At 62.2% G+C, this 56,815-nt stretch carries 39 protein-coding genes and 4 pseudogenes (1 of these 43 running past the window's edge); 28 read left to right on the top strand and 15 right to left on the bottom strand.

Annotation, left to right across the window (positions count from 1 at the left end; all coding sequences use genetic code 11):
* From traA to ACVIGA_RS44050, 3 genes are all read left to right on the top strand, one after another.
* Positions 1-171, top strand: the 3' portion of a protein-coding gene (gene traA / locus ACVIGA_RS44040) for a Ti-type conjugative transfer relaxase TraA (protein ID WP_248594487.1). The gene continues 3,135 nt to the left of window position 1, outside the view; the window shows 171 of its 3,306 coding nt (coding positions 3,136-3,306); its start codon lies beyond the left edge, outside the window; the stop codon is at positions 169-171.
* Positions 172-266: 95 nt separating this feature from the next.
* Positions 267-770, top strand: coding sequence for a conjugative transfer signal peptidase TraF (traF, locus tag ACVIGA_RS44045; protein ID WP_234633915.1), 504 nt, complete (start codon positions 267-269; stop codon positions 768-770).
* 111 nt (positions 771-881) lie between these two features.
* Positions 882-1,946 carry a TraH family protein gene (locus tag ACVIGA_RS44050; protein WP_456671114.1) on the top strand — a complete coding sequence of 355 codons (1,065 nt, stop codon included), beginning with the start codon at positions 882-884 and terminating at the stop codon, positions 1,944-1,946.
* Between the two features lie 31 nt (positions 1,947-1,977).
* Here ACVIGA_RS44050 and ACVIGA_RS44055 read toward each other — a convergent pair whose 3' ends face one another.
* The 3 genes and pseudogenes from ACVIGA_RS44055 to ACVIGA_RS44065 all read right to left on the bottom strand — a co-directional run bounded on the left by ACVIGA_RS44055 (position 1,978) and on the right by ACVIGA_RS44065 (position 4,859).
* Positions 1,978-2,364, bottom strand: coding sequence for a type II toxin-antitoxin system VapC family toxin (locus ACVIGA_RS44055; protein ID WP_456671115.1), 387 nt, complete (start codon positions 2,362-2,364; stop codon positions 1,978-1,980).
* Positions 2,361-3,583: pseudogene (locus ACVIGA_RS44060) on the bottom strand (IS256 family transposase). Before ACVIGA_RS44060 ends, ACVIGA_RS44055 begins: the two are co-directional and overlap by 4 nt.
* Before the next feature lie 155 nt (positions 3,584-3,738).
* A protein-coding gene (locus ACVIGA_RS44065) for an IS630 family transposase (protein WP_224581114.1) occupies positions 3,739-4,859 on the bottom strand; the annotation gives its coding sequence in 2 pieces (ribosomal slippage) (positions 3,739-4,595 and positions 4,595-4,859; 1,122 coding nt in all).
* Between ACVIGA_RS44065 and ACVIGA_RS44070 the strand changes: the two genes are divergently transcribed.
* Complete coding sequence (locus tag ACVIGA_RS44070; RefSeq protein WP_456671116.1) at positions 4,858-5,160, top strand: LexA family protein; 303 nt, start codon at positions 4,858-4,860, stop codon at positions 5,158-5,160. The two genes, ACVIGA_RS44065 and ACVIGA_RS44070, sit on opposite strands and share 2 nt — an antisense overlap.
* A gap of 50 nt (positions 5,161-5,210) precedes the next feature.
* On the opposite strand, the gene ACVIGA_RS44075 is transcribed toward ACVIGA_RS44070, so the two are convergent.
* Entirely contained in the window at positions 5,211-6,341 is a 1,131-nt protein-coding gene (locus ACVIGA_RS44075) for an IS630 family transposase (RefSeq protein WP_208067716.1), read from the bottom strand.
* A gap of 39 nt (positions 6,342-6,380) precedes the next feature.
* Between ACVIGA_RS44075 and ACVIGA_RS44080 the strand changes: the two genes are divergently transcribed.
* The 3 genes from ACVIGA_RS44080 to ACVIGA_RS44090 all read left to right on the top strand — a co-directional run bounded on the left by ACVIGA_RS44080 (position 6,381) and on the right by ACVIGA_RS44090 (position 9,121).
* A complete protein-coding gene (locus ACVIGA_RS44080) occupies positions 6,381-6,662 on the top strand; it encodes a LexA family protein (protein ID WP_166106965.1) in 282 nt (93 codons plus the stop codon).
* 382 nt (positions 6,663-7,044) lie between these two features.
* On the top strand, positions 7,045-8,277 hold the full coding sequence (locus tag ACVIGA_RS44085; RefSeq protein WP_456671117.1) for a tyrosine-type recombinase/integrase: 1,233 nt from the start codon (positions 7,045-7,047) through the stop codon (positions 8,275-8,277).
* Positions 8,278-8,287: 10 nt separating this feature from the next.
* Positions 8,288-9,121, top strand: coding sequence for a hypothetical protein (locus tag ACVIGA_RS44090; protein ID WP_456671118.1), 834 nt, complete (start codon positions 8,288-8,290; stop codon positions 9,119-9,121).
* 188 nt (positions 9,122-9,309) lie between these two features.
* Here ACVIGA_RS44090 and ACVIGA_RS44095 read toward each other — a convergent pair whose 3' ends face one another.
* From ACVIGA_RS44095 to ACVIGA_RS44105, 3 genes are all read right to left on the bottom strand, one after another.
* Complete coding sequence (locus tag ACVIGA_RS44095) at positions 9,310-9,630, bottom strand: hypothetical protein (RefSeq protein ID WP_456671119.1); 321 nt, start codon at positions 9,628-9,630, stop codon at positions 9,310-9,312.
* A gap of 93 nt (positions 9,631-9,723) precedes the next feature.
* Positions 9,724-10,835 (bottom strand): IS3 family transposase gene (locus tag ACVIGA_RS44100; protein ID WP_173640965.1). Its coding sequence is split into 2 segments (ribosomal slippage): positions 9,724-10,580 and positions 10,580-10,835, totalling 1,113 coding nucleotides; the frame shifts between segments, so codons are not numbered across the junction.
* A 64-nt stretch (positions 10,836-10,899) separates the two neighbouring features.
* Entirely contained in the window at positions 10,900-11,340 is a 441-nt protein-coding gene (locus ACVIGA_RS44105; RefSeq protein ID WP_456671120.1) for a hypothetical protein, read from the bottom strand.
* 682 nt (positions 11,341-12,022) lie between these two features.
* On the opposite strand from ACVIGA_RS44105, the gene ACVIGA_RS44110 reads away from it, so the two are divergent.
* The 9 genes from ACVIGA_RS44110 (at position 12,023) to istB (ACVIGA_RS44150) (ending at position 23,536) form a co-directional block, all read left to right on the top strand.
* Positions 12,023-12,883, top strand: coding sequence for a helix-turn-helix domain-containing protein (locus tag ACVIGA_RS44110; RefSeq protein ID WP_456671121.1), 861 nt, complete (start codon positions 12,023-12,025; stop codon positions 12,881-12,883).
* Positions 12,880-13,545: a hypothetical protein gene (locus tag ACVIGA_RS44115; protein ID WP_456671122.1), complete on the top strand. Its 666-nt coding sequence runs from the start codon at positions 12,880-12,882 to the stop codon at positions 13,543-13,545. Before ACVIGA_RS44110 ends, ACVIGA_RS44115 begins: the two co-directional genes overlap by 4 nt.
* Positions 13,546-13,580: 35 nt before the next feature.
* Entirely contained in the window at positions 13,581-13,808 is a 228-nt protein-coding gene (locus ACVIGA_RS44120; protein ID WP_456671137.1) for an HGGxSTG domain-containing protein, read from the top strand.
* Positions 13,809-14,119: 311 nt separating this feature from the next.
* Positions 14,120-14,443 carry an XRE family transcriptional regulator gene (locus ACVIGA_RS44125; RefSeq protein WP_456671123.1) on the top strand — a complete coding sequence of 108 codons (324 nt, stop codon included), beginning with the start codon at positions 14,120-14,122 and terminating at the stop codon, positions 14,441-14,443.
* Entirely contained in the window at positions 14,436-17,447 is a 3,012-nt protein-coding gene (locus ACVIGA_RS44130) for an HsdM family class I SAM-dependent methyltransferase (RefSeq protein WP_456671124.1), read from the top strand. The genes ACVIGA_RS44125 and ACVIGA_RS44130 overlap by 8 nt, the downstream gene beginning before the upstream one ends.
* Positions 17,444-18,163 carry a hypothetical protein gene (locus tag ACVIGA_RS44135; protein ID WP_456671125.1) on the top strand — a complete coding sequence of 240 codons (720 nt, stop codon included), beginning with the start codon at positions 17,444-17,446 and terminating at the stop codon, positions 18,161-18,163. The genes ACVIGA_RS44130 and ACVIGA_RS44135 overlap by 4 nt, the downstream gene beginning before the upstream one ends.
* A gap of 263 nt (positions 18,164-18,426) precedes the next feature.
* Positions 18,427-20,802: an SIR2 family protein gene (locus tag ACVIGA_RS44140; protein ID WP_456671126.1), complete on the top strand. Its 2,376-nt coding sequence runs from the start codon at positions 18,427-18,429 to the stop codon at positions 20,800-20,802.
* A 371-nt stretch (positions 20,803-21,173) separates the two neighbouring features.
* Positions 21,174-22,673: an IS21 family transposase gene (istA, locus tag ACVIGA_RS44145; RefSeq protein WP_166309211.1), complete on the top strand. Its 1,500-nt coding sequence runs from the start codon at positions 21,174-21,176 to the stop codon at positions 22,671-22,673.
* Positions 22,673-23,536: an IS21-like element helper ATPase IstB gene (gene istB / locus ACVIGA_RS44150; RefSeq protein ID WP_166107168.1), complete on the top strand. Its 864-nt coding sequence runs from the start codon at positions 22,673-22,675 to the stop codon at positions 23,534-23,536. Before istA (ACVIGA_RS44145) ends, istB (ACVIGA_RS44150) begins: the two co-directional genes overlap by 1 nt.
* Positions 23,537-23,539: 3 nt before the next feature.
* Here the strand turns inward: istB (ACVIGA_RS44150) and ku are convergent.
* Positions 23,540-24,178: pseudogene (gene ku, locus ACVIGA_RS44155) on the bottom strand (non-homologous end joining protein Ku); the annotation flags it as partial.
* A gap of 140 nt (positions 24,179-24,318) precedes the next feature.
* Between ku and ACVIGA_RS44160 the strand changes: the two are divergent.
* Positions 24,319-24,714, top strand: a complete 396-nt coding sequence (locus ACVIGA_RS44160; RefSeq protein WP_456671127.1) for a hypothetical protein — start codon at positions 24,319-24,321, stop codon at positions 24,712-24,714.
* An 819-nt stretch (positions 24,715-25,533) separates the two neighbouring features.
* The gene (locus ACVIGA_RS44165; protein WP_456671128.1) at positions 25,534-26,403 is read left to right on the top strand and encodes a DNA cytosine methyltransferase; all 870 of its coding nucleotides are present in this window, start codon (positions 25,534-25,536) and stop codon (positions 26,401-26,403) included.
* Positions 26,404-26,720: 317 nt separating this feature from the next.
* Here ACVIGA_RS44165 and ACVIGA_RS44170 read toward each other — a convergent pair whose 3' ends face one another.
* A complete protein-coding gene (locus ACVIGA_RS44170) occupies positions 26,721-27,761 on the bottom strand; it encodes a matrixin family metalloprotease (protein WP_456671129.1) in 1,041 nt (346 codons plus the stop codon).
* 301 nt (positions 27,762-28,062) lie between these two features.
* On the opposite strand from ACVIGA_RS44170, the gene ACVIGA_RS44175 reads away from it, so the two are divergent.
* The 7 genes from ACVIGA_RS44175 to ACVIGA_RS44205 all read left to right on the top strand — a co-directional run bounded on the left by ACVIGA_RS44175 (position 28,063) and on the right by ACVIGA_RS44205 (position 33,033).
* Positions 28,063-28,704, top strand: coding sequence for a DUF1353 domain-containing protein (locus tag ACVIGA_RS44175; protein ID WP_456671130.1), 642 nt, complete (start codon positions 28,063-28,065; stop codon positions 28,702-28,704).
* 117 nt (positions 28,705-28,821) lie between these two features.
* On the top strand, positions 28,822-28,983 hold the full coding sequence (locus ACVIGA_RS44180; protein ID WP_456671131.1) for a hypothetical protein: 162 nt from the start codon (positions 28,822-28,824) through the stop codon (positions 28,981-28,983).
* 113 nt (positions 28,984-29,096) lie between these two features.
* Complete coding sequence (locus ACVIGA_RS44185; RefSeq protein ID WP_456671132.1) at positions 29,097-29,651, top strand: 2OG-Fe(II) oxygenase; 555 nt, start codon at positions 29,097-29,099, stop codon at positions 29,649-29,651.
* Positions 29,652-29,760: 109 nt separating this feature from the next.
* Complete coding sequence (locus ACVIGA_RS44190) at positions 29,761-30,072, top strand: tetratricopeptide repeat protein (protein WP_456671133.1); 312 nt, start codon at positions 29,761-29,763, stop codon at positions 30,070-30,072.
* A 171-nt stretch (positions 30,073-30,243) separates the two neighbouring features.
* Positions 30,244-31,776, top strand: coding sequence for an IS21 family transposase (istA, locus tag ACVIGA_RS44195; protein ID WP_422389058.1), 1,533 nt, complete (start codon positions 30,244-30,246; stop codon positions 31,774-31,776).
* Positions 31,773-32,615, top strand: a complete 843-nt coding sequence (istB, locus tag ACVIGA_RS44200) for an IS21-like element helper ATPase IstB (RefSeq protein WP_176535476.1) — start codon at positions 31,773-31,775, stop codon at positions 32,613-32,615. Before istA (ACVIGA_RS44195) ends, istB (ACVIGA_RS44200) begins: the two co-directional genes overlap by 4 nt.
* 136 nt (positions 32,616-32,751) lie before the next feature.
* A complete protein-coding gene (locus ACVIGA_RS44205) occupies positions 32,752-33,033 on the top strand; it encodes a tetratricopeptide repeat protein (RefSeq protein ID WP_456671138.1) in 282 nt (93 codons plus the stop codon).
* A 46-nt stretch (positions 33,034-33,079) separates the two neighbouring features.
* On the opposite strand, the pseudogene ACVIGA_RS44210 reads toward ACVIGA_RS44205, so the two are convergent.
* The 3 genes and pseudogenes from ACVIGA_RS44210 to tnpA form a co-directional block, all read right to left on the bottom strand.
* A pseudogene (locus ACVIGA_RS44210) lies at positions 33,080-33,256 on the bottom strand (IS66 family transposase); the annotation flags it as partial.
* A gap of 44 nt (positions 33,257-33,300) precedes the next feature.
* Positions 33,301-33,648, bottom strand: coding sequence for an IS66 family insertion sequence element accessory protein TnpB (gene tnpB, locus ACVIGA_RS44215; RefSeq protein ID WP_176535502.1), 348 nt, complete (start codon positions 33,646-33,648; stop codon positions 33,301-33,303).
* Positions 33,645-34,049: an IS66-like element accessory protein TnpA gene (tnpA, locus tag ACVIGA_RS44220; RefSeq protein WP_176535503.1), complete on the bottom strand. Its 405-nt coding sequence runs from the start codon at positions 34,047-34,049 to the stop codon at positions 33,645-33,647. Before tnpA ends, tnpB begins: the two co-directional genes overlap by 4 nt.
* 74 nt (positions 34,050-34,123) lie before the next feature.
* On the opposite strand from tnpA, the gene ACVIGA_RS44225 reads away from it, so the two are divergent.
* Positions 34,124-34,258 carry a hypothetical protein gene (locus ACVIGA_RS44225; RefSeq protein WP_420840933.1) on the top strand — a complete coding sequence of 45 codons (135 nt, stop codon included), beginning with the start codon at positions 34,124-34,126 and terminating at the stop codon, positions 34,256-34,258.
* A gap of 298 nt (positions 34,259-34,556) precedes the next feature.
* Here ACVIGA_RS44225 and ACVIGA_RS44230 read toward each other — a convergent pair whose 3' ends face one another.
* Positions 34,557-37,028, bottom strand: coding sequence for an amino acid adenylation domain-containing protein (locus ACVIGA_RS44230; RefSeq protein WP_456671134.1), 2,472 nt, complete (start codon positions 37,026-37,028; stop codon positions 34,557-34,559).
* Between the two features lie 65 nt (positions 37,029-37,093).
* On the opposite strand from ACVIGA_RS44230, the gene istA (ACVIGA_RS44235) reads away from it, so the two are divergent.
* Positions 37,094-38,593: an IS21 family transposase gene (gene istA, locus ACVIGA_RS44235; RefSeq protein WP_166309211.1), complete on the top strand. Its 1,500-nt coding sequence runs from the start codon at positions 37,094-37,096 to the stop codon at positions 38,591-38,593.
* Positions 38,593-39,456, top strand: coding sequence for an IS21-like element helper ATPase IstB (gene istB / locus ACVIGA_RS44240; RefSeq protein ID WP_166107168.1), 864 nt, complete (start codon positions 38,593-38,595; stop codon positions 39,454-39,456). The genes istA (ACVIGA_RS44235) and istB (ACVIGA_RS44240) overlap by 1 nt, the downstream gene beginning before the upstream one ends.
* 1 nt (position 39,457) lies before the next feature.
* Here the strand turns inward: istB (ACVIGA_RS44240) and ACVIGA_RS44245 are convergent.
* Both ACVIGA_RS44245 and ACVIGA_RS44250 read right to left on the bottom strand, forming a co-directional pair.
* Positions 39,458-55,243 (bottom strand): annotated as a pseudogene (locus ACVIGA_RS44245) (amino acid adenylation domain-containing protein); the annotation flags it as partial.
* A 234-nt stretch (positions 55,244-55,477) separates the two neighbouring features.
* On the bottom strand, positions 55,478-56,815 hold a 1,338-nt coding region (locus tag ACVIGA_RS44250), incomplete at its 5' end, for an AMP-binding protein (protein ID WP_456671135.1).

A 56,815-nucleotide genomic window follows, 5' to 3' on the forward strand; every position in this document is an offset into this window, starting at 1 on the left:
GTTTTCGAGGCGATTTCCGGCGGGACGAACGCCGCGCAGAAGGAGGAGCTCAAAGCCGCCTGGCCCGATCTGAGAACCGCGCAGCAGCTCGCGGCTCAGCAGCGAACCGCGGAGGCGCAGAAAGAAGCCGACATCCTTCGGCAGGCGCGGCGTCCGGGGTTGTCGCTGTGATGACCTCGACCGCCGAGCGGCGATCGGAGCCGTCAGGGTCGGATGCCGCGACCAGAAGGAAAGGCTGTGTTCAGCGTCGGCGAGCATCCGCGATCATGGCGGCCGGCGGCGTGGCGATGATTGCGATCGCCGGCATCGCCTGGCTCGGCGGCTTGCGCCTCAACCTGACGCCAAGCGAGCCGCTCGGGCTGTGGCGGATCGTGCCGATCGATCGGCAAGTCGTCGCCGGCGATCTCGTGTTCGTCTGTCCGCCGCCTGGGCCGGTTTCCGTCTTCGGCCTCGAGCGCGGATACTTTCGGCGGGGGCCATGCTCCGGCGGCGCCGCGCCGCTCATCAAGACTGTCGGTGCGCTCTCGGGTGCGCGCATCGACATCGGCGCCGTGGTCATGATCGACGGCGTGCTTCTGCCCCGATTGCGCCTCAGCCCCGTCGACGGTCAGGGACGACCGCTTCCGCCTTGGGCTGGGGGCGTCGTTCCGCCCGGCAATTTCTTCCTTCACTCCACTTTCGCAGGTTCCTATGACTCGAGGTATTTTGGGCCGGTTCCGGAGGCCGGTCTCCTCGGTCTGGCGCGGCCAGTCCTCACTTTCGATCCCTGATCGCCGGCGCGCGCTCCTTCTCGCCGTCGCGGCGGTCCTCGTCGGCTGGATCGGTTGGAGCGGGGATGTCCTCGCATTGCCGCTCGCGATGCTGTTTCCAGCGCTCTGGGCGTGGTCGCAGGATCGTGCCGCGTCGGTGGCGATGGGATATTTCCTGGCGGCTTCGCGTGGCTTGCGCCAGGGCGTTGCGCCTTCTTCGGCGCGTCGGTCTGGGCCGGCATTTTGCTGTGGGGCGCCGCGTCCGTCTGCTTCGTCGCGGTCCATGCCGTCCTATGGAGTCCCCGGCCGGGAAGCCAAAAGGCGTTCTGCTATCTGATCGCGGCCGTGCTGATGGCGGTTCCGCCCTTCGGCATCGTCGGATGGGCGCATCCGATCAGGGCGGCCGGCGTGTTGTTTCCCGGATGGGGATGGTGGGGGCTTGCGCCGACCGCAACTGGCCTGCTCGTCATGACGACGAAGGCTTGGCCGGTGGCCGCCATTGCCCTGGCCGATGCTTGGGCCCGGCTGTTCGGTCTTCCCCGCGGTCACCGTCTTCAACCTCTGAACAGGAATTCGCCCATGGCCGTTGATGCCGGTCTCATCCAGAAATGTGCCGATCCCACCCTGAAACCCGCCATCGTCGAGAAATTCTTGCATGCCGCGGGAGCGCCCGATCCGCTTGCCGTGTTGGTACGCAGCGGCGATCGCATCATCCTGCTGCCGCCGGTCAAAACCCCGGAGGAGGCGCTCGAACTCGCCCGCAGCCATATCGGTCGAGCCGTCGTGCGCGTCGGCATCACGCAGTATCCGGCCGGTCTCGGCGTGAAGGATCCATCGGAGATGTCGCCGGATCTGTTCGACGCTTGCAAGAACATCCGCGCGGGCACGGCCCTCTTCGGCAAGGTCTGGCGAATCGTCTGGAAATGGTATGGCAATCCGACCGACGATAGCGTCATGTCACAGATGTTCGACGACGCGGTCGAGGCCTGGACGCGCGGGCAATTTGAGGGGACGGCGGTGTTTACCGCTCCCGATCCTGGCGGACCGAAGCCGCCGGAGCCGAAGCGGGAGGAGGCGTCTCAGCCGGCTGCGGCGGCACCATCACCATCACCGTCACCGCAGGAGCCGGCGCCCGGCGATCCCCACAAATCGGGCATCCGTATTGATCTGTCCGGCATCGGCGGGCGCGCTCCGTGAATGCAGTAGGACTCTGCGTATCCAGCGGAGACTATGCTGCCGCGATGTCTGTCAGGCTGAAATCATTGCCCTTGAACAAGAGCGGCTCGCCGGTGGCCTTCGCCAGAGCGTAGGAAAAGTAATCGTCATAGTTCAGGCCGGCTCTGTGCCGCCCTTTCCCGAAATCGAGGAAGGCCTGTCGGGCAAGTTCGCCGTGCTCGACCGTCACCGGCTCGACCGTGATGCCGGCTCGGCGGAAGAAGGCCTCGGCCTGCCGCATTCCTTCCGGGCCGAGCTGGTTCTCGATCACCATCGACAGCCCGACATAGTTCGCCACGCTGATGCGGCAGGCGTCGGCATCGTGAATGAGACGGGCGAAGGCTTCCGCTTCAGGTTCGCGGTAGAGGATCGCCACCATGGCCGAGGTGTCGATGATCATTTCGGCAGAGCGGCCTGGCGCTCGCAATTGTGCCGGGCGCGCCGTCGCGGTCGGAAGCCCTTGTTGGCCTCGATCATGCCGGCCGCGACCCATCGCAAGGCCATACCGGCATCCCGCCAGCGTTTGATGTTGCGCGTGACGCGGCGAATGGTGCCCATCATGTTCTCGGCGATGTTGGTACAGGCGAGCGATCGACGAAGCTCCTTCGGCAACTTCAACCGGACGACAGTCAGGATTTCGTCGAGGCCTTCAAGGATGCTCGCCGCTACACCGGGCCATTGCTGGTCGAGTCGACGCGCGAGATTGCGGATCAATTTTTCAGCCTTGTCGGCGTCATCGAGCTCCCAGGCCTGGCGCAGCACCCGACGGGTGGCCGCATGATGCTCTTTCGGCAGGCGTTCCATGATGTTGCGCGCCTTGTGGATCTGGCAGCGCTGGATCGCAGCGGCCGAACCGAAGGTGCGGCGGATCGCCTTCGACAACGCCTTCGCGCCGTCGGCGATGAACAGTGTTGGCACCGTCGGGTCGAGCCCGCGCGAGACCAGGTTGTCCAGCAGGGCTTGAACCGTGGCGGCATTCTCGGTCGCCCCTTCCACCAGCGCCAGCGGATGTTTGTTGCCTTCGCCGTCAACTCCGATCGCGGCGACCAGCACGAGATCGTCGCCGAGATGCAGCCCGTCGATTTGGATCACCAGAAGGTCGAGCGCGGACAGATCGGCAGCCATGAAGTCAGCCAGCCGCGCCGCCGACAGCGCTACGAACCTCCGCGAGGCCGCCGACTTCGAAACCCCGATCCGGGCGGTACCGGCACGTCACCTTCGGGCAGCCGGACGGCGCGGCCGAACCGGCGCGTCGACACATTGATCAGCATCAGGTTCATCGCCCAGCGACCGAGCCAATCCTCCTGCGCCGCCGTTTCCCAGCTCGGGATCGTGACCTCGCCGCCATCCACGCCCCGGACCCGCGGGCGCTCGACCTCGATCTTGCCGCCGTGGAAGCCGATCCGTCCCCGCGTTCGGCCCCAACGGTGCGCCGGCCGCGCCGCGTCGCGATCGTGGCGCGGCCCGCAGGCCGCCACAACATCCGCCTCCATCATCGTGCCGAGCGCCTCGATCCCTGCCGCAAGGCAGAACCGATCGAAGCTCGCCCGCACTTCCGCAAACGCTTCGTCCACCGCCCCGGTCGCCGGCCAACCAGCCGGTGTGATATCTCTCGTCATGGCGTTGCTCTCCTTTGTGGAATCAGCACCCCGAGCCTACCGGCTCAAGGTGGGCAACGCCGACCTCTTCAGAAATTCAACAGAACCCGGGACATCCCCCGAGCAGCTCATCCGGTCATCGCCAGACGAAGGCAGCTAGTACCTCGTCACAGTGATTATGACTCTTTGGAAGAGGCGGGATAGGCGCCTGCCATTTTGGCGCGAGCCTTGTCTGTTGTGAACATCCATTTGATGCGGGAGCGGGCGGCATTTCGTTGTCGTTCCCAGGCGGTGATTTCGCGGCCCAGTCGCTTGGAGTCGTCGATCCTGCGATCCAGGCACTGGCCTCGCAGGACGCCGATTTCGATCTCGACCATGTTGAGCCAACTTGCGTGCTTTGGGGTGTAGTGGAACTCGAGCCGTCGCAAAATCCGCCTGGCTTCGGCGGGCGGGAACGCCTGATAGAGGGCGCCGGCGGAGTGGGTCGATAAATGGTCCTGGACGACCCGGATGATCTCGGCGTCGGGATAATGGATGTCGACGAGATCACGCATGCATTGGGCGTAATCTCGTGCCGCTCGCCGCTCGGTGACCTTGACCTTGCGCCAGGGACGATGCACGTCGAAGAGAACGAAGAGATTGACCGTGCCATTGCGACGATACTCATAATCGTAACGTTCGAGGTGGCCGGGCTTGGCCGGAATGGGCTGACGCACCTCGCCGATGAGTTGCACCGGGCTTTCGTCGAAGCACACCACTGGCCGTCTGGAGTCGGGCACCTCGGCATAGAGGTCGAGCACATCCTCCATGCGGGCGACGTATTCGCCGCCGACCTGCGGAATGCACCACATGTCTTTGCGCCAGGGCTTGAGGCCATTCTCGGCCAGGCGCCGCCGAACCGTCTCGTGCGACAGGCTCTTGTGTTCGGTGAGCTTGACCATCGCAGCCGCCAGCAGCTTTAGCGTCCAGCGGGCACGGCCCTTTGGGGGACTGGCGCAGGCTGTCGCCACCAGCAAGGCTTCTTCCTTGCCGTGAGTTTGCATTCCGCCCCGGGACGCGGCTCTTCGCTCAGCGCCCGCTCCAGATTGCCTTCCACGAAGCGTCGCTTGGTCCGGTACACGGTCGAGCCGCTCACGACGACGCTCCTTGCGATCTCCTCGTCGCTGGTCCCAGCATCGGCGGCCAGCAAAATCTGCGCGCGCTTGAGCTTCCGGGACGCATGCTTGCCGCCGCTGAGCAGCGCCCTCAGTTCGGTGCGCTCGATTTGGCTGAGTTCGACCCGATAGCGTACATTCATGGCCTGCCTCCTCGTTCGAGGCACGCACGAACAACTGAATCGGATGGCCGGCGTGAGTCCTTCGGCAAAACCCTTCACGCCCGCGCAGGGGCAGTATCTGGCTTTTATCCACCTCTATACCCGGCTGCATCGCAGGCCCCCGGCCGAAACCGACATGCAGGAATATTTCCGCGTCAGCCCGCCTTCGGTTCACCAGATGGTGCTGACGCTGGAACGCGCCGGCCTCATCAGACGGCAGCCAAGGACGCCTCGCAGCATCGAGGTCCTCATTGATCCGAAACTCCTGCCGGAGCTAATCTGACCGCCGGACCCAACCTGTCAAAATCACTTTGCAGAGCCACTAGTGGTTCATCACAGTGATTTTGACTCTTTGACGACGGCCGGATAGGCGCGGCGGAGTTTGGCGCGGGCTTTGTCGGTTGTGAACATCCACTTGATGCGGTCTTGCGCCTTGTTTCGCTGCCGTTGCCATGCCGCGATCTCGTTTCGGAGCTTTTTGGGGTCGTCGATGCGGCGGCCGAGACACTGGCGCTGCAGCACGCTGATCTCGCACTCAACCATGTTGAGCCAACTGGCGTGTTTCGGGGTGTAGTGGAATTCGAGGCGGCGCAGGATGCGCCGGGCTTCGGCGGGCGCAAATGCTTGATACAGCGCACCGGCGGTATGGATCGACAGATTGTCCTGCACGACACGGATGCAGGCGGCTTCGGGATAATGGACGTCGACGAGTTCACGCATGCAATGGGCGTAGTCGACGGCGGCGCGGCGCTCGGTCGCCTTCACGTTGCGCCACCCCCGATGTGGATCGAAGGTAACGAAGAGATTGACGGTGCCATTGCGGCGGTACTCGTAATCGTAGCGCTCGCGCTGTCCGGGCTTGGCGGAGACCGGCTGGTGCACCTCGCCGATCAGCTGGACCGGGGTCTCGTCGAAGCAGACCAGCGGCCGGGCGGGATCCGGCCTCTCGGCGTAGAGGTCAAGCACGTCCTCCATGCGGGCGACGTATTCGCCATCGACATGAGGAATGCACCACATGTCCCTGCGCCATGGCTTGAGGTCGTTCTCCGCCAGCCGGCGGCGCACGGTCTCGCCCGACAAGCTGTCGTGATCGGTGAGCTTGACCATCGCGTTGGCCAGCAGCGTCAGCGTCCAGCGTTTGCGGCCGGCCGGCGGCTTGGCGCATGCGGTCGCCACCAGCAGGGCCTCCTCCTTGCCCGTCAGCTTGCGTTCCGCCCCTGGACGCGGCTCCTCGCTCAGGGCCCGCTCCAGATTGCCTTCCACGAAGCGGCGCTTGGTCCGATAGACGGTGGAGAGGCTGACACTTACGGTCCGGGCAATCTCCTCGTCGCGGCGCCCTCCATCGGCCGCCAGCAAAATCTGCGCCCGCTTGAGCTTGCGGGCGGCGCACTTGCCGCCGCCGAGCATCGCCGTCAGTTCGTCTCGCTCGGCTTGGCTCAATTCGACCCGATAACGGACATTCATCCTTTGCCTCCTTGTCGGAAGGCCGGGACGAATCGATCCATGAGTCAAAAATCAGGCGCGCGCTTCACCCAGAAGCAGGGGCACTACCTCGCTTTCATCTACACATATTCCAACATGTTCGGACAGCCGCCCGCCGAGAAAGACATCCAGCGCCACTTCCGCGTCAGCCCGCCTTCGGTCCACCAAATGATCGTAACTCTCGAACGAAACGGATGCATCCGTCGTCAACCCGGCGTCCCAAGGAGCATCGAAATTCTCGTGCCGCCGGAAAGCTTGCCGATCCTCGAATGGCTCGGAATAAAAACGTCAAAATCACTGTGATGAACCACTAGTTAGTGACCGGAGAAAACTGGGTGTCCAGTTTGTGTATCGTCTGAAAATCGCAATCTCGTATTCAAAGCGCACGCCCGGCAAAGCTTGTCGGATGATTCAGCACACTGGGCGGGCTCAGTGGATAGGAAGGATTGTTGCGGGCGGCCATTCAACATCGCCACTAAAACAACGGGTTCGACAAAAGGCGCGCGGCCGAACGCTATCGGGGGTTCGAATCCCTCCCTCTCCGCCAACAAGGTTTTCGCTCACGTTCGCCAACGTTCAATAAGTCCAGTTAGAATAGGCGTTTCCGTCGCATTCTTGATCTGTACACGTTCGCCTGCCTTTGTTATAATTCGGGGGTAGAGCGAGGGTAGAGACGGAGGTAGACGTGCGGACCATCAACCGTCTCTCGTACAAGAAGGTCGAATCCCTCAAACAAGCCGGCATGTACAGCGACGGTGGTGGTCTATATTTGCAGGTCACTCAAGGCGCTGATGGCACGCCGCGAAAATCATGGCTTTTCAGATATGCGATAGGCGGTCGTGAACGCCAGATGGGCCTTGGTCCGTTACACGATGTGTCAGTCGCGGAAGCCCGTGAGCGCGCCGTTTCTGCTCGCGAGTTACGCCGCGCAGGCAAAGATCCCATTAATGCTCGGGAGGCGTTGCGAGCGGCCAACAGTCTGTCCGCAGCTAAAACGATGTCCTTCGACGAGTGTGCTGAAGCCTACGTGGCCGTGCATCGACAAGGATGGCGCAATGTCAAGCACGCAAGTCAATGGACCGCCACTCTCGCTACCTACTGCTCTCCGGTGTTCGGTAGATTGCCGATTCAGGGCGTCGACGTTGGTTTGGTGATGAAAGTTCTTGAGCCTATTTGGGCAACCAAGCCCGAGACAGCCAGCAGAGTACGCGGTCGCATCGAGCGAATCCTTGATTGGGCCAAGGTGCGAGGCTATCGCGAGGGTGACAACCCTGCCCGCTGGCGCGGACATCTTGATCATTTGCTCCCTGCGCGCGGCAAGATCAGGAAGGTTAAACACCATGCGGCATTGCCTTATGTGGAGATCCCGGCGTTTCTGACTGCATTGAGAAGTCGTACTGCCGTGGCAGCTCGCGCGCTGGAATTTGCGATTCTTACGGCAGCCCGGACGGGCGAAGTCATCGGAGCCAGATGGGAAGAGATCGATCTGAATGGCCGCGTCTGGACTATCCCCGCCGAGCGCATGAAGGGAGGGCAGGAGCATCGTGTTCCTTTAAGCGACGTTGCGGTCGAAATCCTAGCGCATGTCAGAAATGTCCGGCAGGACGCCCATGTCTTCCCAGGCGATCGACGCTCGGCGCTTTCTAACATGGCTTTTTTGATGCTCCTGCGGCGCATGGGTCGCGACGACATTACAGCCCACGGTTTTCGCAGTACGTTTCGCGACTGGGTCGAAGAACAAACGGATACACCGCGAGCTGTAGCGGAAATGTCATTAGCTCATGCGATTGGGAATGCGGTCGAGGCTGCCTATCGTCGAGGCGATTTATTTGAAAAGCGGCGTGTCCTGATGTCGAAATGGGCGAGATATTGCAATCGTCCAAAGTCAACTGTCACGGCCTTCCGCTCGAAACGCTGAGGTGCCGGCCTTGGTCGCCGGCAAAAGGGTGAAGGTCAAGGTCGCGAAAGCGTCGGCCAAGAAGCGCGCACGAAATCAAGCGTCCATAAATCTGCGTGGGGTCAATCGCATTTTGGAAGCAGTGGGTGAACGATTTACGCCCACCTCAAAGGTTGCTTTTAAAAAATGCTTAGAGGTCTGCGCCATTTGGTACAACGACGCGATCTACTACAACAACGGTGATCAACGGAAGGAGCTGGAGCAATACATTGGCGATCTGAGGACCGCTTTGGGAGATGTTGTCGAGTTACTCGATAACAAGAATATTCCACCATGCATAAGCTCATATTTCCAAGATTTCGCGCCCTATTCATCGTTGCTGACCCAGATCGAAGAACTTGATCCCAAGTTAAAGAGGGTGGGGTCGTTACGATCAGAAACTGTGCCGGTTACTGGCATGGAGCGCAACTTCATCGAGTCACTGCAGTATCAAGATCATTTTAAAGAGCGGAGCCCTTTTGACTGGTTGGCGGGGGTCTACCTTCCGGAAGTGTTTTACCTTTTCTTTCGAGTTCACGCTGGGTGGGGCAAGGGCAAGCAATTCCTGTCTTTCGCAGAATCTTGCCTGCGGGAGATGAAGGTCAGGACGGGAGGCGGTAAATACTACTCAAGAACAACTATCAGCCGAGCTGTGCGTCTGAACACACCGCGAAGAAAGACTGGCCCCTTGGTCGATCGAGATGTGCCCGATCAGTTGGAATGGTACCGGCATACGCACCTTATGAGCGTAATCGGCCTCCACTTAAAGACGCCGATCGAACGTGCCCGCGCGCTCCTGCAAGACGGACGCCAGCAAGGTCGCTAGCCCCGAGCGTGAATCATAAATATCGTCTGCTTCGGTGTCCACAACGGACACAAGTCGGACACCGCGCCACGTCCCCTAAGTGCCAACAGGTGACATGATTTCACTGAAGCGTTCGTGATGCGTCAGCAAGACTGCTGAAGTCGTTCCTTGGCAATGGACCACCAGACCCAGTTCGCGCAAACTAAAGTTTAGCGATCAGCCCAACCGTAAACGTCGATAGTCACTTTTGTAAGCCTGAGCGCCAATGCAGCAGCGAGCAGGAACGGCCAGATTAACATCTGACCGACGCCAAAAAGCAACTCCTTCTTTTCATTCGCATCCGGTTCTTTGATTGGCGGCGTTCTCAAAACGTAGTCGCGCCACATATCAAAGCGAAGCTGGACCGCGGCGAGAGGTAGATGAAAGCCGGTCTCCCTCTTCTTTTGTTCGTCTTCAAATAGGAGATCGTACGGAAGCCAGACCACTCTTACGAATTTGTCTGCAACCTCTGCAATCTGCGGACCGGTCATGCCCGGTTTAACATTTTCGTGGAATACTTTAGAGTTTTCACAGGGTACCCGCGACTTAGACACTATTTGACCTGCTCCCCGATTTGCCCTCGTTTATAAGGAGAGTCTGTTCTGGGTTTGGCCCCTGTTGGGGCGGGTTGCAAACTCGGTCGGTGTGAGCCCGTTGAGGCTCGTGTGCGGTCGGTTGGTGTTGTAGTCGATCCTCCACTCTTCGATGATCCGGCGAGCCTCGTTGAGATTGGCAAACAGGTGCTCGTTCAGGCACTCGTCGCGCAGGCGGCCGTTGAAGCTTTCGACAAAGCCGTTCTGCATCGGCTTGCCGGGCGCAATGTAGTGCCACTCGATCCCGAGTTCTTCCTGCCAGGCCAGGATCGCATTTGAAGTGAACTCGGTGCCGTTGTCGCTCACGATCATGCGTGGGCAGCCCCGGCTTTCAATGATGTGGCCAAGCTCACGCACCACACGCAGGGCGGTGAGCGAGGTGTCGACGACCAGACCCAGGCATTCCCGGGTGAAGTCGTCGACCAGGGTCAGGACACGGAAGCGCCGGCCACTGACCAGCGTGTCCATCACGAAGTCGAGCGACCAGCGCAGGTTCTGATCCTGCGGGATCGTCATCGGCGCCCGGGTGCCCAGTGCCCGTTTGCGGCCACCACGCTTGCGCACGCTCAGCCGCTCCTCCTTGTAGAGCCGGTACAGCTTCTTCCGATTGATCCGGACCCCTTGCCGAGCCAATAGCAGCCCCAGGCGACGGTAGCCGAAGCGGCGACGTTGCGACGCCAATTCCTTCAGCCGGGCTCGCAACGGACCATCGTCCGGTCTCGTCGGGGCATAGCGATAGGTCTTCGGTTGCAGGCCAACCAGCCCGCAGGCCCGCCGCTGCGAGTAGCCCTTCTCATCGATCGCCCAGGTCACAGCGCGTCTCCGCAAGCTGGGCGTCAGAAGTTTTTTCCGAGCATCTCCTTCAGTGTCGATGCGTCTAGCATCGACTCCGCCAGCAGCTTCTTGAGCTTGCGGTTCTCCTCTTCCAGGGCCTTCAGCTTGCGGGCGTCGGAGATCTCCATCCCGCCATAGCGCGACCGCCACTTGTAGAAGGTCGCATCGCTGATGCCGTGCTTGCGGCACAGATCGCTCGCCGACATTCCGGCAGCGTGTTCCTTCAAAACCTTGATGATCTGCTCTTCCGTGAACCTGCCTTTACGCATCGTCTGTCTCCTCGGTGGAGAACAGAACCCTAACTCAAAACCGGGGGCGTTTCAGGGGAGCAGGTCATATTTTATCTCGGCACATCGTTTCGCTTATTGCCGCGAGTATCTTCACCATATCGGCCCGCTGCTCTCCTTCATTAAGGAGGTATGCCGCAACGACTGCCCTATCGAATAGAAGGTCTCGTTGTCCTGAGTATGCGAGGACAAACACGAATAGCCCAATTGCTGCTACGCCGAGATACCAGTAATCAATCATCCGCGCCATTCGTTGGTTCAGCTTCGAATTGCTCGCGTAAGAAAAGTGCATGAGCGACAAAAAGCAGATGAATGCGACTATCAACCCGGGGACATACCCCAGTTGAAACCAGTAGATCGCAACGAGCACCGCTAGCGAAATGATGAAGCAGCCAAAGCTCCATTTACCGACAAGCCGTCTTTGCCGAGGCTGCCGATTAAGAAACTCGAAAGACTGTGTAATTGTCGGCCGTTTGCTCTGCGCCATATTTCTACTCCAATGCTTAGGGGGAATAGCAGAGGTTGCAATGGCGGTACAACCTACGATCTGAGTTTCGCCGACCCTCGCGCGCTCGTCCGTGTTTCGGGTTAGCTGCCGCGAGTATCTAAGGCGAACCGCAAAATCCGATCCGTAGTTGGGGCGCACTTCTGCTTTGGGTCGAAAAGCAGTCCTGACGGCCACAACACGCCTTCCAGCTCCCGCGGTTGCTCCGGAACAGCGGACATTGCTGCGCAGGCCCAGTTGGTCCGGATCAAACTTGGATCAATCCAAATTCGGCAGCGCGGGCGGGCAAATATATTTTTCTTAGAGTCGATTCTGCCCGCTATTCGGGCTGTACAGCCGCGTTTGGAATCGAACGTGGGTGAACGTCATGAACGCAAAAAGAGTCGTCGAGAAAATCGGATTCGAGATCATTTCAACGTCTACTAAGAACGCGCGGATAGCCATTGGGTGTGGCAACACCCGGCTTTATGAACTGCTAAACTCAGGTGAAATCCAGAGTTACACAGACGGGCGATCGCGTAAGATAGTCGTTGCCTCGCTTCGGGACTACGTGGCGCGGCAGGTAGAAGCTGAGGCTTCTAAGGAGCGCAAAGGCTGGACAGATAAAGCCACGCGGGCCCGTGTTCGCCGGCGACGGGCAACCAGCCCGACTGGTGTTTAGCCAATGGGCAATTCGCTGGATAACGACCGTGACTTCCGACAGGTCAAGATTGACTTAACCAAACTGGAACTGTCGGTCGACTGGCTCCCACAACCTGACAAAGACTTCCAGGCGGCCCGTCGCCGTTGGATGAACGTAGTCCGTGCCTCGAAGCTGCTGACCGGTGCTGAAAGGCAGATCGGTCTGGCAATCGCGCAAGAGTACATCAACCGGCAGCCTGGTCATCAATGGTATAATTGGGCTTGGCCTAGTCATCAAACTTTGGCGGATAAAACCGGGCTTAGCCGACGGACTGTAGTTGCGGGGATCAAGCGGTTGGTCATGTTTGGCTTCCTAATGATCACTCATGGCGGTGGCCGCATGGGCCGTGGTGGGCGCACCGATCGCTACACTCTGCGGATGGATCGCCTGGAGCTGCTGGCATCATTCGTAGCAAGCCGACGAGTGAAAGGTGTGAAAAAACTTCACACCTTTAAGGAGGCTATAAGCGGAAAACCGGACGAAAGCTGCGCAAAAGGCGACGCAAAGTTGGGAAATCTGATGCATCAAGATGTGAAAGGATTGCACACGACTCTACCTAATACTCAACTACAAGACTCTATTACGGAGCCATTCAGTCTGCCAACGGGCAAAGGATCGCTCTCCAGTAAGGGTAAACAAGCTTCTGCTCCGGCAACGTCAGTCGATTATTCCGCGCTTGCAAGGTGTGTAGGTGAGGGTGACGTTGCTGCAGGATGGGAGCGTCTGCAGGCTATCCCGGAAAGTGAAGTCGATTTGTTGGCACTGCGGCTGCGCAAAGATCCCTCTCAGGACCGAGAGATTCGGCGCGAGTTTTTCTCCCGTCGAGGGAACGCTCTGCCATGAAATCACGCATCAGGGGCGGCGACGCGGCGAGGAGCGCAGTGGCCATGTCAGAGCGGCTGCCGGTTGCCTTGCAGGATGCTGACACCGTTCGATCTTCAATGGTTGGAGCCGATTTCATCAAACGCGCAGGGCGCCCACCCCGCGTCCGAAAGCCTTCGCCCAACCACGATGTCGTATGCGCAGACGGCCCAGATCTCGAGGCGCACCGGGCAGAATTGCGTGCTGCCTTTGGGCAAACGGCGTCGGACGAGGTCGTCGAAGTCCTCATGGGTAAGCTGATCTCAGGGTTGCGGCCCAATCCCTTCGATGTGCTTCCAGAAGCGACGTTAAACGCGGCAATTGCGATGATTGCCTCCCTCAAGCCAGGCTCAGAGTTTCAGGCTTTGATGGCGACTCAAATGGTCATCGCCGGCTTCTCGGCGCTACGATTGCAGGAATTAAGCCAGCGGCATTTAGGAGAGGAAAACATCGCGGTCTATGGCGGCTACGCCAATCGGCTTATCAGGCTTCAAACCGATCTCCTGCAAGCCTTCGACCGTCACCGCCGGGGAAACACGCAGACCATCAATGTTCACCATGTCGATATTCACCCGGGCGGGAGGGGGGTCATAGGTGTAGTAAACACCCGTGTTGGAACCGATGGGGGGACTGACGCAAAATGACGTACAACCCCATGCATGCCGCTGGCACACCTGCAATGACACAGCTGGTCCCCTGCGGCGCGCGGACCCGGTCTGGTAGTCCGTGTAAGTCACCCCCCGTGAGGGGCCGGCGACGTTGCCGGATGCACGGTGGAGCCGCCGGCAGTGGAGCTCCTAAAGGCGCCCGAAATGGTAATTACAAGCATGGTCGTTTTAGCGCAGAGGTAGCCGCGATGCGCCGTTGGCTTCGAGAAGCAAAACAGCTATTGCGCAAAGTAAAGTAAAATTCTGAACGAGTTTGGGACGAAAATTTCAATCCGCACGATGGGCGCGCCTTGGTTTGGCGTGTTTCTCGGATGGGCCCCGTACATCCAAGGATCACTCCATCGAAACCCGGGCCCCAGTCGCGTCGTTCCCGCGGACACCGAGAGCGGCGTCACATGATCTAGGACGCGGTGGACGTGGCATCGCCCGTCGTAGAAGAAGGCCTCGCCGACGTCGCGCACTTGTTGCGCATGATGCTCACATCGTGGTAATAGCACATCAAACCGTGTGTTGCGCCACATCAAATTATGTGTATTGGGGGAGGGATGTTGTGCAGTACACTGAATTCCTCGCTGAGCTGATGCGCGCCGGTCTCAGCGTACGCAGCTTCGCTGACCTTATCGGCATGAATCCCAATTCGATCACCAATTATGCCAGCAAGGGCGAACTGCCCCAGCACATCGCGCTTATTGCGGTCCTCGTTGCCGAAATGGCGGCGTGCGGGCTCGATTATCGCAGCTCGATTGCGAGGGTCGCGCCAACTAAGAAGCCGCGCGGCGCCACCCGTCGCGGCCATTTTGGCGGTGACCGTCAGGCTACCTTGGATTTGCTACCACAAGCGCGCCGACGCCCCAACGGACCGTGCCATGATTGACTGGCTCGCGCGGCTTGAACCATTCGGTGCCGATCGACAGTCGCTGCACCTGCTGGATGTCGACGGTCCGGAGCTGCTCGCCTATGCCACGCTAACCAACGCGCAGCGCACCTTTGGTTCCATCCTTGGCAGCGTCGGTGCTGTCTATGAATGGCAGGATGCACCGCTCGTTTTTCTAGTGGATGCCGACCAGATTCAGGACGGCGCGCAAATCCATCAGCTCCGCCGCCTTCTAGCGATGCGCGGTGATGCGCCTTATCTCGCCGTCGTCGCGCCCGGCCGCTTGGACGTTTACTCTATCGCGCTAGATCACAAGACGCCCGCCCTGGCGCGAGTCGCAATCGATGCGTCCGGCGAGACCATCAAGGACCTCTTCCCGCATCTGGCCAACCGCCGACCGAACGCGGCTCGCACCAAGCAGGGTTGGATTTCCAATGTGGTTCTCAACCTTTTAACCGAGGCGATCGATCATCTGATCGGTCTTGAGCTCGACCACGGGGATGCGATCTCGCTGGTCGGTCGTGCGCTCTTTGCCCGTTTCCTGGGCGATCGGGACCTATTGCCCGCAAATCTGGGAGCGCCTGTATCCGCAGCCGCTTTGTTCGACAACGCCGACAATGCCCGGGCAACCTGTGTTTGGCTTGACGATACATTCAACGGCGACCTGCTGCCACTGTCGAAAAAAATCTTCGATACGCTGCCGCCGGACGCTTATCAGGTGCTCGGCAATATTATGATGCGCGCGCCGGGCGGCCAGCTTTTCCTGGGCTGGGCCGAACGTTGGGACCGGCTCGACTTCGCACACATCCCTGTCGGTGTGCTGAGTCAGGCCTACGAGCTTTATTTGCGAAGCCATGCTCCGGATAAGCAGCGCAAGGAGGGAGGCTTCTACACCCCGCGGCCAATCGCCGACCTGCTCGTCCGCGCGTCCTTTCGCGCTTTAGAGCGAAACACCTCCAGCGCCGAAGCGCGCATCCTTGACCCGGCGGCGGGCGCCGGCGTTTTCCTAGTTACAGCTTTTCGTGAGCTCGTAGGGGCGCGTTGGCGGGCCGACGGGAAGCGGCCTGATACCGAGCGGCTGCGCGAGATCCTTTACGGCCAAATCACCGGGTTCGACGTCAACGAAGAGGCCTTGCGCTTCGCTGCGCTCGCGCTCTATCTCATGTCCATCGAACTCGATCCGCAGCCGCAGCCGGTCGACAAGCTACGCTTCGATGATCTTCGGGGCAGAGTTCTCCACCTCGTCGCTTGTGAGGACGAACAGCCCGGCTTCGGCCTCGGAAGCCTCGGGCCCTTAGTCGGCGAAGTCCATCGGGGCCGGTACGACATGGTCATTGGTAACCCGCCTTGGTCTACCGGGACTAAGCTGGCCGACTGGTCGATGGTTCAGATGACAGTCGCGCGCATCGCGAGCGAACGGTCCGGCGCAAAGCTCTCGCCGCCACTTCCCAACGAGGGACTCGACCTCCCGTTCCTCTGGTGTGCGATGGAATGGGCCAAGCCGGGGGGGCAGCTCGCTTTCGCGCTCCACGCTCGCCTGCTTTTTCAGCAAGGCGATGGTATGGTTGACGCGCGTCGGATGATTTTTCAGGCACTCGACATCACATCAGTGATCAACGGTGTCGAACTGCGGCAAACCAAGGTTTGGCCCGAAATCGCGGCACCCTTCTGTTTGTTGATCGCTACCAACCGCGTGCCTGAGACGGGCGCTGGTTTCCGATTGATTAGTCCCCGGTTGGAGACCGCGCTCAACGCCTCGGGCACTATGCGTATCGACGCGCATTCAGCCGAGATTGTTGCGACCCAGCAGATGATCGAGACGCCCGACATCCTCAAAATTCTGTTCAGAGGGTCAAAGTCTGACCTCGGCCTGGTCAGGCGAATTCGCGGTAAAGATTTGCCCACTCTTGAGACATTCTGGCGCGATGCGTTCGGCGTCTCATCGCGCGGTCGTATGGTTGGCTCTGGGCAAGGCTATCAGCAGTTCCGGTTAAGCAGCCGCACCCGGAAGAGGGGTGACGGGCTCCCGGGCGCGGACGCAACCTATCTACATGGTTTACGCGATGTCACCGTCGCGTCCCTTGACAACGTTATGATCGACGCCAAACGCCTTCAACCATTTCGACATGCGCGCATCCACGATCCGCGCGATCCGCTCCTCTTCGAAGCGCCGCTCGCGATAGTTCACAAGTCTCCACCTGTCGACCGTGGGCGCATTCGCGTAGGCATCGCGGAGCGACCCGTCGCCTATAATGAGAACTTCTATGGGTATTCGCCAAGGGGGTCCGATCACGCGGACGTGCTTGTACGCTACCTCGCGCTCGTGCTCGGAAGCAAATTTGCGCTGTGGTTCACGCTACTCACTAGCGGCGAATTCGGGTTCGAACGCGAGGTCATTGAAAAGACCGCACTGGACCGCATTCCGCTTCCCGACTTCCGAGGATTCGGGGTTGGCCGTCGGGACGAGATCGTCAAGCTCTTTGAAATGGTCCGTGAATCCGATGCGGCCTGGGACGAGGTAGATCGCTGGGTTACTACCTTGTACGGCCTTGGCACTGACGACTTGCGGATTATCACCGATACGCTTTCTTACAATTTGCCTTTCGCCGAGACCAAGCTGGCGGCGCAGGCGCGCCCGGATCCACAAGTGGCCCAAGCTTTCTGCTCGCTTCTCCAGGATGAGATTGCCCCGTGGGCAAAGCGGTTTGACACTCCGCTTAGCGTTAGGATGATAGCCAGCCGCTCGAGCTCTCCCTGGATGGGACTTGTACTGGAGGCGGGAGCGAATAGGCCGGAAAGTCGTGTACAACAGGATTGGGAGGCATTGCTTGCAGTCGCCGACGCCACGGCGGCGAGCGAAGTGGTGGTAGAGGATGACAGCGGCGCGCTACTCGTTGGGCGGCTTGCCCAAAGCCGATACTGGAGCAATACCCAAGCGCACCTCCTAGCCCAGCACATCATCTGGACACGCCTTGAATTCCTGAAAGGGCGCAAACGCGCATGAGTTCTTCTGCGCTCTCGCCTCGTCCAGACCAAATCGCGGAATTGACCCGCGGTCTTGACCTGCCTTTGGCAGCGATCGACGATATTTATCTGCGTATAATTGCCGAAGGGGTGATCCAAGCGTTCAAGGACATACGAGCCAGCGTGCCCACGTCCGTGGCTTCTGGCGACGAGGCTGAAGTCACTGCGCTACTGGTCGCGCGGCTCAATCGCATGATTGAGGAGGATAGGGTCTGGCGCCAACTGGTGACATGCGTCGTTCGTGGTGCGGAGAGCTTGAGCTACAATGGCGCGCATCTGGAGAAACGCCCAGATTTGTCCATACTTCTGTCGGGTCGCGCGCTCCGGTTCCCGTTGATCGCCGAAGCTAAGATCATCGATGCTGTACGAGGCGAAAGTCTCTATTGCAGTCATGGGCTGAAACGCTTCCTCGATGGAGAGTATGCCTGGGGTGGCCGCGAGGCTTTTATGATTGCCTATGTGCGGGACGGAACGACGATCGCGAGCCGACTCGAACCTTATCTTGCAAAAGCAGCTAAGTCTGCAAGCTACGCTGTGCAGGGCGCGCTGACTGCGCTCGCCTACGGCTGCGACACCGCCCGATCGACCCATGGTCGGTCCTTCCTGTATTCGCATACGGCTCCGCCGGCCAACGAGCCAGGCGTCATCGCGCTCTGGCACCTTTGGGTCGATGCTTCGCCCCAAGCCGCGACGTAAGGGTGAGTAAGCTAGCGTTGGAAGACTGAACGAATGTCGCGCTCGCTCTTCAGGCGTATGGGGGTCTGCTATCGATCGCGCATGAAACTTAACTTGCTTCGATCTTTGCGCGGTGCGGCTTTGAAGCCGCTTGTCGTAAATCTATCCTTTCGCCGCGTGATAAGCCGCCTTGATTAACTTTGGTGCAATCGCCAAGATCGGCCGCTATGGGTTGCAGTTGGATGCATTTCACAACTGTATCGCGCGCCCACTGGAGAGCAAGAATGGTACAAGATATTGGCCAGCTTGGGGAGGTGGATCCGCAATCCTCCATCCTTTTTCTTGGTTCTGGATTTAGTCTGGGTGCAACCAACATAGCGAAAGGCAGTCCGCCAAATGGTCGTGGGCTGCGGCGGCATTTCATCCAGCAACTTCAACTGCCTGAGGACACTGGGTACGATTTGCAGGTCCTGACCGAGGAGTTCGCTGAGGACAACGCGAAGAAACTTCGCGATGAGCTCTACAAGCTTTTCCGGCTGACGGCACTGACCGATGAACAGAAGGCGGTTCTAAGCAAGTCCTGGCGACGGATCTATTCAACCAACTATGACGACGCGGTCGAGCTGTACCGCTTGAACACAAAGGCGTCGACAAACGCTTACGATGTCTCAGAGCCGGTGCCCAACAAGCTGGCGGAAGGAGCAATTATCCACCTTCATGGTAGCATCAGACTGATCACGCCCGACAATGTTAGGGACAGCTTGGTTCTCGGGGAGGCATCGTATGTGAACCAGTATGTCGTGCGGTCCCCATGGTACGACCAGTTCCAACGCGACCTTGCGTTCGCAAGCGCACTCTACATTGTTGGCTACAGCCTCGCCGACTATCATATCGCGGGGCTCTTGCTGGCCAATCCCAAGCTGGCCGAGCGTACCATCTTCATCCAGGGCCCAACGCCTGACGAGATATTTGTGCGACGTACGGCGCAATACGGCCGGACGATGTTCATCGGCACGGACGGTTTCGCCAACGCGCTCGCGCAGGCGCCGCGCCCGGTCACGTCGACGCTGGACAATCTCCGTTCATTCCGCTCTTTGGCTCCGACGCGCGACAAGAAGGCAAGCGCCCGGCCAACTGCCTCAGAGGTGTACGATTTACTGATCTATGGTGACTTCGACGCAGGACGAATGGCGCGCTCGCAGCCAAGGGAGGACTACGCGATCGCCCGGGTGGAAGCCGTGCGCACGGCCGCCGATTCCATTGAAGCCAAGGCCTCGTTGGTAGTGGACGGACGACTTGGCAACGGCAAGACCATCTTCCTGCATTTGCTTGCGTTCGAACTCTCCGCGCGCGGCTGGACCTGCCTTCTATTCCGCCCGGGCCATCCAGACATGCGGCGGGACGTCGCAGCACTCGCCGGGGCTGAGCGCGTCATTGTTTTTATCGAGCAGTACTCGGCGGCGCAGGATGCGTTGAGGGGCCTTCGAGAGGCACTGCCAAAGGCCAAAATAGTTGTAGAAGTTCGCACCGGGACTTTCGAGGTTCGCTTTCATGAGCTTGCAGACCTTCTCCCAAAGCCTTTCGATCGAGTAAGCCTCAACAAGCTATCACGCGCTGAGGTACTGGCGTTCAGGCGCCTGTGTGATCGCGCGGGCTTACGGGCGCCGGATGATGGCGCGGCTGACCTCCGTGACATACTGCTTGGTATATTCGAGAACCAGGCAATCCGTAACCGAATTCGTGCGGCTTTAGCGCCGTTGTTCGAGAAGAGGGCGACCCGTCGTATTCTTACGATGAGCATGCTGATCGCAACGCACCAAGGTGCGGTTGGCGCCGCGTTCGTGCGCTCGGTTGTTGGTGAGGATCCGTTTGTTGCACTGAAGCCCTTGGAGGATCTCTCTCACGAGATCTTTGAGACCTCCGCCGACGGATTTCGGGCGCGATCCGCCGTTTTCTCATCATTTGTGATCAGCGCATTCATGGATGCGGACGAAATTGCTGACGCGGTCGTGAATGTTACGCTCGCGGCGGCAAAACGCCGGGCAGAGCGACCATATCGTATTCTTATGTCCAATATGATGGCATATTCGAGCCTGCGACGGACGCTGCGCGGAAAAGGCGAGCCGGACGATATTATCGTCGGCATTTATGAGCGGCTTCGCTTTGATGACCGTGTGAACGGCGAGCCCCTCTTTTGGTTACAATATGCAATCGCGATGGCTGAGGTTCCTAGGCTCGACACCGCAGACGAATATATTGCTACGGCTTACCGAAAAGCCAAGGAAATTCCTGGTTTCCAAACTTACCAAATAGATACGCAGGCCTTCAGGATCGCGTTGCTGCGCGCGACCTTGGAGAAGCCTGGCCAAGCGATTTTCAACATTGAGACCATTCTAACTGGCCTGGAGCTCGTTGACAAAATGTTGGGAGAGAGCAGCCACCGTGCATATGCGGTGCGCGTGCTCGATGGCGTCCAACCATTCTTAGCGGCGCGGCGGGGTGACCTCGCTCAGGGTGAGCGCACAGCGTTACAGTTCTGGCTCTTGAAAACTGCCAAGTCCCTTGCATCATTGCCGAACGACTTCAAGGTGACGACGAGTTCGGAGGCGATGCGAGCCAACATCGAGGCGGCAGCCTCGACATTCGTTGCAGACCGTTAGTTGCTCAAGGCAACACGTGCTTGGACCTTCTGGGACAAAGCTCTTGCGCTCTGTCGAATAAACGGGGGTACAGGCGGGGGTATTATAAATAAATCAAGAATAGATCAATGATTTCAGCTAGGTTGTGCGGACTCCCTCTCCGCCATCTGACCGCCACGTGCGAAAGACCCTATAAAACAAGGGGCGCCGAGAGCCACCGGATTCGTCGGTGGAGAACCGCGGTGGAGAACCGCGATAGGACCAGTTTGCCATCATTTCTTGTGTTTCGGCATGGAATAAGGACCCCCGTTTCGGGGTGATCGGCATCCAATCGGGACCCCGGGATAAGGGTCCACAGTGGCTTCCATCGAGTCATGGAAGCCGAGGTTGGGATGCTGGTGGTGGAGACGATTGGTAAGATCCGTCGCGCCTACTTTGTTGATGGTCGTCCGATCAAGGCGATCTGCCGAGAACTTGGCGTATCGCGGAAGGTGGTTCGCAAGGTCATTCGTTCTCAAGCGACGGAGTTCCGGTACGAGCGCGAGACGCAGCCGCTCCCGAAGATGGGTGCCTGGAGTGCCGAGCTTGATCGGTTGCTGGCAGGGAATGAGAGCAAGGCGGCGCGGGAACGGCTGACGCTGATCCGGCTATTCGAGGAACTCCGCGGCCTGGGTTATGCCGGCGGCTATGATGCGGTTCGTCGATACGCCCGACGGTGGACCAAGGAACGCGGCACCTCGACAGCGTCGGCTTATGTGCCGCTGAGCTTTGCACCAGGCGAAGCCTACCAGTTCGACTGGAGCCACGAGGTGGTCCTGCTGAGCGGCACCACGGTGATGGTGAAGGCTGCTCATGTTCGGCTCTGTCACAGTCGCATGCTGTTCGTGCGGGCCTATCCGCGGGAGACGCAGGAGATGGTGTTCGACGCCCACGACCGGGCATTCGCCCTGTTCAAAGGCACCTGCACCCGCGGCATCTACGACAACATGAAGACCGCGGTGGAGACGATCTTTGTCGGTAAAGGCCGTCTCTACAATCGCCGCTTCCTGCAGATGTGCAGCCACTATCTGGTCGATCCGGTCGCCTGTACGCCAGCGTCGGGCTGGGAGAAGGGGCAGGTCGAGAACCAGGTCGGGCTGGTCCGGGAGCGCTTCTTCACGCCGCGGCTGCGGTTCAAAAACCTCGACGAGTTAAACGCCTGGCTGCTCGACAAGTGCATCGCCTACGCCAAGGCTCATCGCCATCCGGAGCTGGTCGATCAGACGATCTGGGACGTGTTCGAAGCCGAACGCCCCAAACTCGTTCCCTATGCCGGCCGCTTCGACGGCTTCCATGCGGTGACAGCATCGGTCTCGAAGACCTGCCTGGTGCGCTTCGACAACAACAAGTACTCGGTCGCAGCCAGTGCAGTCGGACGACCGGTCGAGGTTCAAGCCTATGCCGATCGCATCGTGATCCGTCAGGATGGACGTATCGTTGCCGAGCACCCGCGATCCTTTGGCCGCGGCGATACCGTCTACGACCCCTGGCATTATGTGCCGGTGCTCGCCCGCAAACCCGGCGCCTTGCGCAACGGTGCTCCCTTCAAAGACTGGGTGCTGCCGGCCGCGATCGAGCGGATCCGGCGCAAGCTGGCCAGCACCGACGATGGCAATCGGCAGATGGTCGACATCCTCACCGCGGTGCTGACTGACGGTCTGTCCGCGGTGGAAGCGGCTTGTGCCGAAGCGCTCAGTCACAGCGTCCATTCCGCCGATGTCGTTCTCAATATCCTGGCCCGTCAACGTGAACCCGCCCCACCGGCCAACATCATGACGCCGGCCGCACTGACGCTCCGTCATGCACCGATCGCCGATTGTGCCCGCTACGACAACCTCCGGAGGACCATCTGATGGAACGAACCCAAATCTTCGACCTCATGGGCGAACTTAAGCTCTACGGCATGAAGGCTGCCTTCGACGAGATCATGGCAACTGCCGTCAAGCGCCAGCACGAGCCTCAACGCATTGTCGGCGACCTGCTCAACGCCGAGATCAACGAGAAGCAAGCCAGGTCGATCAAATACCAGCTCACCATTGCAAAGCTGCCGCTCGCCAAGGACATCGCCGACTTCCAGTTCGACGGCACGCCGATCAATCAGACTCTCGTCAATGATCTCGCTGGCGGCGGCTTCATCGCCCAACAACGCAACGTCGTGCTGGTTGGCGGCACCGGTACAGGCAAAACCCACCTGGCCATTGCCATCGCCAGAAGTTGCATCCGCGATGGCGCCAGAGGACGCTTCTACAACGTAGTCGACCTCGTCAACCGGCTCGAGACCGAGACCCGCAACGGTCGGCAGGGACGGCTCGCCGAGCATCTGACCCGCATGGACTTCATCGTTCTCGACGAGCTGGGCTATCTGCCGTTCGCGCAATCCGGCGGTCAGCTCCTGTTCCATCTCATCAGCCGGCTCTACGAGCGCACCTCCATCATTGTCACCACCAATCTTGCGTTCGGCGAATGGCCCAGTGTGTTCGGTGATGCCAAAATGACCACCGCGCTACTCGACCGATTGACCCATCACTGCGACATCGTCGAGACCGGCAACGACAGCTGGCGATTCAAAAGCCGCGACGATGTTCAAACAACCCGCGCTCGCGCCGTCTCCGCAACCCCGACCAGCTCCGACGACCCGAGCGCTACCAGCAGAGCACGCCGATCAAAGGGGTCCCTTTTGGATGCCGATAGGGGGTCCCAGTCGAACGCCGATTGACACCTCGAACTTCCCGGGGTCGAAGGTTCCGGCCTTCTGGTTCACGATGTGTTTGGCCAGGTCGAGCATGTCCTTGGTCAGCTTCACTTCTTGAATCTCATCGAAGTATTCCTGCTCGCTGCGCACTTCATACGGGTAGCGAAGCAGCGTTCCGACGAGTCCCTTGTCCTTTGGTTCGAGTGCGATGATGTGCTCGCGGTTGGTCAAGACCACGCGCCCTATCGCGACCTTGTCCATCTCGCGGATGGTCTCGCGGATCACCGCATAGGCGTCATGGCCGATCTTGCCATCCGGGGTGAGATAGTACGGGCGGATCAGGTAGCGCGGGTCGATGTCGGACTTGTCGACGAATTCATCGATCTCGATGGTCCGCGTCGATTCCAACGCCAGTTCCTCGAGCTCTTCCTTCGTGACCTCAATGTACTGCCCTTTGTCGAGTTCATAGCCCTTGACGATGTCCTCATTCGGCACCTCGTCACGGGTGTCGGCATCGACCTTCACGTACTTGATGCGGTGGCCAGTCGCACGATTGAGTTGATTGAAAGAGATCTTCTCGCTCTCGGATGTCGCCGGATAGAGAGCGACCGGGCAGGTGACGAGCGAGAGGCGGAGAAAGCCCTTCCAGTTGGCGCGCGGGGCCATGGTACGCAGAACTCCAGTTCGGGGCGGCTTGGATTCAAGACGAACGGCAGGGCCTGGTTCCGACAGCCTGCACGACCCACTGCAGGATATTTTTCACGCCGGCTATCGACTCTCGTGTTCGCGTTATGTTCTATATAACGATGACTGACCGACCCGCGAGCTGGCGCATGCCGACACCCAAGCAGATGGACAAAATGGCCTCTCTCGTCGGCAAAAACGTGCCGCAGAAGCCCGGATTGGCTCCCGACGCCGATCTGCCCGCGGAATACTGGCAGGCGCTCCTGGACGACCCTCGCGCCGAGGCGCGGTCAGTCCCCTCCGGAGCGGCGCTGCGGCTGAGCCAAATTCCTCAACATATTCTGAGGGTGGGGTGCCGGCGCTGCGCCAGGGTCGTCGAGATTCAGAAGGTCGATGCCGTCCGCCTCTATGGTCGGGAGGCTCTCTGGAAGGATGTCGGGCGGCGACTCTTGGACAATACCTGCACGCAGCGAACCGGGTGCCCCGAAGAAGACGGCTGCTGGCCCGCGTTCGAGTAGTCGCCGGCGCGGCCGGAACTGGATGCTACCATGGCACCGAAGCATCATCCGACGCCCCTCAGCGGCGGCGACCGCAAGGCTCTCGCCAAGGAGCTCGGCCGCTCGCGTGCGATGACGACGATTCTCGCGGGGCAGGCTGCCGAGGCCCGAGCCAAGGGTGAGGCCCTCATCCGTCAGGCCCGCTCGCCAGTCCCTCAGCACCACGCCAGCCATCACGCACCTCGAAGCCGCCGCCGGGTGTCAAGAAGCAGCTCCTCACGTCGACGGACCCGGAGATCATCAGAAGGATCAAGTCGGCGGCCGCGCTGCGCGAAACGACGGCCTCGCTGGTGATGGAGCAGGCCGCCGCTGAGTGGCTCGAACGGCATCAGGACGGGGAGAAATAGGCGTGCGGCAGCTCGTCCACGGTGGTCGAACTGACCTCGAAATAGGACGTGGCGGGCTCAGGCCGCCTTCTGCGCCCGTTCCGCTATTAGCATCGGCAGCTTCATCAATCCGGGAATAGACTAAGTATGTGATTGATTGAGCTTGCCCAAGGATTCAACCCGTGAGACGATTCTGCTGCTTTCACGGGCACATGGTTTAGGAAACCAAGGCTAAGACGTCCAGAAAGTCGACCAACTGGGTCCAAAAGGGCGGCATCACCACCTTAAAATGGAACCGTAGGGGGTCGTAGGAGGCAAGGAAGTCCGCGGGATTCCAATCTCGAGGGCGAGGGCAGGGACATGAATTTCATTAGGACTGACGAGCGAATCGATTTCGCCCGCCGTCTGGCGGCTTGCTGCATCAGGAATCATGATCTCCGCTTGTCGGAGGTCGATGCAGGTGCCTAGCTATCTTGAGTTCTTCGCTGGCGGGGGAATGGTGCGCGCGGGCCTGGGCGGCCGGTGGAAGTGCCAGTTCGCGAACGATTTCGACCCGCTTAAGGTCAAGGTCTACGCTGACAATTGGGGCGACGCGGAAATCGTCGAGGACGACATACACAAGGTGGAGCCCGAAGATCTTGGTCGTCGCGTCGATCTCGCCTGGGCCTCGTTCCCTTGCCAAGACCTGTCAACGGCCGGAAATGGCCTTGGCATCGGCGAGGCCGCCGGCGCTAACCGCACCAGGTCCGGAACGTTCTGGGCGTTCATCGACCTGATGAAGGGGCTCAAGGCAAACGGGCGGCTGCCCCGCATCGTAGTCTTGGAGAACGTCGTCGGCCTCCTGACGATCAACGGCGGCGAGGAGTTCAAAACGGTCATTTCCTCGCTCGACAGGCTCGGCATGCGGGCCGGCGCGGTCGTTGTCGATGCTCGGCATTTCGTTCCGCAGTCACGCCCACGCGTCTTCATCGTCGCCATCGCCAAGACTTCGACGCTGGCTCACGAGCTCGTTCGCGAACAGCCGCATCCGATTTGGCATCCGGACACGCTGGTCAAGGCCGTCGGCAGGCTGTCGCCGCAATGTCGCGAGCAGTGGATCTGGTTCAATCTCGGCCCCGCGCCCGAACTCAAAAAGACACTCAATAAGATCGTCAAGAGCAAACCGATCGGCGTCGAGTGGCACACGCCCGCCGAATCGGCCGGTCAGGTGGTACACAGCGGTGGTCACAAATCGTCGCCGGGCTATTCAGGAATCCTTGTTTTTTCGGCGGATTTCGCGCATCCGGGCCAGGGAGGATGGGAGTCCCACTCTCTCCGCCAGTAGGCTCAAGAGTAGCGAAAAATTCTAGAAATGGCGCACTTTCGCGGATCCGCCAGGCGGCTGTGTAGCAGGCTTGTGCAGCATCTTGAGCGGAAAGCCCTCGAAATTGCTGGGCTTCGTTCTCTTGAGGCCTCGAAACTGCTTTGCAGCCATAGCTTCCCAAGCTGCATATGGAGTTCGATTCCCTTTACCCGCTCCGATTTTTTAGCGCGGCCTATCCTATGTCGCCAGGTACCCGTACATCGCCCTTTTAAATCTTAACTGCTTCGGGCGGTTGGGCATCGCCGCGCAGGGGATAAGAATTCCTCGCCTTCTATGAATCATTTCGGCAGCGCGTCCGCCCAATCGGCCGGCGGTCTGACGCCCGAGCTGGAAACGAACTCCAGTACTCCGGGCGCGGCGCCCACAATGGACTGCTCAAGGACAGCGGCGAGTGCGAGCGTGTCGCGCTCGGTCGGTGCCAGCGCGTCGCGGGAGAACTGACTGTCCATCAAAGCGTGCGCCGTCTCGTCATCGAAATGTTTGAGCCCGAACGCGTGCCCTAATTCGTGAGCCATGATCGGGACTAGATTGATGCAGCCGTCGTCGAGCTCGAAGCTGAGCTGCTTGTCGGGGCCAAACTTGAGGTGCGACTTGAAGCATTTGAACGCCCGCATGTTGAGCGCAATCGTCCGCCCCTCGATCTTGGCTCTGGCCAGCACAAGCGGGTATCTGGGAAAGAGTTCCGGATCGTCGAAGCCGAGTTCGACCACAAACGTGGCGCTCTGCGGACAGGAGAGACGGATCACCTGTGGCGGAAGGAATAGCTGATAGCCGTTGGCGCTTCGGCTAGTCCTTCCGTCCAAAAATTTGCGAAGGGCCGGACTGAGACGCGCTTCCATGTCCTTCACGGAAGACGTCCACAACGAAATACCGGATTGGAAAGCGTTCCGTAACTCGGTCCCGAATGCGTCAACATCGAATCCATCTGGAACCGGCCCGACGGGCTGCAAAACGAACGAGAAGCCGTTCGTTAGAATCTTGTTGCTCAATGGTGCTCTGTAGTCGAACGCGACGGCGACCTGTCGGCCTTCACGGCAGAACGAGCTCGGCACTTCGTAGCTTTCCGCAATCTGGCTTCGACAGACCTTCCGTCTAGCGATGCTTCTGACAGCGGATACCGGTCCGTGGGCCTGCTCCCATGGGCGCAAAGTGTCGAGGTGGACGTTGCGATCGGCGGTTATCGCCACGCTCTCGGCTATTATCGGCGCCGACGGTCCGCTAAGCTCGACGACGAACACGTCCAGCGATCCGTCCGGACAATCCGGAGCTGGGGGTGCCAGCTCGGTGGTCGCCGACCCGCACGAAATCTCGAAGGTCACACTGTCGACTTCGCTCCATGCTATCGATCGTTCCTCCGCTCCGTCGCAGCCTTCTGAGTACCGGATGAGAGTCCTGTCCATGACCAGGACGCGGACGTAAGCCGCATCTCCGCTGCCGCGAAGAACGTCCGCACGGCATGTCGAAGCTAAAATGACAAAGGTGAGCAGCATCAAGACTGCAGCTAAGCACGACTCCCGCACCACATGCCCCGTTTTTGCGACATTAGCATTGACGGCATACCGCAGTTCGGTCGTACAATAGATTGTACCCAGCGATCAATACTACCGGTTGAGAGTGGCCATGAGAGTTTTCATTTTACTTGCCGGACTTCTTGTCATGGCCGCCAGCGCCCGAGCAGAGGATTCAAGAGCAAAGTACGGCTCCTTCGTGGGAACGTTGGACCTGCGGATGAATGTCGACGGTCGCACAGCGATCCTCCTTGCGCCTTTCGCCTACATCAATCCGGATGGAAGAAGATTTGAGACGCCGGTTGGCTGGAAGGTTGATGGGGCTTCTATCCCCTGGCCGCTCTGGTCGATCATCGGCAGTCCCTGGACCGGGAAGTATCGTGAGGCCTCGGTCATTCACGACTACCTATGCGACATGAAAAAAGTGCCCTGGGCGACCGTTCATTGGACGTTCTACACGGCAATGCTCGCAAACGGCGTGGACGAGATCCAGGCCAAGATAATGTACGTGGCCGTCTACCGGTTCGGCCCTCGTTGGGACTTCGACTACAAGCCCGTGTGTCCCAACTGCCTAACGGTGCCATACCACGTGGATTCTTTTACGCCCACTTTTGACCAGAAGGAGTTCGAGTCTTTGAAAGCTCGCATCGAGAGCGGACAGCTCTCGCTGGATGATGCGCGCAAGGAGTCCGACGCCTCCTTCAGCGAACAAATCAAGACCCAGGAAATTGGGAAACCGGTTTTCGTCCGCTGACTGTCGCCAAGGAGAACGTCTCGCGCTACGCCCTTTCTACTTGCGCGTTGAGTTTTTCGGGTTGTATGATGTTCGCTCACAACCCTTTACCAAGACCAATTTTTTCGGAGAGGTGATATGTGCGATCAAAACGTTGGTGTTGCTAAACGTCTCGATCTGGAAAGCATTTCGGAGGATATTGCCGATCTTGTTAAACAACTCGACAAAAAGGCCGAGGGCGAAATCAGCGTTGAAGAGATAAAAAAGATCGAGAGAAAACTCCATCAGATCGTTGAGTAGATATCACGGGCCGGGCAGGGGCAACTCGAAATTGCAGTTCAGGTCAGCTTAGGTTTCGGGCGCGGGCTGCGCACGAACTGCGGAATCTTTGCCGGCGAAGCTCAGGAGTAGGCATGACGCCGCTTAGGCTCGACCCATGGCCACATCTAGTTCTGGATGACTTTCTTCCGCCGGCCGTGCTCGAAGAATGTCTGCGTGAAGTTGGTTCCGAGAATTACGAATTCGAAATCGAAAGCCGCGGTTCTGGAAGAATAGAGTTCTCGCTTCTCAGAAGTAAAGCAGCTTGGCAGGCGGTGTATTCGAAGGAAACGATCACTCTATTGTCACTCGCGTTCGGGGTGAAGGTAAAACTAAATCGAGATAACTACGTGCAACTCCGCCGTATGAATGACGCAACGCCGGAGTTCCCCGTCCACAATGACTTTGCCTCGAATGAAGATACGATAGCCTCATTTCTCTACCTCAGTCCCGGCTGGAGAAGCACGTCGGGCGGGCGGCTGCATCTATATAAGGCTGAGTCACAAAGCGTGCCGTCTTTGTCGATCGAGCCGCTGTGCAATCGGCTGGTAGCGTTCAGAACATTGCCGTCCAATTGGCATTCTGTCGAAAAGGTGCGAGGTTGGGAGCGCAGAGCTATCCTCGCACTATGGGATGTCGAAGAAGCCTGAACTTGCCGTCCGTGATCTATCCCAACGCTCTTCGTTTCGATTGCAGCCTACCAACTGCTGAGCACCTCTAGGTCCCTTCAATATCCAGAGCGGTCGGATCCCAAAACCGATGCACAGCGTGAAAGGCGTTGAGGCAGCCGACACCGGTGGGACCGTGTCCCCACATCCCGTCGCAGATGGGTTGGTCCACCATCAGGCAGGCCGGCATGCCCAGGCCCAATCCCTTTACCTGCGAGCATTGGAGGCCCAGCCTGACGACGCTGAGGCCCTGTATTTCCTCGGCGTTTTGCGCCACCAACAGGGAAACGGCTTGGAAGCGGTTGCATTGATCACTAAGGCGCTCGCTATTGACCCAAATCACGCCGAGGCTTGTTACTCTCTCGGCCTAGCCCTGAGGGGTGCGCGGCGGCGATCAGGGTGAGACTCCAGCGACAATCAAGGTGAGACTGCGCCGATGGGGACGGACCGAAGGGAGGGCGCAGCCCGACCGGAGGACCGTCCCCATCGGCGTCGCGCGTTTTTGGACCCGTCTGGCGGCCGGGTGCGGCTGGTGCAAGCTGTTGGTTCGTCTCGACAAGAGGGAATCGATGCCTTGCCTGGCCTCCACATCACCGACCACCAGATGAGGCTGTACATGACGTACCGACTGACACTGTCCCCCGAGGCCGCCGCGGCCAAGGCGGGGTTCTCGAAGGCAAGCGCGTATCGAATCGAGGGCGATTGTCGCCCGCCATCGCAGAAGAAGACGCCGAGGGGCCGGCGCCGGTCCGATCCGCTCGGGCAGTATTGGGACGCCGAGATCGTTCCGATCCTGAAGGCTGCGCCCGGCATCCGCGTGATCGGCGTGCTGGACGAGCTGCGCCGACGGCATCATGACTTGAACCCGAACATCCGCCGCACGCTGGAGCGGCGCATCAACGCCTGGCGGGCGCTCAACGGCCCCGAACAGGACGTGATCTTCCGCCAGCAGCACGAGCCCGGCCGCCTGGGTCTGTCCGACTTCACCGACGTGAGCGCGCTCGGTATTACCATCGCGGGTGAGCCGCTCGATCACCGGCTCTATCACTTCCGGTTGGCGTTCTCCGGCTTCGAGCATGTCCATGTCGTGCTCGGCGGCGAAAGCTTCGTCGCCCTGGCGGAGGGCTTGCAGAACGCGCTGTGGGCGCTTGGCGGCGTGCCGCGGGAGCATCGCAGCGACAGCCTGTCGGCAGCATTCCGCAATCTGGCCGCCGACGCACGGGGGGATCTGACGCAGCGCTACGCCGGGCTGATGGGCCACTATGGCATGGCGCCAACGCGCAACAATGCGGGCATCGCACATGAGAACGGCTCGATCGAGAGCGCGCACGGCCATCTCAAGCGGGCACTGGAAGATGCGCTGTTGCTGCGGGGGACGCGCGAGTTCGCCAGTCTCGATGCGTACCGGGCTTTTGTCGACGAGATTGTCGGCCGGCGCAACGCCAACCTCGCCAAGCCGATCGCGCTCGAGAAGGAGGCCTTGGCGCCGCTGCCAAAAGGCCGCACGACCGACTTCGAGGAGAAAGTGATCCCGGTGACGTCGTCAGGCGGCTTCATCCTGCGGCGCGTATTCTACACCGTGCCTTCAAGATTGATCGGCCATCGCCTGCGTGTGCGCATCTTCGACGACCGGCTCGAATGCTTCCTTGGCGTCACGCCGGTCGTGACGCTGCGGCGCGGTCGGCCTGTGTCCGAGAGCCAGGGCGGTCATGTTGTGGATTACCGGCACGTCATCCATGCCCTGCGGCGCAAGCCGATGGCGCTCCTCAATCTCGTTTATCGCGACCAACTCTTCCCGCGTGCAGCTTACAAACGTCTGTTCGAGACCTTGCGGGAGCATGGTGATGACCGGCGCGCCTGCAAGGTGACGGTCGAGCTTCTGGCGCTGGCTCACGAGCGCGCCTGCGAAGCAGAACTCGCCGAGGTGATCGCGATGGATCTGGACGCCGGACAGTTACCCGATCTTGCCGCGCTGCGCGACCGCTTCCGACCCGAGGCGGCCTCGATCCCGCGTGTCGCCGTCAAGCTGGCGCCGCTCGACGTCTACGATGAACTCGCCTCCGTCAGCGTCATGTCGGGCCGCTCGAACCTGGGAGAGGCAGCATGACCGGTATCGCTACCTCCGTCGATGCTGCCCGTGTCGAGCTGCTTCTCAATGAGCTCCGCCTGCCGGGCGTCAAGGCGATCTGGCCGAAGCTCGCCGCACAGTCGGACAAGGAAGGGTGGCCTGCCGCCCGCTTCCTCGCCGCCCTTGCCGAGCACGAGGCGGCCGATCGCACCCGCCGTCGGATCGAGCGACACATGGTGGAAGCGCGTTTGCCCGCCGGCAAGACGCTCGCCACCTTCGACTTCGAAAGCGTGCCGATGCTATCAAAGGCACAGGCGATGGCGCTCGCCGCTGGCGACGCCTGGTTGAAGGCCGGCGCCAATTTGCTCTTGTTCGGTCCACCGGGCGGCGGCAAGACCCATCTCGGCACGGCGATCGGCCTGGCTCTCGTCGAGAACGGTTGGCGCGTTCTCTTCGCGCGCACCACTGATCTGGTGCAACGGCTGCAGGTCGCGCGGCGCGAGCTGGCGCTGGAGTCCGCGATCGCCAAACTCGATCGCTATGACCTCCTGATCCTCGACGACATCACATATGTGAGCAAGGATCAGGCGGAAACCAGTGTGCTGTTCGAGTTGATCGCCGCCCGCTACGAACGACGCTCGCTGCTGATCACGGCCAATCAGCCATTTGGCGAATGGGGGCGTATCTTCCCGGACCAGGCAATGACGTTGGCTGCCATCGATCGTTTGGTCCACCACGCCACGATCCTCGAGATGAACGTCGAAAGTTACCGTCGAAAAGTTGCCCTCGATCGCAAGCGCGGTCCAGGCCGGCCACCTGTTCACACGACCCCCAACGAACTCGACAAGACTGTGATTGACGCTGGCAGCGCCGCTTGATTGTCGCGCAGCGTCAATCAACGCTTGCCAAGTAGGCGGCCAGCGTCAATTATCTCCTGACTCGGCCGCCTCGTCTCATCTTGATTGACGCGCCGCTCTCATCCTGATTGTCTCGCTATAGAGGGGCATCGGCCGCCTGGAGGAGGCGGTGGCGAGTTACAGGATGGCGCTACGTCTACGACCGGCCTATCCGGAAGCTTACAACAACCTAGGCTGGTGCAGGCTAGAACTTCGCGAATGTGGCGCATGGACAGTCTTTCTGTCGGCATCTCGATCCTCTGCGGTTGGCAAAAGACCGAGCTACCCCGGTTGCAGACTGTCAGCGGTGGACGCCTCCTGGTTGTCCCCGATCATGATCGCTGGAAATAGCGATCACGATCGGCTGGAAACCATGATCACGTTGCTCTGGAATGGGTGATCACGATGGCCTGGAATCGGTGATCACGATCGGCTGGAACGCGCAGCAGCTCAAGATGCGCAATCAGCGCCGCGTTATCCGACAGCTCCGCCAGAGCATTTGCGGCTTGCGCCTGCCAGCTGGCCGCCTTCACCTCGGCGTTCTGCCGCGCTCCGCGCTCGGCCTGCAGCGCCGCCAGGGCACTGACAAGGTCCGAAGGAAGATCGTCCGGCTTCGAGATCATGAAGCCATTGAATCAGATCGCGGTCGAGATGCAAACAAAAACGCCTAGCCGATGCGCATCGGACGCTGGGTTTCCTCAGGATTGCGCCAGTCGATGCCGGACAAAAGATAGGAGAGCTGCGTCTGCGAGATCGCCACCGGTTCGCCGGCTACCGATGGCCAGATGAACCTTCCCCTCTCGAGCCTTTTGGTAAACAGGCATGCTCCCTGGCCATCGTGCCAAATGACTTTCAAAAGATCGCCGCGTTTGCCCCTGAAGCAGAAAAGACCGCCGCCCATGGCGTCGCGCTTGAGCACATCCTGCACGCGCAGAGCCAGGCTCGGAAAACCACACCGCATGTCCCTATGGCCCGTCGCCAGCCATACGCGCACGCCCGTCGGGATCGGGATCAACGTAGTGTCTCCAGCCCTCGCATGATCCGTAGCAAAACCGCGACATCGACGTTGTGGTCCACGATCACGCGTCGGCCATTCGCGGCCACGATCTCCAAAGTACCCGTCGCCGCCAGTGCGGCAGGCTCTGTTGTCGTCGATTGGATATCCGGCACAATCTGGGCTGGCACAAATCCATCAACCTGACAGCCGCCAAGCTGTCCTTCGCGATAGGCCTTCCGCCACGAAAACAGAAGCTGTTTCGCAACCCCATGGTGCCGCGCTGTCGCCGACACCAGGCGCGGAGCCGAAAAGCTTTCCTCGACGATCCGGAGTTTCTCCGCCTCCGACCAGCGCCGACGCCGGCCAGTCTCCACAATCTCAAGACGGCTCACTTGGCGACTATCAGTAAGGATATCCATACTGACAGTCAGCTACAGATCGGATAACCCAACAAGGCGGTCGTCCTCGGACGAATACCAGCAAACGAAAGACATTGTCGCATTATCTCATCAAGATCGCCAGGCTCGGCGGCTATCTCGCCCGCGCCAACGATCCGCCACCAGGGAATCTCATCATGTGGCGCGGATTATCGCGATTCATCGATATCGCAACGGGGGCGAAGCTCTGACTCAAAGATGTGGGTAATCGTAAGCTTCGTCGTATGCGTACGGTTCGTGCGCCGATCTCGAGTGCGCGGCCGCAGGCAGCGACTCTTTGTGCCGCTGCCCGAGTGGCCGCCCTCGAATTGGACAGCATAGCGGATGTCGACGCCGCTCAGTCCCTGGCTATTCGAGGGCTATGCCTTCCACGCGCGCCGGTGCTGTGGGCCCCGCAATCCACGTATTTGGTCCAACCTCAGGTGAGGCAACGCGTTGTCGCGTCTCAGTTGGTTCTCAAATTGTCGGTGCCGTGACGTCATCAGCTTCTCATCGCCGCCAACCGCTGCCGTGTTGATCGAAGATTCTAGGGAGTGGATCAGTTGCTAAGGCCTTCGATAGAACAGCGGCCAGAACCCGACGATTTTCCCAAACGCTCATCAGTGTTAAATGATCACCGGGAATCGGCACGGCATGAATGGCCGCGACATCCAGGATCCGGTCCCAACCGCGCATAGGTGACCTCTGTTCTGTACGCATCGAAGCGTCGGCTCGCACACGCCGCCCCCCGGAAGGTTCGGCGGCATAAAATTGATGTATTTCCAATGGCAGGGCTGGAATTTCATATGACTGCAGCGCCTGGTGAAAGTGTGCGAACATCGAAGCCGTAGCGTAGAGTTCTTCGTCTACTATTATTGCGCCGATCTGCTGTGCCTTCTGAAGCAACTCAGTAATTGAGCATTCCTTGGCAAGACGCTCCAAGAGTTGGAAGCGTTTATCATCTAGAGTATCGAGAGGCTCGAAAATCATTTCTAGCGCTATTTGCGCATCCGACATGTTCGATGGAGTTGCGGAAAGGGTGACATCGATGAAAGCAACGAACGATACGGCGTCATCGATGCTCAGTAAGTGCTGGGCAATCGCATAAGCCAAGATTGCCCCCGAGGAATATCCAGCAAGACGGTAGGGGCCACGCGGCTGGGTTTTCTTCACGGCCAAAACGACTTGCGCGGCTATCGCTTCGAGCGTTGGCCGATCATTTTCGTTGAACGATGGCCATGGCAGAGCGTAGACAGGGCAGTCTATTTCCATATCCTTCACCAACGATAGGACGTATGAGCAATCTCCATAGCCTGACGGAACAAAGAATAGTGGTGATTGAGATCCGTTCGTTCGTACCGGCAGCACTCCAGCTGTGTGACGGAGGTGGTCCAAGTGAACTTTCGACGCAAGCAGCTTCAGGACCGGGGCCTGGAAAAGATCGGCAGCACCCAACATTAATCCTCGGTTTAGTGCTTGGCTGATCAGCTGCACCGCCAGCAGCGAGTGGCCACCGAGTTCGAAGAAGTTGTCGTGACGCCCGATGCGCTCGACACCGAGAAGCTCGGCCCAGATCCCGGCCAGCATCGTCTCGACCTCGCCGCGCGGCGCCTCATAGGCCGCCAGCGCATAGGCCGCATCGGCCGGCCCCGGCAGTGCCTTGCGGTCGAGCTTGCCGTTCACCGTCAGCGGCAGCGCCGCCAGCCGCACGAACGCCGCCGGCACCATGTAGTCCGGCAGCCGCGCGCTCAGATGCGCCCGCAGGGCGCCGGCAAGCCCGCCTCCATCGTCCTCGTCCGATCCTGCCTCGGACGCACATACCACATAGGCCACCAGCCGCTTCTCGCCGGCGCCATCCTGCTGCGCCACCACCACCGCCTCGCGCACCCAGGCGTGCTCGCAAAGCCGCGCCGCAATCTCGCCCGGCTCGATCCGGAAGCCGCGGATCTTCACCTGCTCGTCGTTGCGGCCCAAAAACTCCAGATTGCCGTCCGGAAGATAACGCCCCAGGTCGCCGGTCCGGTACAGCCGGTCGCCGTCCACAAACGGGCTGGCGATGAACCGCTCCGCCGTCAGCTCCGGACGGTTCAGATAGCCGCGCGCCACCCCTGCCCCGCCGATGTAAAGCTCACCCGCCGCTCCGAACGGAACCGGCGCACCATAAGCGTCCAGCAAGTACACCCGCGCGTTCGCGATCGGGCGACCGATCGGGATCGAGCTCAACTTATCGACGGCCTCAGATATTGCGAATGTGGTACTTCCAACCGTCGCTTCTGTCGGACCGTAATGATTGATCAGACGCACGGTCGGAAAACGCTCTTGCCAAAACTGTATATCCGCCGGGATTAAGGCTTCGCCTCCAAGCATGAGCACTCGTGTTGGAGCTGGTCCTTTATAGCCGTCAAACCGATTGGTCAGCGTGCTTAAATGCGAAGGCGTCAGCTTAATCAGATCATAGGTCTGAGCCTGCCCGACGGCCGCACACCAATCTATTGGGAAAGCCTGGTTTAGAATGCGGAGCTGGGTACCGGCCAGCAGTGGACCGAACACGGTCGTAATGGTGCCGTCAAAGCTGAACGACAGCAGCATCGGCGAACCGTTCAACGCTCCTTCGTAATGGCTGCGATCCGACCAATACAAATAGTTCACCAAACTTCCATGCTCGACCATGACGCCCTTTGGTGTGCCGGTTGAGCCGGAGGTGTAGATGACATAGGCGAGATGGCGTGAGGTGAGGCCGAGCGCGCGCGGGTCCGGATCGGTGGCCGGCAGCTCCGCCCAGGCCGGCGTCGCCGTCTCCAGATCCAGCACCGTCACGCCGGTGAGCCCGTCGCCGCCCAGCGCGGCGCGTCCGGCCGCATCGGCCAGCAGCAGCGGCGGCGCCGCATCCTCGAGCACCTGGCGCAGCCGCGCGCTGGGATAGGCCGGGTCCAGCTGTGTTTCGGCATGGAATAAGGACCCCCGTTTCGGGGTGATCGGCATCCAATCGGGACCCCGGGATAAGGGTCCACAGTGGCTTCCATCGAGTCATGGAAGCCGAGGTTGGGATGCTGGTGGTGGAGACGATTGGTAAGATCCGTCGCGCCTACTTTGTTGATGGTCGTCCGATCAAGGCGATCTGCCGAGAACTTGGCGTATCGCGGAAGGTGGTTCGCAAGGTCATTCGTTCTCAAGCGACGGAGTTCCGGTACGAGCGCGAGACGCAGCCGCTCCCGAAGATGGGTGCCTGGAGTGCCGAGCTTGATCGGTTGCTGGCAGGGAATGAGAGCAAGGCGGCGCGGGAACGGCTGACGCTGATCCGGCTATTCGAGGAACTCCGCGGCCTGGGTTATGCCGGCGGCTATGATGCGGTTCGTCGATACGCCCGACGGTGGACCAAGGAACGCGGCACCTCGACAGCGTCGGCTTATGTGCCGCTGAGCTTTGCACCAGGCGAAGCCTACCAGTTCGACTGGAGCCACGAGGTGGTCCTGCTGAGCGGCACCACGGTGATGGTGAAGGCTGCTCATGTTCGGCTCTGTCACAGTCGCATGCTGTTCGTGCGGGCCTATCCGCGGGAGACGCAGGAGATGGTGTTCGACGCCCACGACCGGGCATTCGCCCTGTTCAAAGGCACCTGCACCCGCGGCATCTACGACAACATGAAGACCGCGGTGGAGACGATCTTTGTCGGTAAAGGCCGTCTCTACAATCGCCGCTTCCTGCAGATGTGCAGCCACTATCTGGTCGATCCGGTCGCCTGTACGCCAGCGTCGGGCTGGGAGAAGGGGCAGGTCGAGAACCAGGTCGGGCTGGTCCGGGAGCGCTTCTTCACGCCGCGGCTGCGGTTCAAAAACCTCGACGAGTTAAACGCCTGGCTGCTCGACAAGTGCATCGCCTACGCCAAGGCTCATCGCCATCCGGAGCTGGTCGATCAGACGATCTGGGACGTGTTCGAAGCCGAACGCCCCAAACTCGTTCCCTATGCCGGCCGCTTCGACGGCTTCCATGCGGTGACAGCATCGGTCTCGAAGACCTGCCTGGTGCGCTTCGACAACAACAAGTACTCGGTCGCAGCCAGTGCAGTCGGACGACCGGTCGAGGTTCAAGCCTATGCCGATCGCATCGTGATCCGTCAGGATGGACGTATCGTTGCCGAGCACCCGCGATCCTTTGGCCGCGGCGATACCGTCTACGACCCCTGGCATTATGTGCCGGTGCTCGCCCGCAAACCCGGCGCCTTGCGCAACGGTGCTCCCTTCAAAGACTGGGTGCTGCCGGCCGCGATCGAGCGGATCCGGCGCAAGCTGGCCAGCACCGACGATGGCAATCGGCAGATGGTCGACATCCTCACCGCGGTGCTGACTGACGGTCTGTCCGCGGTGGAAGCGGCTTGTGCCGAAGCGCTCAGTCACAGCGTCCATTCCGCCGATGTCGTTCTCAATATCCTGGCCCGTCAACGTGAACCCGCCCCACCGGCCAACATCATGACGCCGGCCGCACTGACGCTCCGTCATGCACCGATCGCCGATTGTGCCCGCTACGACAACCTCCGGAGGACCATCTGATGGAACGAACCCAAATCTTCGACCTCATGGGCGAACTTAAGCTCTACGGCATGAAGGCTGCCTTCGACGAGATCATGGCAACTGCCGTCAAGCGCCAGCACGAGCCTCAACGCATTGTCGGCGACCTGCTCAACGCCGAGATCAACGAGAAGCAAGCCAGGTCGATCAAATACCAGCTCACCATTGCAAAGCTGCCGCTCGCCAAGGACATCGCCGACTTCCAGTTCGACGGCACGCCGATCAATCAGACTCTCGTCAATGATCTCGCTGGCGGCGGCTTCATCGCCCAACAACGCAACGTCGTGCTGGTTGGCGGCACCGGTACAGGCAAAACCCACCTGGCCATTGCCATCGCCAGAAGTTGCATCCGCGATGGCGCCAGAGGACGCTTCTACAACGTAGTCGACCTCGTCAACCGGCTCGAGACCGAGACCCGCAACGGTCGGCAGGGACGGCTCGCCGAGCATCTGACCCGCATGGACTTCATCGTTCTCGACGAGCTGGGCTATCTGCCGTTCGCGCAATCCGGCGGTCAGCTCCTGTTCCATCTCATCAGCCGGCTCTACGAGCGCACCTCCATCATTGTCACCACCAATCTTGCGTTCGGCGAATGGCCCAGTGTGTTCGGTGATGCCAAAATGACCACCGCGCTACTCGACCGATTGACCCATCACTGCGACATCGTCGAGACCGGCAACGACAGCTGGCGATTCAAAAGCCGCGACGATGTTCAAACAACCCGCGCTCGCGCCGTCTCCGCAACCCCGACCAGCTCCGACGACCCGAGCGCTACCAGCAGAGCACGCCGATCAAAGGGGTCCCTTTTGGATGCCGATAGGGGGTCCCAGTCGAACGCCGATTGACATCCAGCGGCAGATAGGCCCCTCCCGCCTTGAGGATCGCCAAGACCCCCACCACCATCGCCGGGCTGCGCTCCAGGCAGATCGCCACCGGCAGGTCCGGCTTGACCCCGAAGGCGATCAGATGATGCGCCAGGCGGTTGGCCCGCGCATTGAGCTCGCCATAGCTCAACCGCTCGTCCGCGCAGACCACCGCCACCGCCTCCGGCGCCTTTTGCACCTGCTGCTCGAACAGTTCGTGGATGCACCGCTGCGACGGATAGGCCGCCGCCGTCCGGTTCAGCTCCTCCAGCAGATAGCTGCGTTCAGCCGCCGGCAAGATGTCCAGCTCCCGCACCGGTCTGTCGGGAGCCTGCTCCAATGCATCTGCTAGCTGCTCGAGCGTGTGCTGCATGTAGCCGCAGACCCGATCCGCAGAGATTGGCTCCGCCACCTGCGCCGTCAGGCCGAGCGCCTCGCCAAAATCCTCCACCGATAGCGTCAACGGATAGTTGGTGCGCTCTTCCCCGCCCAGCCGTTCGATGCCGGCCAGGACATCATCCGTTCCTGAGCCGGACTTGGCCGCCGGCGTGTTGTGGCGGTAGTTCAGCAGCGCGCTGAACAGCGGCGCCGGCGCCGCAACGCCGCTGCAGCGTTGCGCCAGCGCCAGCGAGGCATGCTCATGCGCCAGCAGCTCGGAAAGCCGCGCATGCGTGGCCTGCACGCTCGCCTCGACACCGGCTCCGTCAAGGTCGAGCCGCACCGGCAGGGTGTTGATGAACAGGCCCATCGCACGGTCGGCGCCCGCACCCGCATGCATGCGGCCGAACAGCACCGTGCCGAACACCGCCTGCTCTCGGCCGCTGCTCAGCGCCACCACTTGCCCCCAGGCCAGATGGCACAGGCTCGCAAGGCTCACCCTGAGCCGCCGCGCCTGAGCGCGCAGTCGATCGTTGAGCGCCTGCGGAAGCATCCGATGCGCCTCGCCGATCCCGCTGCCGTCGCCATGCACCTCGCGAAGCCCGAACGGCAGCGTCGGCTCGTCGATGTCGCCCAGCATCTCCTGGAAGAACGCTTCATGCGCCTTGGCATCGATGCCAAGCCGCGCCTGCGCCACCAGATTGCGGAACGGCTGCGGTACAGCAAGCTCATGCCCGCGTCCCGCCAGCACGGCCCGCACCTCGGCATGCATCACTTCCAGCGTCGTGTGATCCCCTGTCAGATGATGCAGCAACTGCAGCAGCAGCCAGCGCCCGCTGCCCGGCTCGCGCGCGATCACGAAGCGCATCAAGGGCGCCCGGCCAAGATCGATGCGGTACTGACGCGGATCGAACCGCCGCTTCAGCTGCTCGCGACCGGAACCGCCATTCTCGTCCAGCTCGACCTCGAGCACATCCAAGGCCGCCTTGCGCCACACCACCTGCGCCGGGCTCGACAGGCCCTCCCAGACAAAGGCCGTGCGCAGAATGTCGTGGCGGTCCACCACCTCTTGAACCGCACCAAGATAGCCATCCAGCAGCCCACGCTTGGCAAACGCCATTTGACTGACCAGCAGATAGGGATCGCCCCGGCTGGCCAGAAGATGATGGAACAGAATGCCGTCCTGCAGCGGCGACAGGCCATAGATGTCCTGGATGTTGGCGACCCTGCCCGGCACCGTGGCGACGACCCGGTCGATCTCTTCCTGCGTCAGCTCGATCAGCGGCAGCATCCGCGGCGTGATCGCCGTGCTGTGCTCGTCGATCAGGTTGGCGGGCACCGCCACCTCGCGATGGCTGCCAAGGCTTGCGGCCAGATCGCAAAGCACCGGTCTGGCGAACAGGGTGCGCACCTCCACCCCGAGCGACAGCCGCCGCAGCCGCTCCATCAGCTGCACCGCCAGCAGCGAGTGGCCACCGAGTTCGAAGAAGTTGTCGTGACGCCCGATGCGCTCGACACCGAGAAGCTCGGCCCAGATCCCGGCCAGCATCGTCTCGACCTCGCCGCGCGGCGCCTCATAGGCCGCCAGCGCATAGGCCGCATCGGCCGGCCCCGGCAGTGCCTTGCGGTTGAGCTTGCCGTTCACCGTCAGCGGCAGCGCCGCCAGCCGCACGAACGCCGCCGGCACCATGTAGTCCGGCAGCCGCGCGCTCAGATGCGCCCGCAGGGCGCCGGCAAGCCCGCCTCCATCGTCCTCGTCCGATCCTGCCTCGGACGCACATACCACATAGGCCACCAGCCGCTTCTCGCCGGCGCCATCCTGCTGCGCCACCACCACCGCCTCGCGCACCCAGGCGTGCTCGCAAAGCCGCGCCGCAATCTCGCCCGGCTCGATCCGGAAGCCGCGGATCTTCACCTGCTCGTCGTTGCGGCCCAAAAACTCCAGATTGCCGTCCGGAAGATAACGCCCCAGGTCGCCGGTCCGGTACAGCCGGTCGCCGTCCACAAACGGGCTGGCGATGAACCGCTCCGCCGTCAGCTCCGGACGGTTCAGATAGCCGCGCGCCACCCCTGCCCCGCCGATGTAAAGCTCACCCGCCGCTCCGAACGGAACCGGCGCACCATAAGCGTCCAGCAGATACACCCGCGCGTTCGCGATCGGGCGACCGATCGGGACGTTTGTGGAGGTGGCGAGCCCGGTCGGAATGTCAAAGAAGACGCAGCCGACGACAGCTTCGGTCGGGCCATATTCATTCACCATCCTGGCCATAGGCTGGATGCTGCGCCACAACGAGACCGTTGAATGCGAAAGTGGTTCCCCGCCGATAATAAAAGTGTCGACCTGGCTTGACACCTTCTGTGCCAGCATCTGTTGCCCAAGGGCATCCAGATGGCTCGGCGTGATATTGACCAGCCCACATGCCGAGCCGATCCTTGTCTTTAGTCCTTCGACCTCATCTCCTTTCTTTAAAAGGGAAGCATGGCCACCATGAAGTAAAGGTGTAAACAGGCTGTTTATCGTTGAATCGAAGGCGAGTGATGAGGACACCATGGAAGAGGACCGGGGATCATAAACGTCGCAGGCCCAGGACAGATAGTTGACCAATCCCCGATGCTCGACCATGACGCCCTTTGGTGTGCCGGTTGAGCCGGAGGTGTAGATGACATAGGCGAGATGGCGTGAGGTGAGGCCGAGCGCGCGCGGGTCCGGATCGGTGGCCGGCAGCTCCGCCCAGGCCGGCGTCGCCGTCTCCAGATCCAGCACCGTCACGCCGGTGAGCCCGTCGCCGCCCAGCGCGGCGCGTCCGGCCGCATCGGCCAGCAGCAGCGGCGGCGCCGCATCCTCGAGCACCTGGCGCAGCCGCGCGCTGGGATAGGCCGGGTCCAGCGGCAGATAGGCCCCTCCCGCCTTGAGGATCGCCAAGACCCCCACCACCATCGCCGGGCTGCGCTCCAGGCAGATCGCCACCGGCAGGTCCGGCTTGACCCCGAAGGCGATCAGATGATGCGCCAGGCGGTTGGCCCGCGCATTGAGCTCGCCATAGCTCAACCGCTCGTCCGCGCAGACCACCGCCACCGCCTCCGGCGCCTTTTGCACCTGCTGCTCGAACAGTTCGTGGATGCACCGCTGCGACGGATAGGCCGCCGCCGTCCGGTTCAGCTCCTCCAGCAGATAGCTGCGTTCAGCCGCCGGCAAGATGTCCAGCTCCCGCACCGGTCTGTCGGGAGCCTGCTCCAATGCATCTGCTAGCTGCTCGAGCGTGTGCTGCATGTAGCCGCAGACCCGATCCGCAGAGATTGGCTCCGCCACCTGCGCCGTCAGGCCGAGCGCCTCGCCAAAATCCTCCACCGATAGCGTCAACGGATAGTTGGTGCGCTCTTCCCCGCCCAGCCGTTCGATGCCGGCCAGGACATCATCCGTTCCTGAGCCGGACTTGGCCGCCGGCGTGTTGTGGCGGTAGTTCAGCAGCGCGCTGAACAGCGGCGCCGGCGCCGCAACGCCGCTGCAGCGTTGCGCCAGCGCCAGCGAGGCATGCTCATGCGCCAGCAGCTCGGAAAGCCGCGCATGCGTGGCCTGCACGCTCGCCTCGACACCGGCTCCGTCAAGGTCGAGCCGCACCGGCAGGGTGTTGATGAACAGGCCCATCGCACGGTCGGCGCCCGCACCCGCATGCATGCGGCCGAACAGCACCGTGCCGAACACCGCCTGCTCTCGGCCGCTGCTCAGCGCCACCACTTGCCCCCAGGCCAGATGGCACAGGCTCGCAAGGCTCACCCTGAGCCGCCGCGCCTGAGCGCGCAGTCGATCGTTGAGCGCCTGCGGAAGCATCCGATGCGCCTCGCCGATCCCGCTGCCGTCGCCATGCACCTCGCGAAGCCCGAACGGCAGCGTCGGCTCGTCGATGTCGCCCAGCATCTCCTGGAAGAACGCTTCATGCGCCTTGGCATCGATGCCAAGCCGCGCCTGCGCCACCAGATTGCGGAACGGCTGCGGTACAGCAAGCTCATGCCCGCGTCCCGCCAGCACGGCCCGCACCTCGGCATGCATCACTTCCAGCGTCGTGTGATCCCCTGTCAGATGATGCAGCAACTGCAGCAGCAGCCAGCGCCCGCTGCCCGGCTCGCGCGCGATCACGAAGCGCATCAAGGGCGCCCGGCCAAGATCGATGCGGTACTGACGCGGATCGAACCGCCGCTTCAGCTGCTCGCGACCGGAACCGCCATTCTCGTCCAGCTCGACCTCGAGCACATCCAAGGCCGCCTTGCGCCACACCACCTGCGCCGGGCTCGACAGGCCCTCCCAGACAAAGGCCGTGCGCAGAATGTCGTGGCGGTCCACCACCTCTTGAACCGCACCAAGATAGCCATCCAGCAGCCCACGCTTGGCAAACGCCATTTGACTGACCAGCAGATAGGGATCGCCCCGGCTGGCCAGAAGATGATGGAACAGAATGCCGTCCTGCAGCGGCGACAGGCCATAGATGTCCTGGATGTTGGCGACCCTGCCCGGCACCGTGGCGACGACCCGGTCGATCTCTTCCTGCGTCAGCTCGATCAGCGGCAGCATCCGCGGCGTGATCGCCGTGCTGTGCTCGTCGATCAGGTTGGCGGGCACCGCCACCTCGCGATGGCTGCCAAGGCTTGCGGCCAGATCGCAAAGCACCGGTCTGGCGAACAGGGTGCGCACCTCCACCCCGAGCGACAGCCGCCGCAGCCGCTCCATCAGCTGCACCGCCAGCAGCGAGTGGCCACCGAGTTCGAAGAAGTTGTCGTGACGCCCGATGCGCTCGACACCGAGAAGCTCGGCCCAGATCCCGGCCAGCATCGTCTCGACCTCGCCGCGCGGCGCCTCATAGGCCGCCAGCGCATAGGCCGCATCGGCCGGCCCCGGCAGTGCCTTGCGGTCGAGCTTGCCGTTCACCGTCAGCGGCAGCGCCGCCAGCCGCACGAACGCCGCCGGCACCATGTAGTCCGGCAGCCGCGCGCTCAGATGCGCCCGCAGGGCGCCGGCAAGCCCGCCTCCATCGTCCTCGTCCGATCCTGCCTCGGACGCACATACCACATAGGCCACCAGCCGCTTCTCGCCGGCGCCATCCTGCTGCGCCACCACCACCGCCTCGCGCACCCAGGCGTGCTCGCAAAGCCGCGCCGCAATCTCGCCCGGCTCGATCCGGAAGCCGCGGATCTTCACCTGCTCGTCGTTGCGGCCCAAAAACTCCAGATTGCCGTCCGGAAGATAACGCCCCAGGTCGCCGGTCCGGTACAGCCGGTCGCCGTCCACAAACGGGCTGGCGATGAACCGCTCCGCCGTCAGCTCCGGACGGTTCAGATAGCCGCGCGCCACCCCTGCCCCGCCGATGTAAAGCTCACCCGCCGCTCCGAACGGAACCGGCGCACCATAAGCGTCCAGCAAGTACACCCGCGCGTTCGCGATCGGGCGACCGATCGGGACGAGCTCAACTTATCGACGGCCTCGAGATATTGCGAATGTGGTACGCTTCCGACCGTCAGCTTCTGTCGGACCATAATGATTGATCAGACTGGCAGGCGGATCGGAAAACGCTCTTGAATGCAAAACTGTATATCCGCCGGGATAATAAGGCTTCGCCTCCAAGCATGAGCACTCGTGTTGGAGCATCCTTTATAGCCGTCAAACCGATTGGTCGGCGTGCTTAAATGCGACGGCGTCAGCTTAATCAGATCATAGGTCTTAGCCTGCCCGACGGCCGCACTCCAATCTATTGGGAAAGCCTGGTTTAGAATGCGGAGCTGGGTACGGCCAGCAGTGGACCGAACAGGTCGTAATGGTGCCGTCAAAGCTGAACGACAGCAGCATCGGCGAACCGTTCAACGCTCCTTAAATGGCTGCGATCCGACCAATACAAATAGTTGACCAAACTTCCGATGCTCGACCATGACGCCCTTTGGTGTGCCGGTTGAGCCGGAGGTGTAGATGACATAGGCGAGATGGCGTGAGGTGAGGCCGAGCGCGCGCGGGTCCGGATCGGTGGCCGGCAGCTCCGCCCAGGCCGGCGTCGCCGTCTCCAGATCCAGCACCGTCACGCCGGTGAGCCCGTCGCCGCCCAGCGCGGCGCGTCCGGCCGCATCGGCCAGCAGCAGCGGCGGCGCCGCATCCTCGAGCACCTGGCGCAGCCGCGCGCTGGGATAGGCCGGGTCCAGCGGCAGATAGGCCCCTCCCGCCTTGAGGATCGCCAAGACCCCCACCACCATCGCCGGGCTGCGCTCCAGGCAGATCGCCACCGGCAGGTCCGGCTTGACCCCGAAGGCGATCAGATGATGCGCCAGGCGGTTGGCCCGCGCATTGAGCTCGCCATAGCTCAACCGCTCGTCCGCGCAGACCACCGCCACCGCCTCCGGCGCCTTTTGCACCTGCTGCTCGAACAGTTCGTGGATGCACCGCTGCGACGGATAGGCCGCCGCCGTCCGGTTCAGCTCCTCCAGCAGATAGCTGCGTTCAGCCGCCGGCAAGATGTCCAGCTCCCGCACCGGTCTGTCGGGAGCCTGCTCCAATGCATCTGCTAGCTGCTCGAGCGTGTGCTGCATGTAGCCGCAGACCCGATCCGCAGAGATTGGCTCCGCCACCTGCGCCGTCAGGCCGAGCGCCTCGCCAAAATCCTCCACCGATAGCGTCAACGGATAGTTGGTGCGCTCTTCCCCGCCCAGCCGTTCGATGCCGGCCAGGACATCATCCGTTCCTGAGCCGGACTTGGCCGCCGGCGTGTTGTGGCGGTAGTTCAGCAGCGCGCTGAACAGCGGCGCCGGCGCCGCAACGCCGCTGCAGCGTTGCGCCAGCGCCAGCGAGGCATGCTCATGCGCCAGCAGCTCGGAAAGCCGCGCATGCGTGGCCTGCACGCTCGCCTCGACACCGGCTCCGTCAAGGTCGAGCCGCACCGGCAGGGTGTTGATGAACAGGCCCATCGCACGGTCGGCGCCCGCACCCGCATGCATGCGGCCGAACAGCACCGTGCCGAACACCGCCTGCTCTCGGCCGCTGCTCAGCGCCACCACTTGCCCCCAGGCCAGATGGCACAGGCTCGCAAGGCTCACCCTGAGCCGCCGCGCCTGAGCGCGCAGTCGATCGTTGAGCGCCTGCGGAAGCATCCGATGCGCCTCGCCGATCCCGCTGCCGTCGCCATGCACCTCGCGAAGCCCGAACGGCAGCGTCGGCTCGTCGATGTCGCCCAGCATCTCCTGGAAGAACGCTTCATGCGCCTTGGCATCGATGCCAAGCCGCGCCTGCGCCACCAGATTGCGGAACGGCTGCGGTACAGCAAGCTCATGCCCGCGTCCCGCCAGCACGGCCCGCACCTCGGCATGCATCACTTCCAGCGTCGTGTGATCCCCTGTCAGATGATGCAGCAACTGCAGCAGCAGCCAGCGCCCGCTGCCCGGCTCGCGCGCGATCACGAAGCGCATCAAGGGCGCCCGGCCAAGATCGATGCGGTACTGACGCGGATCGAACCGCCGCTTCAGCTGCTCGCGACCGGAACCGCCATTCTCGTCCAGCTCGACCTCGAGCACATCCAAGGCCGCCTTGCGCCACACCACCTGCGCCGGGCTCGACAGGCCCTCCCAGACAAAGGCCGTGCGCAGAATGTCGTGGCGGTCCACCACCTCTTGAACCGCACCAAGATAGCCATCCAGCAGCCCACGCTTGGCAAACGCCATTTGACTGACCAGCAGATAGGGATCGCCCCGGCTGGCCAGAAGATGATGGAACAGAATGCCGTCCTGCAGCGGCGACAGGCCATAGATGTCCTGGATGTTGGCGACCCTGCCCGGCACCGTGGCGACGACCCGGTCGATCTCTTCCTGCGTCAGCTCGATCAGCGGCAGCATCCGCGGCGTGATCGCCGTGCTGTGCTCGTCGATCAGGTTGGCGGGCACCGCCACCTCGCGATGGCTGCCAAGGCTTGCGGCCAGATCGCAAAGCACCGGTCTGGCGAACAGGGTGCGCACCTCCACCCCGAGCGACAGCCGCCGCAGCCGCTCCATCAGCTGCACCGCCAGCAGCGAGTGGCCACCGAGTTCGAAGAAGTTGTCGTGACGCCCGATGCGCTCGACACCGAGAAGCTCGGCCCAGATCCCGGCCAGCATCGTCTCGACCTCGCCGCGCGGCGCCTCATAGGCCGCCAGCGCATAGGCCGCATCGGCCGGCCCCGGCAGCGCCTTGCGGTCGAGCTTGCCGTTCACCGTCAGCGGCAGCGCCGCCAGCCGCACGAACGCCGCCGGCACCATGTAGTCCGGCAGCCGCGCGCTCAGATGCGCCCGCAGGGCGCCGGCAAGCCCGCCTCCATCGTCCTCGTCCGATCCTGCCTCGGACGCACATACCACATAGGCCACCAGCCGCTTCTCGCCGGCGCCATCCTGCTGCGCCACCACCACCGCCTCGCGCACCCAGGCGTGCTCGCAAAGCCGCGCCGCAATCTCGCCCGGCTCGATCCGGAAGCCGCGGATCTTCACCTGCTCGTCGTTGCGGCCCAAAAACTCCAGATTGCCGTCCGGAAGATAACGCCCCAGGTCGCCGGTCCGGTACAGCCGGTCGCCGTCCACAAACGGGCTGGCGATGAACCGCTCCGCCGTCAGCTCCGGACGGTTCAGATAGCCGCGCGCCACCCCTGCCCCGCCGATGTAAAGCTCACCCGCCGCTCCGAACGGAACCGGCGCACCATAAGCGTCCAGCAAGTACACCCGCGCGTTCGCGATCGGGCGACCGATCGGGATCGAGCTCAACTTATCGACGGCCTCAGATATTGCGAATGTGGTACGCCCGACCGTCGCTTCTGTCGGACCGTAATGATTGATCAGACGCACGGTCGGAAAACGCTCTTGCCAAAACTGTATATCCGCCGGGATTCTTCGCCTCCAAGCAAGCACTCGAGCCTGGAGCTGGTCCTTTATAGCCGTCAAACCGATTGGTCAGCGTGCTTAAAGGCGAAGGCGTCAGCTTGATGGCTTCGCTTCGCATCAGATCCGATAGGTCTGAGCCTGCCCGACGGCCGCACACCAATCTATTGGGAAAGCCTGGTTTAGAATGCGGAGCTGGGTACCGGCCAGCAGTGGACCGAACACGGTCGTAATGGTGCCGTCAAAGCTGAACGACAGCAGCATCGGCGAACCGTTCAACGCTCCTTCGTAATGGCTGCGATCCGACCAATACAAATAGTTCACCAAACTTCCATGCTCGACCATGACGCCCTTTGGTGTGCCGGTTGAGCCGGAGGTGTAGATGACATAGGCGAGATGGCGTGAGGTGAGGCCGAGCGCGCGCGGGTCCGGATCGGTGGCCGGCAGCTCCGCCCAGGCCGGCGTCGCCGTCTCCAGATCCAGCACCGTCACGCCGGTGAGCCCGTCGCCGCCCAGCGCGGCGCGTCCGGCCGCATCGGCCAGCAGCAGCGGCGGCGCCGCATCCTCGAGCACCTGGCGCAGCCGCGCGCTGGGATAGGCCGGGTCCAGCGGCAGATAGGCCCCTCCCGCCTTGAGGATCGCCAAGACCCCCACCACCATCGCCGGGCTGCGCTCCAGGCAGATCGCCACCGGCAGGTCCGGCTTGACCCCGAAGGCGATCAGATGATGCGCCAGGCGGTTGGCCCGCGCATTGAGCTCGCCATAGCTCAACCGCTCGTCCGCGCAGACCACCGCCACCGCCTCCGGCGCCTTTTGCACCTGCTGCTCGAACAGTTCGTGGATGCACCGCTGCGACGGATAGGCCGCCGCCGTCCGGTTCAGCTCCTCCAGCAGATAGCTGCGTTCAGCCGCCGGCAAGATGTCCAGCTCCCGCACCGGTCTGTCGGGAGCCTGCTCCAATGCATCTGCTAGCTGCTCGAGCGTGTGCTGCATGTAGCCGCAGACCCGATCCGCAGAGATTGGCTCCGCCACCTGCGCCGTCAGGCCGAGCGCCTCGCCAAAATCCTCCACCGATAGCGTCAACGGATAGTTGGTGCGCTCTTCCCCGCCCAGCCGTTCGATGCCGGCCAGGACATCATCCGTTCCTGAGCCGGACTTGGCCGCCGGCGTGTTGTGGCGGTAGTTCAGCAGCGCGCTGAACAGCGGCGCCGGCGCCGCAACGCCGCTGCAGCGTTGCGCCAGCGCCAGCGAGGCATGCTCATGCGCCAGCAGCTCGGAAAGCCGCGCATGCGTGGCCTGCACGCTCGCCTCGACACCGGCTCCGTCAAGGTCGAGCCGCACCGGCAGGGTGTTGATGAACAGGCCCATCGCACGGTCGGCGCCCGCACCCGCATGCATGCGGCCGAACAGCACCGTGCCGAACACCGCCTGCTCTCGGCCGCTGCTCAGCGCCACCACTTGCCCCCAGGCCAGATGGCACAGGCTCGCAAGGCTCACCCTGAGCCGCCGCGCCTGAGCGCGCAGTCGATCGTTGAGCGCCTGCGGAAGCATCCGATGCGCCTCGCCGATCCCGCTGCCGTCGCCATGCACCTCGCGAAGCCCGAACGGCAGCGTCGGCTCGTCGATGTCGCCCAGCATCTCCTGGAAGAACGCTTCATGCGCCTTGGCATCGATGCCAAGCCGCGCCTGCGCCACCAGATTGCGGAACGGCTGCGGTACAGCAAGCTCATGCCCGCGTCCCGCCAGCACGGCCCGCACCTCGGCATGCATCACTTCCAGCGTCGTGTGATCCCCTGTCAGATGATGCAGCAACTGCAGCAGCAGCCAGCGCCCGCTGCCCGGCTCGCGCGCGATCACGAAGCGCATCAAGGGCGCCCGGCCAAGATCGATGCGGTACTGACGCGGATCGAACCGCCGCTTCAGCTGCTCGCGACCGGAACCGCCATTCTCGTCCAGCTCGACCTCGAGCACATCCAAGGCCGCCTTGCGCCACACCACCTGCGCCGGGCTCGACAGGCCCTCCCAGACAAAGGCCGTGCGCAGAATGTCGTGGCGGTCCACCACCTCTTGAACCGCACCAAGATAGCCATCCAGCAGCCCACGCTTGGCAAACGCCATTTGACTGACCAGCAGATAGGGATCGCCCCGGCTGGCCAGAAGATGATGGAACAGAATGCCGTCCTGCAGCGGCGACAGGCCATAGATGTCCTGGATGTTGGCGACCCTGCCCGGCACCGTGGCGACGACCCGGTCGATCTCTTCCTGCGTCAGCTCGATCAGCGGCAGCATCCGCGGCGTGATCGCCGTGCTGTGCTCGTCGATCAGGTTGGCGGGCACCGCCACCTCGCGATGGCTGCCAAGGCTTGCGGCCAGATCGCAAAGCACCGGTCTGGCGAACAGGGTGCGCACCTCCACCCCGAGCGACAGCCGCCGCAGCCGCTCCATCAGCTGCACCGCCAGCAGCGAGTGGCCACCGAGTTCGAAGAAGTTGTCGTGACGCCCGATGCGCTCGACACCGAGAAGCTCGGCCCAGATCCCGGCCAGCATCGTCTCGACCTCGCCGCGCGGCGCCTCATAGGCCGCCAGCGCATAGGCCGCATCGGCCGGCCCCGGCAGCGCCTTGCGGTCGAGCTTGCCGTTCACCGTCAGCGGCAGCGCCGCCAGCCGCACGAACGCCGCCGGCACCATGTAGTCCGGCAGCCGCGCGCTCAGATGCGCCCGCAGGGCGCCGGCAAGCCCGCCTCCATCGTCCTCGTCCGATCCTGCCTCGGACGCACATACCACATAGGCCACCAGCCGCTTCTCGCCGGCGCCATCCTGCTGCGCCACCACCACCGCCTCGCGCACCCAGGCGTGCTCGCAAAGCCGCGCCGCAATCTCGCCCGGCTCGATCCGGAAGCCGCGGATCTTCACCTGCTCGTCGTTGCGGCCCAAAAACTCCAGATTGCCGTCCGGAAGATAACGCCCCAGGTCGCCGGTCCGGTACAGCCGGTCGCCGTCCACAAACGGGCTGGCGATGAACCGCTCCGCCGTCAGCTCCGGACGGTTCAGATAGCCGCGCGCCACCCCTGCCCCGCCGATGTAAAGCTCACCCGCCGCTCCGAACGGAACCGGCGCACCATAAGCGTCCAGCAAGTACACCCGCGCGTTCGCGATCGGGCGACCGATCGGGACAATGGCTCCATCAAATTCATCCGGGCAGCTCCACGTCGTCGCACAGACTGTCCCTTCGGTAGGTCCATAGGCGTTGACAATGGATGCTGCAGGCAGGCGTCGGATGACGTTCAGCCTTCGGTAGCTCTCCAGCTGGAATGAGAGCCTATCGACTCCAAATAGCACATTCCTGCCTTCCTGAAGCTCAATGCTGGAGGCAACGTCGCATGGGCGATGGCTTCGCTTCGCAGATCAGATCCGATAGCTTGTTACCTGCTTGACGGCCGCTCATCCGCAGGCAAAGCCTGCAATGCGGCTACCTGAGCCCAACGACCATAATCAGCTCCCAGGCGCTGGCATCAAAACCTGAGGCGAACTGCAGCACGCGACTGTTTGAACGCCTCGCCAAAAAGCCTGATCTGAGCCATGTACAAAGATTGACCAGGCTCCGATGCTCGACCATGACGCCCTTTGGTGTGCCGGTTGAGCCGGAGGTGTAGATGACATAGGCGAGATGGCGTGAGGTGAGGCCGAGCGCGCGCGGGTCCGGATCGGTGGCCGGCAGCTCCGCCCAGGCCGGCGTCGCCGTCTCCAGATCCAGCACCGTCACGCCGGTGAGCCCGTCGCCGCCCAGCGCGGCGCGTCCGGCCGCATCGGCCAGCAGCAGCGGCGGCGCCGCATCCTCGAGCACCTGGCGCAGCCGCGCGCTGGGATAGGCCGGGTCCAGCGGCAGATAGGCCCCTCCCGCCTTGAGGATCGCCAAGACCCCCACCACCATCGCCGGGCTGCGCTCCAGGCAGATCGCCACCGGCAGGTCCGGCTTGACCCCGAAGGCGATCAGATGATGCGCCAGGCGGTTGGCCCGCGCATTGAGCTCGCCATAGCTCAACCGCTCGTCCGCGCAGACCACCGCCACCGCCTCCGGCGCCTTTTGCACCTGCTGCTCGAACAGTTCGTGGATGCACCGCTGCGACGGATAGGCCGCCGCCGTCCGGTTCAGCTCCTCCAGCAGATAGCTGCGTTCAGCCGCCGGCAAGATGTCCAGCTCCCGCACCGGTCTGTCGGGAGCCTGCTCCAATGCATCTGCTAGCTGCTCGAGCGTGTGCTGCATGTAGCCGCAGACCCGATCCGCAGAGATTGGCTCCGCCACCTGCGCCGTCAGGCCGAGCGCCTCGCCAAAATCCTCCACCGATAGCGTCAACGGATAGTTGGTGCGCTCTTCCCCGCCCAGCCGTTCGATGCCGGCCAGGACATCATCCGTTCCTGAGCCGGACTTGGCCGCCGGCGTGTTGTGGCGGTAGTTCAGCAGCGCGCTGAACAGCGGCGCCGGCGCCGCAACGCCGCTGCAGCGTTGCGCCAGCGCCAGCGAGGCATGCTCATGCGCCAGCAGCTCGGAAAGCCGCGCATGCGTGGCCTGCACGCTCGCCTCGACACCGGCTCCGTCAAGGTCGAGCCGCACCGGCAGGGTGTTGATGAACAGGCCCATCGCACGGTCGGCGCCCGCACCCGCATGCATGCGGCCGAACAGCACCGTGCCGAACACCGCCTGCTCTCGGCCGCTGCTCAGCGCCACCACTTGCCCCCAGGCCAGATGGCACAGGCTCGCAAGGCTCACCCTGAGCCGCCGCGCCTGAGCGCGCAGTCGATCGTTGAGCGCCTGCGGAAGCATCCGATGCGCCTCGCCGATCCCGCTGCCGTCGCCATGCACCTCGCGAAGCCCGAACGGCAGCGTCGGCTCGTCGATGTCGCCCAGCATCTCCTGGAAGAACGCTTCATGCGCCTTGGCATCGATGCCAAGCCGCGCCTGCGCCACCAGATTGCGGAACGGCTGCGGTACAGCAAGCTCATGCCCGCGTCCCGCCAGCACGGCCCGCACCTCGGCATGCATCACTTCCAGCGTCGTGTGATCCCCTGTCAGATGATGCAGCAACTGCAGCAGCAGCCAGCGCCCGCTGCCCGGCTCGCGCGCGATCACGAAGCGCATCAAGGGCGCCCGGCCAAGATCGATGCGGTACTGACGCGGATCGAACCGCCGCTTCAGCTGCTCGCGACCGGAACCGCCATTCTCGTCCAGCTCGACCTCGAGCACATCCAAGGCCGCCTTGCGCCACACCACCTGCGCCGGGCTCGACAGGCCCTCCCAGACAAAGGCCGTGCGCAGAATGTCGTGGCGGTCCACCACCTCTTGAACCGCACCAAGATAGCCATCCAGCAGCCCACGCTTGGCAAACGCCATTTGACTGACCAGCAGATAGGGATCGCCCCGGCTGGCCAGAAGATGATGGAACAGAATGCCGTCCTGCAGCGGCGACAGGCCATAGATGTCCTGGATGTTGGCGACCCTGCCCGGCACCGTGGCGACGACCCGGTCGATCTCTTCCTGCGTCAGCTCGATCAGCGGCAGCATCCGCGGCGTGATCGCCGTGCTGTGCTCGTCGATCAGGTTGGCGGGCACCGCCACCTCGCGATGGCTGCCAAGGCTTGCGGCCAGATCGCAAAGCACCGGTCTGGCGAACAGGGTGCGCACCTCCACCCCGAGCGACAGCCGCCGCAGCCGCTCCATCAGCTGCACCGCCAGCAGCGAGTGGCCACCGAGTTCGAAGAAGTTGTCGTGACGCCCGATGCGCTCGACACCGAGAAGCTCGGCCCAGATCCCGGCCAGCATCGTCTCGACCTCGCCGCGCGGCGCCTCATAGGCCGCCAGCGCATAGGCCGCATCGGCCGGCCCCGGCAGCGCCTTGCGGTCGAGCTTGCCGTTCACCGTCAGCGGCAGCGCCGCCAGCCGCACGAACGCCGCCGGCACCATGTAGTCCGGCAGCCGCGCGCTCAGATGCGCCCGCAGGGCGCCGGCAAGCCCGCCTCCATCGTCCTCGTCCGATCCTGCCTCGGACGCACATACCACATAGGCCACCAGCCGCTTCTCGCCGGCGCCATCCTGCTGCGCCACCACCACCGCCTCGCGCACCCAGGCGTGCTCGCAAAGCCGCGCCGCAATCTCGCCCGGCTCGATCCGGAAGCCGCGGATCTTCACCTGCTCGTCGTTGCGGCCCAAAAACTCCAGATTGCCGTCCGGAAGATAACGCCCCAGGTCGCCGGTCCGGTACAGCCGGTCGCCGTCCACAAACGGGCTGGCGATGAACCGCTCCGCCGTCAGCTCCGGACGGTTCAGATAGCCGCGCGCCACCCCTGCCCCGCCGATGTAAAGCTCACCCGCCGCTCCGAACGGAACCGGCGCACCATAAGCGTCCAGCAGATACACCCGCGCGTTCGCGATCGGGCGACCGATCGGGTCGGCTCAGCGTTCGTCGCCTCAGAATTGCGAATGAGGTCGCTTCCGACCGTAGCTTCAGTAGGCCCATAGTTGATTGATCAGACGCAGGCGGTGCTGCCCAGGCAACGCTTGCCAAAACTGATATCCGCCGGGATTAAGGCAAGTCGCCTCCAAGCATGAGCACTCGTGTTGGAGCTGGTCCTTTATAGCCGTCAAACCGATTGGTCAGCGTGCTTAGAAGGCGAAGGCGTCAGCGATTAATCTCGATCATTGTCTGAGCCTGCCCGACGGAATCTGCAGCTCCAATCTGGGGAAAGCTGCAATGTGCTGCGGTTACCGGCCAGCAGTGGACCGAACAGCTCCCAATGCTGGCATCGAAGCTGCCACGACAGCCGCGATGGCAGCAGGACCGTTCAACGCGGACAAAACGGCTGCATCATGCCATGTGACAATATTGACCAATCCCCGATGCTCGACCATGACGCCCTTTGGTGTGCCGGTTGAGCCGGAGGTGTAGATGACATAGGCGAGATGGCGTGAGGTGAGGCCGAGCGCGCGCGGGTCCGGATCGGTGGCCGGCAGCTCCGCCCAGGCCGGCGTCGCCGTCTCCAGATCCAGCACCGTCACGCCGGTGAGCCCGTCGCCGCCCAGCGCGGCGCGTCCGGCCGCATCGGCCAGCAGCAGCGGCGGCGCCGCATCCTCGAGCACCTGGCGCAGCCGCGCGCTGGGATAGGCCGGGTCCAGCGGCAGATAGGCCCCTCCCGCCTTGAGGATCGCCAAGACCCCCACCACCATCGCCGGGCTGCGCTCCAGGCAGATCGCCACCGGCAGGTCCGGCTTGACCCCGAAGGCGATCAGATGATGCGCCAGGCGGTTGGCCCGCGCATTGAGCTCGCCATAGCTCAACCGCTCGTCCGCGCAGACCACCGCCACCGCCTCCGGCGCCTTTTGCACCTGCTGCTCGAACAGTTCGTGGATGCACCGCTGCGACGGATAGGCCGCCGCCGTCCGGTTCAGCTCCTCCAGCAGATAGCTGCGTTCAGCCGCCGGCAAGATGTCCAGCTCCCGCACCGGTCTGTCGGGAGCCTGCTCCAATGCATCTGCTAGCTGCTCGAGCGTGTGCTGCATGTAGCCGCAGACCCGATCCGCAGAGATTGGCTCCGCCACCTGCGCCGTCAGGCCGAGCGCCTCGCCAAAATCCTCCACCGATAGCGTCAACGGATAGTTGGTGCGCTCTTCCCCGCCCAGCCGTTCGATGCCGGCCAGGACATCATCCGTTCCTGAGCCGGACTTGGCCGCCGGCGTGTTGTGGCGGTAGTTCAGCAGCGCGCTGAACAGCGGCGCCGGCGCCGCAACGCCGCTGCAGCGTTGCGCCAGCGCCAGCGAGGCATGCTCATGCGCCAGCAGCTCGGAAAGCCGCGCATGCGTGGCCTGCACGCTCGCCTCGACACCGGCTCCGTCAAGGTCGAGCCGCACCGGCAGGGTGTTGATGAACAGGCCCATCGCACGGTCGGCGCCCGCACCCGCATGCATGCGGCCGAACAGCACCGTGCCGAACACCGCCTGCTCTCGGCCGCTGCTCAGCGCCACCACTTGCCCCCAGGCCAGAGTGGCACGAGGCTCGCACAGGCGCACCCTGAGCCGCCGCGCCTGAGCGCGCAGTCGATCGTT

The sequence above is a fragment of the Bradyrhizobium sp. USDA 3240 genome (genome assembly GCF_054063295.1).

Coding starts and splice junctions, on each gene's coding strand:
- traF (WP_234633915.1), top strand. CDS start 267: ATGGCGGCCGGCGGCGTGGCGATGATTGCGATCGCCGGCATCGCCTGG.
- ACVIGA_RS44055 (WP_456671115.1), bottom strand. CDS start 2,364: ATGATCATCGACACCTCGGCCATGGTGGCGATCCTCTACCGCGAACCT.
- ACVIGA_RS44070 (WP_456671116.1), top strand. CDS start 4,858: ATGGCCTGCCTCCTCGTTCGAGGCACGCACGAACAACTGAATCGGATG.
- ACVIGA_RS44075 (WP_208067716.1), bottom strand. CDS start 6,341: ATGAATGTCCGTTATCGGGTCGAATTGAGCCAAGCCGAGCGAGACGAA.
- ACVIGA_RS44080 (WP_166106965.1), top strand. CDS start 6,381: ATGAGTCAAAAATCAGGCGCGCGCTTCACCCAGAAGCAGGGGCACTAC.
- ACVIGA_RS44095 (WP_456671119.1), bottom strand. CDS start 9,630: ATGACCGGTCCGCAGATTGCAGAGGTTGCAGACAAATTCGTAAGAGTG.
- ACVIGA_RS44105 (WP_456671120.1), bottom strand. CDS start 11,340: ATGGCGCAGAGCAAACGGCCGACAATTACACAGTCTTTCGAGTTTCTT.
- ACVIGA_RS44110 (WP_456671121.1), top strand. CDS start 12,023: ATGGGCAATTCGCTGGATAACGACCGTGACTTCCGACAGGTCAAGATT.
- ACVIGA_RS44115 (WP_456671122.1), top strand. CDS start 12,880: ATGAAATCACGCATCAGGGGCGGCGACGCGGCGAGGAGCGCAGTGGCC.
- ACVIGA_RS44120 (WP_456671137.1), top strand. CDS start 13,581: ATGACACAGCTGGTCCCCTGCGGCGCGCGGACCCGGTCTGGTAGTCCG.
- ACVIGA_RS44130 (WP_456671124.1), top strand. CDS start 14,436: ATGATTGACTGGCTCGCGCGGCTTGAACCATTCGGTGCCGATCGACAG.
- ACVIGA_RS44135 (WP_456671125.1), top strand. CDS start 17,444: ATGAGTTCTTCTGCGCTCTCGCCTCGTCCAGACCAAATCGCGGAATTG.
- ACVIGA_RS44140 (WP_456671126.1), top strand. CDS start 18,427: ATGGTACAAGATATTGGCCAGCTTGGGGAGGTGGATCCGCAATCCTCC.
- istA (WP_166309211.1), top strand. CDS start 21,174: ATGCTGGTGGTGGAGACGATTGGTAAGATCCGTCGCGCCTACTTTGTT.
- istB (WP_166107168.1), top strand. CDS start 22,673: ATGGAACGAACCCAAATCTTCGACCTCATGGGCGAACTTAAGCTCTAC.
- ACVIGA_RS44160 (WP_456671127.1), top strand. CDS start 24,319: ATGACTGACCGACCCGCGAGCTGGCGCATGCCGACACCCAAGCAGATG.
- ACVIGA_RS44165 (WP_456671128.1), top strand. CDS start 25,534: ATGCAGGTGCCTAGCTATCTTGAGTTCTTCGCTGGCGGGGGAATGGTG.
- ACVIGA_RS44175 (WP_456671130.1), top strand. CDS start 28,063: ATGAGAGTTTTCATTTTACTTGCCGGACTTCTTGTCATGGCCGCCAGC.
- ACVIGA_RS44180 (WP_456671131.1), top strand. CDS start 28,822: ATGTGCGATCAAAACGTTGGTGTTGCTAAACGTCTCGATCTGGAAAGC.
- ACVIGA_RS44185 (WP_456671132.1), top strand. CDS start 29,097: ATGACGCCGCTTAGGCTCGACCCATGGCCACATCTAGTTCTGGATGAC.
- ACVIGA_RS44190 (WP_456671133.1), top strand. CDS start 29,761: ATGCACAGCGTGAAAGGCGTTGAGGCAGCCGACACCGGTGGGACCGTG.
- istB (WP_176535476.1), top strand. CDS start 31,773: ATGACCGGTATCGCTACCTCCGTCGATGCTGCCCGTGTCGAGCTGCTT.
- tnpA (WP_176535503.1), bottom strand. CDS start 34,049: ATGGATATCCTTACTGATAGTCGCCAAGTGAGCCGTCTTGAGATTGTG.
- ACVIGA_RS44230 (WP_456671134.1), bottom strand. CDS start 37,028: ATGCCGATCACCCCGAAACGGGGGTCCTTATTCCATGCCGAAACACAG.
- istA (WP_166309211.1), top strand. CDS start 37,094: ATGCTGGTGGTGGAGACGATTGGTAAGATCCGTCGCGCCTACTTTGTT.
- istB (WP_166107168.1), top strand. CDS start 38,593: ATGGAACGAACCCAAATCTTCGACCTCATGGGCGAACTTAAGCTCTAC.